General features: G+C 71.0%; 47 protein-coding genes and 1 pseudogene. 18 read left to right on the forward strand and 30 right to left on the reverse strand.

What is annotated here, in order from left to right; genetic code table 11:
- The 4 genes from VXC91_RS15215 to VXC91_RS15230 form a co-directional block, all read right to left on the reverse strand.
- A partial coding sequence (locus VXC91_RS15215) for a LysM peptidoglycan-binding domain-containing protein (protein ID WP_329507785.1) occupies positions 1-460 on the reverse strand: 460 nt, incomplete at its 3' end.
- A 531-nt stretch (positions 461-991) separates the two neighbouring features.
- Positions 992-1,717, reverse strand: a complete 726-nt coding sequence (locus tag VXC91_RS15220) for a lysophospholipid acyltransferase family protein (protein ID WP_329507786.1) — start codon at positions 1,715-1,717, stop codon at positions 992-994.
- Between the two features lie 234 nt (positions 1,718-1,951).
- The gene (locus VXC91_RS15225; protein WP_329507787.1) at positions 1,952-2,089 is read right to left on the reverse strand and encodes a hypothetical protein; all 138 of its coding nucleotides are present in this window, start codon (positions 2,087-2,089) and stop codon (positions 1,952-1,954) included.
- Between the two features lie 308 nt (positions 2,090-2,397).
- The gene (locus VXC91_RS15230) at positions 2,398-2,622 is read right to left on the reverse strand and encodes a hypothetical protein (RefSeq protein WP_329507788.1); all 225 of its coding nucleotides are present in this window, start codon (positions 2,620-2,622) and stop codon (positions 2,398-2,400) included.
- A gap of 189 nt (positions 2,623-2,811) precedes the next feature.
- Here VXC91_RS15230 and VXC91_RS15235 point away from each other — a divergent pair, with 189 nt between their 5' ends.
- Positions 2,812-3,288, forward strand: a complete 477-nt coding sequence (locus VXC91_RS15235; protein ID WP_329507789.1) for a TIGR00725 family protein — start codon at positions 2,812-2,814, stop codon at positions 3,286-3,288.
- Here the strand turns inward: VXC91_RS15235 and VXC91_RS15240 are convergent.
- From VXC91_RS15240 to VXC91_RS15255, 4 genes are all read right to left on the reverse strand, one after another.
- On the reverse strand, positions 3,269-4,216 hold the full coding sequence (locus tag VXC91_RS15240) for a GNAT family N-acetyltransferase (protein WP_329507790.1): 948 nt from the start codon (positions 4,214-4,216) through the stop codon (positions 3,269-3,271). The genes VXC91_RS15235 and VXC91_RS15240 overlap by 20 nt on opposite strands.
- 114 nt (positions 4,217-4,330) lie before the next feature.
- On the reverse strand, positions 4,331-5,551 hold the full coding sequence (gene rocD / locus VXC91_RS15245) for an ornithine--oxo-acid transaminase (RefSeq protein WP_329507791.1): 1,221 nt from the start codon (positions 5,549-5,551) through the stop codon (positions 4,331-4,333).
- On the reverse strand, positions 5,548-6,360 hold the full coding sequence (gene ddaH / locus VXC91_RS15250; RefSeq protein WP_329507792.1) for a dimethylargininase: 813 nt from the start codon (positions 6,358-6,360) through the stop codon (positions 5,548-5,550). Before ddaH ends, rocD begins: the two co-directional genes overlap by 4 nt.
- A 123-nt stretch (positions 6,361-6,483) precedes the next feature.
- Positions 6,484-6,987 (reverse strand): Lrp/AsnC family transcriptional regulator, encoded by a 504-nt coding sequence (locus tag VXC91_RS15255; RefSeq protein WP_329507793.1) that lies wholly within the window; start codon positions 6,985-6,987, stop codon positions 6,484-6,486.
- 77 nt (positions 6,988-7,064) lie between these two features.
- On the opposite strand from VXC91_RS15255, the gene VXC91_RS15260 reads away from it, so the two are divergent.
- Genes VXC91_RS15260 through VXC91_RS15275 form a run of 4 tightly spaced genes read left to right on the forward strand, consistent with a single transcriptional unit; the run spans position 7,065 to position 11,115 of the window.
- Positions 7,065-7,823 carry a LytR/AlgR family response regulator transcription factor gene (locus VXC91_RS15260; RefSeq protein ID WP_329507794.1) on the forward strand — a complete coding sequence of 253 codons (759 nt, stop codon included), beginning with the start codon at positions 7,065-7,067 and terminating at the stop codon, positions 7,821-7,823.
- Between the two features lie 11 nt (positions 7,824-7,834).
- Positions 7,835-8,191: a hypothetical protein gene (locus tag VXC91_RS15265; RefSeq protein ID WP_329507795.1), complete on the forward strand. Its 357-nt coding sequence runs from the start codon at positions 7,835-7,837 to the stop codon at positions 8,189-8,191.
- Positions 8,192-8,200: 9 nt separating this feature from the next.
- On the forward strand, positions 8,201-9,913 hold the full coding sequence (locus VXC91_RS15270; RefSeq protein WP_329507796.1) for a sodium/solute symporter: 1,713 nt from the start codon (positions 8,201-8,203) through the stop codon (positions 9,911-9,913).
- On the forward strand, positions 9,910-11,115 hold the full coding sequence (locus VXC91_RS15275) for a sensor histidine kinase (protein WP_329507797.1): 1,206 nt from the start codon (positions 9,910-9,912) through the stop codon (positions 11,113-11,115). The genes VXC91_RS15270 and VXC91_RS15275 overlap by 4 nt, the downstream gene beginning before the upstream one ends.
- A gap of 3 nt (positions 11,116-11,118) precedes the next feature.
- Here the strand turns inward: VXC91_RS15275 and VXC91_RS15280 are convergent, their stop codons facing one another.
- The 7 genes from VXC91_RS15280 to VXC91_RS15310 form a co-directional block, all read right to left on the reverse strand.
- Positions 11,119-11,277 (reverse strand): hypothetical protein, encoded by a 159-nt coding sequence (locus VXC91_RS15280; RefSeq protein ID WP_329507798.1) that lies wholly within the window; start codon positions 11,275-11,277, stop codon positions 11,119-11,121.
- A gap of 13 nt (positions 11,278-11,290) precedes the next feature.
- Entirely contained in the window at positions 11,291-13,255 is a 1,965-nt protein-coding gene (locus tag VXC91_RS15285; protein WP_329507799.1) for a serine/threonine-protein kinase, read from the reverse strand.
- Between the two features lie 31 nt (positions 13,256-13,286).
- Complete coding sequence (locus VXC91_RS15290) at positions 13,287-14,756, reverse strand: DUF6777 domain-containing protein (protein ID WP_329507800.1); 1,470 nt, start codon at positions 14,754-14,756, stop codon at positions 13,287-13,289.
- A 126-nt stretch (positions 14,757-14,882) separates the two neighbouring features.
- Positions 14,883-15,833 (reverse strand): cytochrome c oxidase assembly protein, encoded by a 951-nt coding sequence (locus VXC91_RS15295; protein ID WP_329507801.1) that lies wholly within the window; start codon positions 15,831-15,833, stop codon positions 14,883-14,885.
- A gap of 103 nt (positions 15,834-15,936) precedes the next feature.
- Entirely contained in the window at positions 15,937-16,962 is a 1,026-nt protein-coding gene (locus VXC91_RS15300) for a 6-phosphofructokinase (protein WP_329507802.1), read from the reverse strand.
- A gap of 233 nt (positions 16,963-17,195) precedes the next feature.
- The gene (locus VXC91_RS15305) at positions 17,196-17,924 is read right to left on the reverse strand and encodes a type 1 glutamine amidotransferase (protein WP_329507803.1); all 729 of its coding nucleotides are present in this window, start codon (positions 17,922-17,924) and stop codon (positions 17,196-17,198) included.
- 19 nt (positions 17,925-17,943) lie between these two features.
- The gene (locus VXC91_RS15310) at positions 17,944-19,182 is read right to left on the reverse strand and encodes a MurT ligase domain-containing protein (RefSeq protein WP_329507804.1); all 1,239 of its coding nucleotides are present in this window, start codon (positions 19,180-19,182) and stop codon (positions 17,944-17,946) included.
- 142 nt (positions 19,183-19,324) lie between these two features.
- Between VXC91_RS15310 and def the strand changes: the two genes are divergently transcribed.
- Positions 19,325-19,885 (forward strand): peptide deformylase, encoded by a 561-nt coding sequence (gene def / locus VXC91_RS15315; RefSeq protein WP_329507805.1) that lies wholly within the window; start codon positions 19,325-19,327, stop codon positions 19,883-19,885.
- Between the two features lie 77 nt (positions 19,886-19,962).
- Here the strand turns inward: def and VXC91_RS15320 are convergent, their stop codons facing one another.
- Positions 19,963-20,607: a TetR family transcriptional regulator gene (locus tag VXC91_RS15320; protein WP_329507806.1), complete on the reverse strand. Its 645-nt coding sequence runs from the start codon at positions 20,605-20,607 to the stop codon at positions 19,963-19,965.
- 188 nt (positions 20,608-20,795) lie between these two features.
- Between VXC91_RS15320 and VXC91_RS15325 the strand changes: the two genes are divergently transcribed.
- A complete protein-coding gene (locus VXC91_RS15325; RefSeq protein WP_329507807.1) occupies positions 20,796-22,049 on the forward strand; it encodes an acyl-CoA dehydrogenase family protein in 1,254 nt (417 codons plus the stop codon).
- A gap of 54 nt (positions 22,050-22,103) precedes the next feature.
- On the opposite strand, the gene VXC91_RS15330 is transcribed toward VXC91_RS15325, so the two are convergent.
- The 8 genes and pseudogenes from VXC91_RS15330 to VXC91_RS15365 all read right to left on the reverse strand — a co-directional run bounded on the left by VXC91_RS15330 (position 22,104) and on the right by VXC91_RS15365 (position 29,938).
- On the reverse strand, positions 22,104-22,679 hold the full coding sequence (locus VXC91_RS15330) for a cupin domain-containing protein (RefSeq protein WP_329507808.1): 576 nt from the start codon (positions 22,677-22,679) through the stop codon (positions 22,104-22,106).
- 7 nt (positions 22,680-22,686) lie between these two features.
- Positions 22,687-23,901 carry a cytochrome P450 gene (locus VXC91_RS15335; RefSeq protein WP_329507809.1) on the reverse strand — a complete coding sequence of 405 codons (1,215 nt, stop codon included), beginning with the start codon at positions 23,899-23,901 and terminating at the stop codon, positions 22,687-22,689.
- A 35-nt stretch (positions 23,902-23,936) separates the two neighbouring features.
- A pseudogene (locus tag VXC91_RS15340) lies at positions 23,937-25,007 on the reverse strand (type III polyketide synthase); the annotation flags it as partial.
- Between the two features lie 244 nt (positions 25,008-25,251).
- Complete coding sequence (locus VXC91_RS15345) at positions 25,252-25,482, reverse strand: DUF6213 family protein (protein WP_329507810.1); 231 nt, start codon at positions 25,480-25,482, stop codon at positions 25,252-25,254.
- 25 nt (positions 25,483-25,507) lie between these two features.
- Positions 25,508-26,893 carry an NADP-dependent succinic semialdehyde dehydrogenase gene (locus VXC91_RS15350; protein ID WP_329507811.1) on the reverse strand — a complete coding sequence of 462 codons (1,386 nt, stop codon included), beginning with the start codon at positions 26,891-26,893 and terminating at the stop codon, positions 25,508-25,510.
- A gap of 74 nt (positions 26,894-26,967) precedes the next feature.
- Positions 26,968-27,438: an NUDIX domain-containing protein gene (locus tag VXC91_RS15355; protein WP_329507812.1), complete on the reverse strand. Its 471-nt coding sequence runs from the start codon at positions 27,436-27,438 to the stop codon at positions 26,968-26,970.
- Positions 27,435-28,973 carry an ATP-dependent DNA ligase gene (locus VXC91_RS15360; RefSeq protein WP_329507813.1) on the reverse strand — a complete coding sequence of 513 codons (1,539 nt, stop codon included), beginning with the start codon at positions 28,971-28,973 and terminating at the stop codon, positions 27,435-27,437. The genes VXC91_RS15355 and VXC91_RS15360 overlap by 4 nt, the downstream gene beginning before the upstream one ends.
- A 29-nt stretch (positions 28,974-29,002) precedes the next feature.
- A complete protein-coding gene (locus VXC91_RS15365) occupies positions 29,003-29,938 on the reverse strand; it encodes an NAD(P)/FAD-dependent oxidoreductase (RefSeq protein WP_329507814.1) in 936 nt (311 codons plus the stop codon).
- Between the two features lie 78 nt (positions 29,939-30,016).
- On the opposite strand from VXC91_RS15365, the gene VXC91_RS15370 reads away from it, so the two are divergent.
- From VXC91_RS15370 to VXC91_RS15395, 6 genes are all read left to right on the forward strand, one after another.
- Positions 30,017-30,589 carry a helix-turn-helix domain-containing protein gene (locus VXC91_RS15370; RefSeq protein WP_329507815.1) on the forward strand — a complete coding sequence of 191 codons (573 nt, stop codon included), beginning with the start codon at positions 30,017-30,019 and terminating at the stop codon, positions 30,587-30,589.
- 151 nt (positions 30,590-30,740) lie between these two features.
- Positions 30,741-31,712, forward strand: coding sequence for an NADPH:quinone oxidoreductase family protein (locus VXC91_RS15375; protein ID WP_329507816.1), 972 nt, complete (start codon positions 30,741-30,743; stop codon positions 31,710-31,712).
- Complete coding sequence (locus tag VXC91_RS15380) at positions 31,709-32,890, forward strand: acyl-CoA dehydrogenase family protein (RefSeq protein WP_329507817.1); 1,182 nt, start codon at positions 31,709-31,711, stop codon at positions 32,888-32,890. The genes VXC91_RS15375 and VXC91_RS15380 overlap by 4 nt, the downstream gene beginning before the upstream one ends.
- On the forward strand, positions 32,887-33,978 hold the full coding sequence (locus tag VXC91_RS15385; protein WP_329507818.1) for an acyl-CoA dehydrogenase family protein: 1,092 nt from the start codon (positions 32,887-32,889) through the stop codon (positions 33,976-33,978). Before VXC91_RS15380 ends, VXC91_RS15385 begins: the two co-directional genes overlap by 4 nt.
- A gap of 188 nt (positions 33,979-34,166) precedes the next feature.
- The gene (locus VXC91_RS15390; RefSeq protein ID WP_329507819.1) at positions 34,167-35,030 is read left to right on the forward strand and encodes a phosphatidylinositol-specific phospholipase C/glycerophosphodiester phosphodiesterase family protein; all 864 of its coding nucleotides are present in this window, start codon (positions 34,167-34,169) and stop codon (positions 35,028-35,030) included.
- A gap of 101 nt (positions 35,031-35,131) precedes the next feature.
- Positions 35,132-35,326, forward strand: coding sequence for a hypothetical protein (locus tag VXC91_RS15395; RefSeq protein WP_329507820.1), 195 nt, complete (start codon positions 35,132-35,134; stop codon positions 35,324-35,326).
- A 3-nt stretch (positions 35,327-35,329) separates the two neighbouring features.
- Here VXC91_RS15395 and VXC91_RS15400 read toward each other — a convergent pair whose 3' ends face one another.
- The 3 genes from VXC91_RS15400 to VXC91_RS15410 all read right to left on the reverse strand — a co-directional run bounded on the left by VXC91_RS15400 (position 35,330) and on the right by VXC91_RS15410 (position 38,772).
- The gene (locus tag VXC91_RS15400) at positions 35,330-36,559 is read right to left on the reverse strand and encodes a phosphodiester glycosidase family protein (RefSeq protein ID WP_329507821.1); all 1,230 of its coding nucleotides are present in this window, start codon (positions 36,557-36,559) and stop codon (positions 35,330-35,332) included.
- A 74-nt stretch (positions 36,560-36,633) separates the two neighbouring features.
- Positions 36,634-36,990, reverse strand: coding sequence for a DUF779 domain-containing protein (locus VXC91_RS15405; RefSeq protein WP_329507831.1), 357 nt, complete (start codon positions 36,988-36,990; stop codon positions 36,634-36,636).
- A 72-nt stretch (positions 36,991-37,062) separates the two neighbouring features.
- Complete coding sequence (locus VXC91_RS15410) at positions 37,063-38,772, reverse strand: sigma-54-dependent Fis family transcriptional regulator (RefSeq protein ID WP_329507822.1); 1,710 nt, start codon at positions 38,770-38,772, stop codon at positions 37,063-37,065.
- 314 nt (positions 38,773-39,086) lie between these two features.
- On the opposite strand from VXC91_RS15410, the gene VXC91_RS15415 reads away from it, so the two are divergent.
- The 5 genes from VXC91_RS15415 (at position 39,087) to VXC91_RS15435 (ending at position 46,149) form a co-directional block, all read left to right on the forward strand.
- A complete protein-coding gene (locus tag VXC91_RS15415; protein WP_329507823.1) occupies positions 39,087-39,587 on the forward strand; it encodes a MarR family winged helix-turn-helix transcriptional regulator in 501 nt (166 codons plus the stop codon).
- Positions 39,578-40,831 (forward strand): MFS transporter, encoded by a 1,254-nt coding sequence (locus VXC91_RS15420; RefSeq protein WP_329507824.1) that lies wholly within the window; start codon positions 39,578-39,580, stop codon positions 40,829-40,831. The genes VXC91_RS15415 and VXC91_RS15420 overlap by 10 nt, the downstream gene beginning before the upstream one ends.
- Positions 40,832-41,044: 213 nt before the next feature.
- Positions 41,045-42,133: a maleylacetate reductase gene (locus VXC91_RS15425; protein WP_329507825.1), complete on the forward strand. Its 1,089-nt coding sequence runs from the start codon at positions 41,045-41,047 to the stop codon at positions 42,131-42,133.
- A 144-nt stretch (positions 42,134-42,277) separates the two neighbouring features.
- Positions 42,278-43,192 (forward strand): YceI family protein, encoded by a 915-nt coding sequence (locus VXC91_RS15430; RefSeq protein WP_329507826.1) that lies wholly within the window; start codon positions 42,278-42,280, stop codon positions 43,190-43,192.
- Positions 43,193-43,458: 266 nt separating this feature from the next.
- Positions 43,459-46,149, forward strand: a complete 2,691-nt coding sequence (locus VXC91_RS15435; RefSeq protein ID WP_329507827.1) for a LuxR C-terminal-related transcriptional regulator — start codon at positions 43,459-43,461, stop codon at positions 46,147-46,149.
- Between the two features lie 85 nt (positions 46,150-46,234).
- Here the strand turns inward: VXC91_RS15435 and VXC91_RS15440 are convergent, their stop codons facing one another.
- The 3 genes from VXC91_RS15440 to VXC91_RS15450 form a co-directional block, all read right to left on the reverse strand.
- Positions 46,235-46,432, reverse strand: a complete 198-nt coding sequence (locus tag VXC91_RS15440; protein WP_329507828.1) for a hypothetical protein — start codon at positions 46,430-46,432, stop codon at positions 46,235-46,237.
- A 22-nt stretch (positions 46,433-46,454) separates the two neighbouring features.
- Positions 46,455-46,859: an SHOCT domain-containing protein gene (locus VXC91_RS15445; RefSeq protein ID WP_329507829.1), complete on the reverse strand. Its 405-nt coding sequence runs from the start codon at positions 46,857-46,859 to the stop codon at positions 46,455-46,457.
- Positions 46,860-47,271: 412 nt separating this feature from the next.
- A complete protein-coding gene (locus tag VXC91_RS15450; protein WP_329507830.1) occupies positions 47,272-47,691 on the reverse strand; it encodes a DUF7144 family membrane protein in 420 nt (139 codons plus the stop codon).
- Positions 47,692-47,967 lie beyond the last annotated feature (276 nt).

The following is a 47,967-nucleotide window of genomic DNA, read 5'->3' on the forward strand; positions in this document are numbered from 1 at the left end:
CCGGGGTGGCGGCCTTCGTGGTGGTGGAGGCCCCGGCGGGCGAGGACGAGCCGGCGGGGAGGTCCAGGACCCGACCGATCGCAAGGCGCTCGGGGCGGTAGATGTCGTTGGCCTCCGCGAGGGCCTGCCAGCCGCCCGGAACCTGGTACTTGCGGGCGATCCGGTACAGCGTGTCGCCCGGGTGGACGGTGTAGGTGGATGAGGACGCCCTGGTGGGCGCGGAGGAGCTGGTGTCCGAGGGCAGGCTCAGGACCTGGCCGGGGACGAGGGTGAACGGGCTGGAGATCTTGTTCGCCGAGGCGAGGGCCTGCCAGCCGCCCGGCACCTTCTCGGACCGGGCGATCCTGTACAGGGTGTCGCCGCCCTGGACGGTGTGGGTGGTTCCGGCAGCAGCCTTGGCGGGTGCGGCGCTGGCGGACTGGACGGTGCTCAGCACGGCCGTGCAGGCCAAGGCGAACATGCCGACGACGGTCGTGCGACCCCCGAGTCGGCGGGCCCGGGGCCGTCGATGGGATGCAGGAATAGGCATGGTGCGGACCTCGTTCTAGGGATTACGTGCCCGCAGCTGCCGGTTCTCCTCGACAAACTGCTCCGCATTTCGGTGTGCGGCGCGCTGCGGCGGAGTCATTCTTAGCCGCCGCAAATTACTAAGCAATTACCGTGCTTACTAAGCTGGCTAGTGGGCGTAGGGCCGCAAGGTAGCGCCTTTGCCCCAGAAAATCTGGGCAGTAAGGACCGAGTAAAGCACTAGCCAGCTTCGTAAGTGAATTGCGTCACTCCGGGTTCCGCATGGATGCCGAAGTGATTCAGGGGGCGGTGATGCTGCTATCTTCTGCCACTTAAGCGGCACATCAGGCCAAACTGTCGAATTGCCCAAATGTCAATACAGTTTCTTATCTGGACTTTATTGACCTTAGTGGTCCAAACCGGACACTCATTCGCGGTTTTTGGCCGCGAGGGTGCGTAGGCGCACCCTCATCCGCGTGCGCTGTCAGCTGAGCGGCAGCCGAGGGAACTTGTGAGCCCTGTCCGCCTTGTCCTGGGCCTCCTCGGCCTTGACCACGGCGGCGTAGCGGTCGACGTACTCCTGCTCGGAGAGGGACAGGATGGCGTACATGATCTCGTCGGTGACCGCGCGCAGGACGGCTTTCTCGTTCTCCATGCCGGCGTAGCGGGAGAAGTCCAGGGGTTCACCGAAACGGATCACCACCGGGTGGATGTTGGGGATGACCTGTCCCGGCGGCTGGGCCTCGAAAGTGCCGATCATCGCGCAGGGGATCACGGGGACCCGGGCCTTGAGAGCCATCACCGCGACGCCTACCTTGCCCTTGTAGAGACGGCCGTCGTGGGAGCGGGTGCCCTCCGGGTAGACGCCCAGCAGCTCGCCCTTCTCCAGCACACCGAGACCTTCGCGGATCGCGGCCTGCCCGGCGTCCTTGCCTGAGCGGTCCACCGGGATCTGCCCGGCGCTGCGGAAGAAGGCGGCGGTGAGGCGTCCCTTGATGCCCGGACCGGTGAAGTACTCGGCCTTCGCGAGGAACGTGATGCGACGCTTCAGGATCGCGGGCATGAGGAAGTGGTCGGAGAAGGAGAGATGGTTGCCGGCGACGATGGCCGGGCCGTCCGCCGGTACGTGCTCGAGGCCCTCGATGCGCGGCCGGAAGACCAGCCTCAGCAGTGGTCCGAGGAACACGTACTTGAGCAGGTAGTAGAACAAGGGGTGCTCCTCACTCCAGCGGATCGGCTCCACCGCCGTGTTCCAGCAGCCGAACCGCACTGTCGCGGGGAGTCAGTCTAGGGTCGGGCGTCGTCTGCCGGAACTGTGTCGGGCCGGACTCGGCCTGACGGCGATGTTCCTGACGATCCAACAGGGAAAACGACCGGCCGTAAACGCCTCGTGCGGTCCGCCGGAGCGGACCGCACGAAGGGCGGGATGTCGCGGAGCGGGAGGTCACTGGTATTCGTCGTCCCCTTGCCCGAGGGAGAACGTCCTCTCCTCCGTCCGGCGGCCGCCCTGCCGTTGTGCGTCCTGCCGGTGCTGGCGTTCCTGGCGCGCCTGTTCCTGGGCGCCGAGGGTCTCCTCTGTCATGTCCCTGAGGTGGCCCGATTCATCCGCGTACCGGTCATGTTCCCGATCGGTCATGTCGGCTCACTCCCAACGAGGTGAGAGAAGGGTGCGGCTCCGCCCCAGTTCAGCGTGGCATGAGTCGGAATCCCCTGCATATCGGCAGCACGAAGGGCGTAAGGCGGCGCCTTGTGTTTCCTCCTCCATGCGGATCGAGTCCCTGAGCTGCTTCCTGGCACGCCTGTCTTTGCCTTCGTACATTTCCAGAAGCGCACGGGCGATCGCGTCGAGCCCCCGCTGAACGGCGTGCTCGGCTCGCAACTCCGAGTTCTTCAGCAGTGCGCGGAGGAGCAGAGTGACCGGACCATGGACTTTCCGGTGAGCGACAGCCACTCCAGGGGCAGCTTCGCCACGTGGGCGGCGATGAAGAAGCCGATCAAGGCCAGGCAGATCAGGAAGAAGAGCGGGGAGCCCGTCAAATGGGAGACCTTCTCCGCCAGTTCCTCGAATCGGCCGCGCCGCGGACCACCGGTCTCGGCGGGACTCTGAAAGGTCATGGCCGAAGAATCACCCCGCCTCACCCGCGGCCGGGGGAGGCCCCGCCGCGGAGCGGTCCTCGCGCACAGGGCATGCACCCGGGCGGGGGACCTTCGCCGGCTGTGGTCGCTGTGGGACCCGAGCCCCCGGTGAGGCTGTGCGCCGTGGCGATCCGCCGGGCGTAACGTGCCCGCGGGAGGTGTGGCGGGATGGCGGTGCAGGTGGCGGTGTGCGGGCCGGCGCAGTGCGGTGAGCGGGAGTGGGACCTTGCGCACGAGCTGGGCCGGCTTCTCGCCGAGCGCGGAGCGGTGGTGATCTGCGGCGGGCACGGCGGGGTGATGGCGGCCGTCGCGGCGGGCGCGCGGTCCCGCGACGGCTTGGTGGTCGGAGTGCTGCCCGGGGCCGACCGCACCGGTGCCGGGGCTGATCTGAGTGTCGCGATCGCCACCGGTATCGGGCAGGCGCGCAACGCCGTCATCGTCCACAGCGGGGACGCCGTCGTCGTGGTCGGCGGTTCCTGGGGGACCTTCTCCGAGTTGGCGCTCGCGATGCGCCGGGGCGGCGTGCCCGTGGTGCAGCTCGGCGACGGCTGGCGTCCGGTTGACGCCGACGGCAGGGATCTGCCCGGCCTCCGGTACGCGCGGACGCCCGCAGAAGCCCTGGACCTCACGGGGCTGTGGCCCTGACCGGCAGTTCGACCTGCCAGGTGTGCACGGCGTAGTGCAGGGTCATGCCGTGGCGCAGATACAGCCGCAGCGCTTCCGAGGTGTTCTGCGTGTCCACGCCGAGTCCCACCGTGTCCCGCCCGCGGGCCGCGAGCGCACCGAAGGCGTGCCGCAGGAGATGGCTGCCGATACCGCGGCCCCGCGCCGCCTCCAGGACGCCGAGATGGCGGATCCAGCCCATGCTCGTGTCGTCGTTCCTCGCCATGAGCACGCCCGCGTCGCCGAGGCCGGCCAGGTAGGCGATCCACACCAGTGACCAGTCCGTCCGGTCGGCGTCCAGGCTTTCCAGCCACTGATCGTAGGGGCGAGCGTGGTACTCGAAGTGGTCGGTGAAGGCGGCGTCCAGCAGTTCGTGCACGCGCCGCCGGTCCGCCTCCGTGCGGCACGCGCGCAGCGTCACGCCGGGCAGCGGGCCGGGCACCGGGTCCTGGGCCGCCGACACGGGGCGGGTGAGCACATTGAACCGGCGTATCACTTGCCAGCCACGCGCGGCCAGCATCGCCGTGTCCAGCGTGGGGGAGGAGTTGAGGTAGAGCTGCACGACGGCGCGCGAGGCGCCGTTCTCCGCAGCCTTCTGTGCCGCCCGCGCCTCCATCAGCTCCAGCAACCGCCGGGGCGCCGCGCCCGCGGAGGGCAGCGTGTACAGGTCGATGTCGATGCGCTCACCGTGAGCGACGTCCCACAGCAGCCCGTACGCCAGGAACCGCCCGTCCCCGTCGGCCGCGATCCACGAGTCCCGGGCCAGGTCCACGCCCGGACGCCGGAGATCGGACTCGACGGTGTGCGGATCGGTCTCCGGCCGTCCGATCTCGGCCATATCGACGGCGTTGAGGAGTTCGCACAGGCCGGTCACGTCGTCGGGGGTGGCCGGGCGCACGGTGCGAGTCATCCGCTCACTGTCGGGGATCCGTCCGGACGCCGCAACGCAATGACGGCGCGGCCCCGGGCCGTACGAGGACGGCACCCGGGGACGGTCGGGAACCGCCCCGGGTGCCGCGTCGTGTCAGGCCGCCAGCACCTTCTCCAGCGTCTCCAGGGCCGACCGCAGTTCCTCGTCCGTGGTCGTCAGCGGCGGGGCCAGGCGGATCGTGGAACCGTGGGTGTCCTTGACCAGGATCCCCTCCCGCATGAGCCGTTCGCTGATCTCTCGGCCCGTGCCGATCGCGGGGTCGACGTCCACGCCCGCCCACAGCCCGCGCGAGCGGAAGCCGACGACGCCCTTGCCGACGAGCGCGGCGAGTCCGTCCCGCAGCACCACGCCCAGCTCGGCCGCCCGCCGCTGGAACTCGCCCGTCTCGAGCAGGCCGATCACCGCCGAACCGACGGCCGCCGCGAGCGGGTTCCCGCCGAACGTCGAACCGTGCTCGCCGGGCCGGAGCACGCCGAGGACGTCCCGGCGCGCCACCACCGCGGACACCGGCACGATGCCACCGCCGAGCGCCTTGCCGAGCAGCAGGACGTCCGGTACGACCCCCTCGTGCTCCACGGCCAGCGTGCGGCCCGTACGGCCGAGGCCCGACTGGATCTCGTCGGCGATGAACAGGCACCCCGCCCGGCTCGTGAGGGCGCGGACCCCCGAGAGATAGCCGTCGTCGGGGATGATCACGCCCGCCTCGCCCTGGATGGGCTCGATCATCACGGCTGCGGTCGTCTCGTCGACCGCCGCTTCCAGCGCGGCCAGGTCGTTGTACGGAACGATCCGGAAGCCGGGCGTGAAGGGGCCGAAGCCCGAGCGGGCCGTCTCGTCCGTGGAGAAGCTGACGATCGTCGTCGTACGCCCGTGAAAGTTGCCGGAAGCCACCACGATCGTCGCCCGGTCGGCCGGGACGCCCTTGACCTCGTACGCCCACTTCCGGGCCACCTTGACGGCACTCTCCACCGCCTCGGCGCCCGTGTTCATCGGCAGCACCATGTCCTGGCCCGTCAAGGCGGCCAGGGACGCGGCGAACTCGGCCAGCTGATCGTTGTGGAAGGCGCGGGAGGTGAGGGTCAGCCGGTCCAGCTGGCGGTGGGCCGCCTCGATCAGCACCGGATTGCGGTGCCCGAAGTTCAGGGCGGAGTAGCCGGCGAGCATGTCGAGGTAACGGCGGCCCTCGACGTCCTCGACCCAGGCCCCTTCGGCGCGGGCGACGACCACCGGCAGCGGGTGGTAGTTGTGCGCGAGGACCGGCTCCTCGGCGCGGATCAGCTCGGCGGACGAGGGCGTACGGGCGGGTGCGGTCATGAGCGGATCTCCTGAGTGCAGCACTTGATGCCTCCGCCGGCCTTGTGGAATTCCGAGAGGTCGACGGGGACGGGGTCGTAGCCGTGCTCGGTGAGCCGGGCGGCCAGCGCCTCGGCCTTCGGAGCGATGAAGACGTGGCGTCCGTCGGAGACGGAGTTGAGACCGAAGGCCATGGCGTCGTCGCGGGTGGCGAGCACCGCGTCCGGGTACAGCCGGGCGAGGACCTCGCGGCTGCCCGGCGAAAACGCCTCCGGGTAGTACGCGATGTTGTCGTCGTCGAGGACGAACAGCGCCGTGTCCAGGTGGTAGAAGTACGGGTCCACCAGGGTGAGGCTGATCACCGGGTGCCCGAAGAACTCCTGCACCTCACGGTGCGCCTCGCGGGTCGTACGGAATCCGGTGCCGGCCAGGACGTAGCGCCCCGTCCAGACCAGGTCGCCCTCACCCTCGCAGACGGACTCGGGGCGGTGGACGGTGTAGCCGGCCGCCTTGAACCACGTCTCGTAGTGAAGGGATTCGGGGCGCCGCTCGGGCGCGTGGAACAGGGAGCCGAAGACGCGGCCGTCGACGACGACCGCCGAGTTCGCGGCGAACACCATGTCCGGGAGACCGGGCACCGGTTCCACGGCGTCGACGGTGTGGCCGTGGGTGCGGTAGGCGTGGATCAGCGACTGCCACTGCTCCCGGGCCAGATCCACGTCCACCTGCGTGTCGGGATGCATCCAGGGGTTGATCGCGTACTGCACGGCGAAGTGTCTGGGTTCGCAGACGAGGAAGCGCCGCCGCCGCGGCACACGGATGTCGGGCACAGAGGGGTTCCTCCGCTTCCTGGGGTGTTGACAGGGGGTGACACCAAGGTAGGAAGCGACAGGGACGGGCGACAAGGAAGGATGGCTGCGCGTCGTCGCAGGAATGATGCTTCTTCGGGCTGGTCAGCGCACGTCTGCTGCGCCGTCGGGGGCGGCGTGGCTCGCGCCCGCCTCCGGGCTTTCCGGGAGGAGATGGGACAGCACCATCACGCTGATCGTCTTCCGGATGAAAGGTTCCGTGCGGATGCGTTCCAGCACCTCCTCGAAGTGCTCGACGTCCCGCGCCCGCACATGCAGCAGAGCGTCCGCGCCGCCGGTCACCGTCATCGCGGCCGTGATCTCCGGATAGTTGCGCACGACCTCCGCCAGTCTCCGGGGCGGCGCCGCGCCCTCGCAGTACACCTCGACGTACGCCTCCGTGCGCCAGCCCAGTGCCGACGGCTTCACCGTGGCCGTGAACCCGGTGATCACACCCGTCTCGCGCAGCCGGTCCACCCGGCGCTTGACCGCTGTCGACGACAGGCCGACGGCCGCGCCGATCTCGGCGAAACTGGTCCTGGCATTCGCCATCAGAGCGGTGACGATCTTCCGGTCGAGCTCGTCGAACGGCGCTGGCCTGCTGTTCATGCGGGCACTGTATCCAGCGAGAAGGTCCATGCTGCGCACATGTCCAGGCGTGCGGAATGCTCCTACACTCCACGTTCATGCTGCGTGCCCTCGCCGTCGACGACGAACGCCCCTCCCTCGAGGAGTTGTTGTATCTGCTCCATGCGGATCCGCGTATCGGCAGCGTCGAGGGCGCGAGCGACGCGACGGAGGCGCTGCGCCGCATCAACCGCGCCCTGGAGTCCGGGCCCGGTGGGCCCGACGCGATCGACGCGGTCTTCCTCGACATCCACATGCCCGGACTCGACGGCCTCGAGATGGCCCGGCTGCTGACCGGCTTCGCCCGGCCGCCGTTCGTCGTGTTCGTCACCGCCCACGAGGGCTTCGCCGTCCAGGCCTTCGACCTCAAGGCGGTCGACTACGTCCTCAAACCCGTGCGTCGTGAGCGGCTCGCCGAGGCCGTGCGCCGGGCCGCGGAGCTGCGGGAGGCGACCCCGCTGATACCCGTGCACGAGCCCGACCCGGACCACATATCCGTGGAGCTAGGCGGTGTGATGCGGTTCGTGCCCGTCGAGGACATCACACATGTGGAGGCACACGGCGACTATGCCCGTCTGCACACCGCCCACGGCAGCCACCTCGTCCGCATCCCGCTGTCCACGCTGGAGGAACGCTGGCGCACACGCGGGTTCGTCCGCATCCACCGCCGCCACCTCGTCGCCCTGCGCCACATCGACGAACTCCGCCTGGACACAGGCACGGTGAGCGTCCTCGTCGACTCCGTCGAACTCCAGGTCAGCCGGCGTCACGCCCGTGAGCTGCGGGACCTGCTCATGCGCCGGACCACGGGCCGGTGAGGGGCAACGGCGTGCCCCAGGACCCCACCGAACGGCGTGTCGTCGTCACCGGTCCGCCCCGGCGCACTCGCAGGACCTCCGCGTACTACCGGCCCCGGACCGAGATCGACGAGCAGACCACCCTCGGCCACACCTATGTCCGTTCGCTGATGCGCAGTCAGCTGCGCGTCGCCGTCGTCGTGTTCACGGTGCTGGTCCTCCTGGTGGGGCCTCTGCCGCTGGTCTTCGCCACCACACGCAACGTGGGCCTCGAATGGCTCGTGCTAGGCTTCTGCCTCTACCCGGCGCTCGTCCTGCTCGCCCGCTGGTACGTGCGCCGCGCCGAGCGCAACGAGAGGGACTTCGTCCGTCTCGTCGAGGACCGCTGAGGCGCCGCCGTGAACCAGAACTACGCCGTTCCCGCGGTCGCACTGGTCGTCCTCACCACCGTCCTCGTCGGTGCCTTCGGGCTGCGCATCTCCCGCACCACATCCGACTTCTACGTCGCCTCCCGGACGGTGGGGCCCCGACTGAACGCCGCCGCGATCAGCGGCGAGTACCTCTCCGCCGCCTCCTTCCTCGGCATCGCGGGACTCGTTCTCGTCCAGGGCCCCGACATGCTCTGGTACCCGGTCGGCTACACCGCCGGATATCTCGTCCTGCTCCTGTTCGTGGCCGCTCCGCTGCGCCGTTCGGGCGCCTATACGCTGCCCGACTTCGCCGAGGCCCGGCTGGCCTCGCACCCGGTGCGCAGGCTCGCCGGGGCCTTCGTCGTCGGTGTCGGCTGGTTGTACCTCATGCCCCAGCTCCAGGGCGCCGGGCTCACCTTGACCGTGCTCACGGGTGCGCCCGACCCGCTCGGCGGCATCATCGTCGCGGTCGTGGTCGTCGCGACCGTCGCTGCCGGCGGTATGCGCAGCATCACCTTCGTCCAGGCGTTCCAGTACTGGCTCAAACTCACCGCTCTGCTCGTCCCCGCGCTCTTCCTGGTGCTGGCCTGGCAGGGCGACGGGGCGCCGCGCGGCGCCTTCGCCGAGCCGGCGACGTTCCGCGACCACCGTGTCGTGCGGATCGAAGAGAGCGTCGACCTGAAACTGTCCCGCCCGCTCGACGTCACGGCGACGGGCGCGGTCGACGGACGGCGGTACGCGGAGCAGCGCGTGGACCTCCCCCCGGGCGTCCACCACATCGAACGCGGTACCCGGCTCACGTTCGGCGAGGGCGACCCCGTCCCCATCGCCGACGGCGACAGTAACGGCGACATGTCGACATCGCCGGCGTCCGGCAGTGAGGACCGCCCTCTGTACGCCACGTACGGGCTGATCCTCGCCACCTTCCTGGGCACCATGGGTCTCCCGCATGTCGTGGTCCGCTTCTACACCAGCCCCCACGGTGTCGCGGCCCGGCGCACCACGGTCGCCGTGCTCGCCCTGATCGGCGCCTTCTACCTCCTGCCTCCCGTCTACGGGGCTCTCGGGCGGCTCTACGCCCCCGAACTCACCCTCAGCGGGGACGCCGACGCCGCCGTGCTGCTGCTGCCCGGCCGGATGATCGGCGGAATCGGCGCGGACCTGCTGGGCGCGCTGGTGGCGGGCGGGGCGTTCGCCGCCTTCCTGTCCACGGCGTCGGGGCTGACCATGGCGGTGGCCGGGGTGCTCACCCAGGACGTCCTGCCGTCGCGGGGCGTGCGCCACTTCCGGCTCGGCACGGTGCTGGCCATGGCGGTGCCGCTGGCGGCGAGCGTCCTGGTCGGCGGGCTCCCCGTGGCCGACGCGGTGGGGCTCGCGTTCGCCGTGTCCGCCTCGTCGTTCTGTCCGCTGCTCGTGCTGGGCATCTGGTGGCGACGGTTGACCCCGCCGGGAGCCGCTGCGGGCATGGTGACGGGGGGCGGTTCGGCGTTCGTCGCCGTCACGGCGACCATGGCGGCCTATCCGGGCTCCGGGACCCTGCACACCCTGCTCGCCTGGCCCGCACTCTGGTCGGTGCCGCTCGGATTCCTGACCATGGTGCTGGTGTCCCTGGCGACGCCGGGGCGGGTGCCGGCCGGGACGGCGGCGATCCTGGCCCGGTTCCATCTGCCCGAGGAACTGCGGGCGGAGGTGAACACATGAGCGGTTTCCTCGCGGGGCTGTGTGTGGCCGTACTCCCGCTGCTGGCCGCCGGCTTCTGGCTGGGACGGCGCACCGCACGCCCCGAGAGCCTCGGCGGGCTCGGCACTCCCGTCGAACACGCCACCTTCCAGACCCTGCACACGGCCTCACTGGCCGCGCCGCCACTGCGCGCGGGGCTCACCGAGGAGACGGCCCGCAAATCCGCGCGCCGGCTGCGCACCCTGCTCGGCACCGACGCGCTGTGCCTCACCGACACGGAGAGGGTGCTGGCCTGGGACGGCGCCGGGGAACACCATCGCGACGAGGTGCTGGGGCGGCTCGTCGGCCCGCTGGAGACCGGCCGCGGCGAGGCCTTCCGTCTGCGGTGCGGCGAGCCGGACTGCCCGCTGCGCTGGGCCGTCGTCGCCCCGCTCACCGTCGACGACCGGGTGCACGGGGCCCTGGTGGCCTGCGCGCCCCGTGAGTCCGCCGTGCTCGTCCGGGCGGCCGGTGAGGTCGCGCGCTGGGTCTCGGTGCAACTGGAGCTGGCGGACCTCGACCAGTCCCGTACCCGGCTGATCGAAGCCGAGATCAAGGCCCTGCGCGCCCAGATCTCCCCGCACTTCATCTTCAACTCGCTCGCCGTGATCGCCTCGTTCGTGCGCACGGATCCGGAGCGTGCCCGCGAACTCCTGCTGGAGTTCGCCGACTTCATCCGCTACTCCTTCAGACGGCGCGGCGACTTCACCACACTGGCCGATGAACTGCACGCCATCGACCACTACCTGGCGCTGGTGCGGGCCCGCTTCGGCGACCGGCTCTCGGTCACCCTGCAGATCGCGCCCGAAGTGCTGCCGGTCGCCCTGCCGTTCCTGTGCCTTCAGCCGCTGGTGGAGAACGCCGTCAAGCACGGCCTGGAGGGGACGACCGACAAACGTCACATCAGCATCACCGCGCAGGACACGGGCGCCGAGGCCCTGGTCGTCATCGAGGACGACGGAGCCGGAATGGACCCGGAACTGCTGCGCCGCATCCTCGCCGGAGAGGTCAGCCCGTCGGGCGGCATCGGCCTGTTGAACGTGGACGACCGGCTCCGCCAGGTCTACGGCGACGACCACGGGCTCGTCATCGAGACCGCGGAGGACGCGGGCATGAAGATCACCGCCCGGTTGCCGAAGTACCAGCCGGGAGTGCACTCGGCGGGACGGCTGCCCCGGCAGTGACCGTCAGGTGTTGCGGGTCGCCACCATGCCGAGGGTGATCAGGCCGAGCACGACCCAGCCGAACCACAGCCAGCCGCTGCTGCCGAGCGCCACCGTGTAGGCCGTCACCACCACGAGCCCACCGACAGTGAGCACCCCCATCGCCTTCGTGGAACCGGGCATCGCAACACCCTCCTCATGGTTCGTCGACTCCCATGGTGCCCCCGTTCTGCCGGCGCACGGTACAGACGACCAGATGAGTTCCGGACGTCCAGGCACCATTGCCGGTCCACGAGGCCGCCTCGTAGCGGGACGGGTCGTAGCCGTACTCCCTCGGCGGCACGTCCCGCGCGCATGCCGCGTCCGAGAGGCTCTTGGCCTCGGTGAGAGTGATGTCCGGGCTCAGCCGGGTGAAACCGAGCACCTGCTGGTCGTGGCTCCCGGTGCAGGAGACCAGCCGGGCCAACCGCAGCGACGGTGCGTCCAGACAGTCCCGTTTCTGCATGTTGGCCGTGTCGACGAACGTCATGCCCGGCCTGCGGTGGTCCCCGAGCGGCCCGTACACCGGCCCGTGTGCGCCCAGCACCAGGCAGGCGGTGCGCCGCCCGGCCGCCTCGAAACCCGCCGGGGTCGGGACCACGGCGAAGCTGCGGACGTCCGCGAGTCTTTCGCGGACCTCCTGCGTGCGCTGCTCGCACTCGGTGGGACCACGTGTGTGGGCCTCGTCGGCGGACGCGTTCGTGACCACGGCCATGACCTGCCCGTCCGGGCTCTTCTCGGCACAGCCCGGGGCCACGGACAGCCGGGGCGTGCCGCCCTGGAAGGGATCGCCGGGCCAGTCGGCGACGACACAGTCCCCGTCCCTCAGGGGACGGGCGAGGGCGATCGCGTCGCCGTAGGGTTTCGCCGAGCCGTCGTCCGGCCGGTGCGCCGTCGCGTACCAGACCCCGCCCAGGGCGAGGACCAGACCGAGGCCGCAGGCGGCCAGTGCGCGCAGCACCTGAGACCGCCTCGGATGCCGCTCGCGGAGGGTGAGCGGCGGGCCGAACCCGGGTGCGGCCGGGCCGCCGAGCACGTCGCGTCCGTACGACGCGGAGGGGGGGACCGGGGGCCCGGAGTGTGCGGGCGTTCCGGCCGCCGACTCCGCAGCGGTCGGTGCCCCGCCCCGGTTGCCGCGCCCCGAGGCCGGGCCGAACCCGTCCGCCGCCGTGCGGTGCGAGGTCTCGGTGCGCGCCTCGGACCTCTCCCAGGACGGCTGCGACCCCAGGTCCACCCCGGGTCGCGGGGGCGACTGCGGGGCGACGATCGCCGCCAGCGCGGCGGCGGCACCCGCCGCCGAGATCCGCAGGGCCGGGTCCTTGGCCAGGATCACGTCCAGCAGCGGCTCCAGCGCCCCGGCGCGCTCCGGGGGCCGGGGTTCCTCCAGCACCACTGCGGTGACCTCGGCCAGATGTGTGTCCCGTTCGAAGGGCCCGCATCCCTCCACCGCGAAATACAGCGTGCAGCCCAGTGAGAACAGGTCGGCGGCGGGGGTCGGCGGACCGCCGGTCGCACGCTCCGGCGCCAGATAGCCCGGCGTGCCGACGAGGGCGGACGTCAGCGTGTACCGGGTCTCGCCCGTGTCGGGCTGCACCGAGATGCCGTAGTCGGTGAGCAGGACGCGGACGTATGGCGTTCCCGTGCGGTCCGGCGCCAGCAGGATGTTCGCCGGTTTCACGTCCCGGTGCATGACGCCCCGCTCGTGTCCCGCGGTGAGCGCGTCCAGCACGGCGAGCCCGATCCTGGCGCACTCGGCCGGGGCGAGGGGACCGCGTCGGAGCACCAGGTCGCGCAGGTCGAGCGCGCCCGCCACGTACTCCATGACGATCCACGGCAGACCCTCGTGCTCCAGTACGTCGTGCACGGTCACCACGTGCGGGTGGCCGCGCAGACCCGCCGCGTGCCGGGCCTCGGCGCGGGCCCTGGCGACCCGGGCCGCCCGTTCCTCCGTCGCCTCGACCGGATCGCGGAACACGATCTCCTTGAGGGCGACCTCACAGGCCAGTCGCCGGTCGTGGGCGAGCCAGACATGGCCCATGGCGCCCGCGCCGAGCCGGTTCAGCAGAAGGTAGCGGCCGCCGATGACGCGACCCGCTCCGGACTGCGGTGATCCTGAAGGCATCCGGTCGCTCCCCGGTCTAGGTCGTGCCGGTCTAGGTCGTGCCGGCCGTGGGCGAGCCCGTCGCGGGAGCGCGTGTGACCGGCGGCTCACTCGTGCCCGGTGCGCTGGTCGCCGGTTTGCCCGAGGTGGGCTTGCTCGTGGTGGGTCTGCCGGTCACGGGTGCGCCGGTTACGGGTGCCGAGGAGATCGGTGCGCTGCTGGTGGCGGGCCTGCCGGTGGACGGTGCGCCGGTCGTGCCCGGTGCCGAGGTGGAAGCGGGCGCACTGCTCGCCGGCGGGGCGTTGCTGGATTCGGGCGGGCGGGTGCTCGCCGTCGGGGAGTACGGGGCTCCCGGGGTGCGTCCACCGCTCGCCGGCGGCGACCCGTTCGACGCGGGCGGTGAGGAGGCCGCACCGCTGCCGGCCGGCGCATCCGTCATCCCGGGCCGCGTCTCGCTCGACGTCGGGGGAGCGGAGGTTCCGCCCTTCGTCCCCCCGGCCGTCTCGCCGCCGGTGCCCGCGCCGGTGCCGCCAGGGGTGGTGCCATGAGGTCCGTTCGTGTCGCCCCTGTCCACCGACAGGGTCACGTACTGGCCGAACGCCAACTCGGTACCCGGCCCGGGGTCCGAGCCCGTGACCGCGGCGTCGTCGGGCGGCGCCCCCTGACCCGCGTAGGCGACCGCGAGTCCCTCGGCCACCAGCCGCTGAACCGCCGGGGAGTAGTCCATCCCCGCCAGCTCGGGCACCTTGTGCCGCACCTGGGTGTCGAAGGGCTTGTCCTGGCCACCGGTCGTACCGACGGGCCGGTCGAGCCCGCGGTCCGGGTCTTCGACGTCGACGAGCGCGAGCCGGGCCAGCGGGCGCGGTGCGGGCCTGACCGTCACCACGGAGGCGCGGTCGTACCCGGGCCATTTCTTGTTGCCGTCCTCGAACTCGACCGAGATCCGGGTGCTGTCACCCTGGAAGGGGCGCAGCGGATTTCCGCACGAGCACTTCACCGTGGGCTGCCCCTGCTCGTCCACCAATACGGCGATTCCGGCCTGGAGCAGGGAGTTGAAAGGTGTTGCCCTGCCTTTCTTGTAGTCGTGGTTCCGCACGAGAGTGTCGTGGCGCAGAAGTACGGGTGTGAGCCGGTCCAGATAATCCGGGATCTCCGCCTCGGTGATTCCCTCGACCTGCGCCCAGACCGTGGCCTTTTGGCCGTTCTTCGGATCGGTGAGAAATTCCTTCAGCCGTTCGACGTCACAGACCGTCGGCTTCCGTGAACCGCCGTAGAGCCCGGGTGTGTTGCCGGCCTGCAGGCCGCCGGGGGCCTGCCGTGCCCGGACGGAGGCGTCGTGGCCGAGGCCGCTGCGCTCGTCGAAGAAGGGCGCGAGCGACGGAACTCCGGTCGCGACGGCCTTCACCGCGAACAAGTGTGCGTCTTTGCTGCATCCGCTGAGAACCAGTGTGGCGACCAGAAGGAAGCCGATCCTCCGGGCCGTCGATTTCCCGGCAATATGCAGAAACGCGTGCAGTGTCATCACCGCTCCCCCCAGCGGTCCCCCTCACCCTGCGAAGCTGAGGCAGGGTGTCACGCACCAGGTTACCGAATGGGGCGGCATTTCAGGCGGGCTGAAATGAAAGGGAATTGAGCGGTGTGACAGAACTCAGTGACCGCGTGCGTTGAGTGAGGCGAGATAGGCGTTGTACGCCTCGAGTTCCTTGTCGCCGTCGCGGTCCGCGGCCCGGTCCTTCCGCTTCGCCTGCCGCTGCTCGGAGCCGTACCACTGGAAGAGCAGTGCCAGGAGCACGAGCACGGACGGGATCTCGCTGAACGCCCAGGCGATGCCGCCCGCCGCGGTCTGGTCCGACAGGGCGTCGATGCCGAGGGAGGCGGGCGGGTGCACGTAGGTGCCGACCATCGGCGAGGACGCCATCATCAATGCGATGCCGAAGAACGCATGGAACGGCATGCCGGCGAACAGCTCCAGCATGCGCATCAGATGGCCGGGACGGTGCGGCCCGGGGTCGATGCCCATGATGGGCCAGAAGAACACCACGCCGACGGCGAGGAAGTGCACCATCATCGCGATGTGCCCGGTCTTGGACTCCATCAGGAAGTCGAAGAGCGGGCTGAAGTACAGGCCGTACAGGCTCGCGATGAACAGCGGGATCGTGAACGCGGGGTGCGTGATGATCTGCATGTACCGGCTGTGCAGCAGCATCAGCAGCAGTTCGCGCGGCCCCTTGCGGTCGCGGCCCGCGGTCGGCAGCGCGCGCAGCGCCAAGGTGATCGGGGCGCCGAGCAGGATCAGGATCGGGGACAGCATGCTGATGACCATGTGCTGAACCATGTGCACGCTGAACATGACCATGCCGTAGTCGTTCAACTTGGTGCACATGGCGAGCATCACGGTCAGCACGCCGACCGTGTACGCGATCGTGCGGCCCACGGGCCACTTGTCGCCGCGGCGGACGAGCCGTGCGACGCCCCACCCGTACAGTGCGAGCCCGGCCAGGCAGGCGACGAGGAAGAAGGGGTCCGCGGACCACTCAAGACCCCGTCCCAGCGTGAACGGCGGCAGATCCATGGTCATGCCGTGCCCGCTGTGATCCATCCGCCGGCTCCTGTTTCGTGGGGGTGTGCGCTGTCTGTCCGCACCAGAGTAGAACCGCCCCCGGTCGCGGTCGCGACCGGGGGCGGCTGGGACCCGGCGGTGCCTACAGGACACACTCCGCTTCGGCGTACCGCTCCGACGGCACCGTCTTCAGCGTCTCCACCGCCTCCGCCAGCGACACCATCCGGATGTCGGTGCCGCGCAGTGCGGTCATCTTCCCGAACTCGCCCCGGTGCACCGCCTCGACGGCGTGCCAGCCGAAGCGGGTGGCGAGCACGCGGTCGTACGCCGTCGGCGTGCCGCCGCGCTGGACGTGCCCGAGGATCACGGGACGGGCCTCCTTGCCCAGCCGCTGCTCCAGCTCCACGGAGAGCTGGCGCGCGATGCCGGCGAAACGCTCGTGACCGTAGATGTCCTTGCCGCCCTCGTCGAACTCCATGGTGCCCGGCTTCGGCTTGGCGCCCTCCGCGGCCACGACGATCGCGAACCGCTTGCCGGCGTCGAACCGCTCACCCACCCGGGCGGCCAACTCCTCGATGTCGAAGGGGCGTTCCGGAACGACGATCGCGTGGGCACCGGCGGCCATGCCGGAGTGCAGCGCGATCCAGCCGGTGTGCCGGCCCATGACCTCGACGATCAGCACCCGCTGGTGTGACTCGGCGGTGGTCTTCAGCCGGTCGAGGGCGTCGGTGGCCACTCCCACGGCCGTGTCGAAGCCGAAGGTGACGTCCGTGACGGCGATGTCGTTGTCGATGGTCTTGGGCACGCCGACGATCGGCAGCCCGTTGTCCGACAGCAGCCGGGCCGCCTTGAGCGTGCCCTCACCGCCGATCGGGATGATGGCGTCGAGACCGAGCTCCTGGACATGGCCTCTGGCCCGCTCCACACCGTCCCGCAGATGCTCGGGCCGGACCCGGGAGGAGCCGAGGACGGTGCCGCCGAGAGCCAGGATGCCGCTCACCGCGTCGAGGTCGAGCTTGAGGTAGTCGCACTCCAGGAGGCCCTTCCAGCCGTCGCGGAAGCCGATGACCTCGTCGCCGTGGTCGACGACGGCACGGTGCACGACGGACCGGATGACGGCGTTCAGGCCGGGGCAGTCACCGCCGGACGTGAGGACACCAATGCGCATAGCCCGAAATACCTTCTCGACGTGGGCCGGGGACCGGACCACGTTGTCCGGTTCGATCCCTGCCACCCTACCGGCGGAGGGGGGCGGGGCCGCACTGTGCGTCCGCCTGGTGGACGTGCCCGCTCAGCTGTGCGGACAGACCGTCAGACGGGCCGGTCACGCCCTTTCGTCCGGTGGGTGTACGTACCACCGGGCGGGCGCCGGGGAGCCGTTTCAGGGCCGAGGCGCGGGCCTCAGGCGGGCTGCTGGGCCGCCGCGATGCGCTCGTTGCGCAGCGCCTCGTACCAGCGGTCCTCGACCGGCGGCAGCGCGTTCACATCGAGCGCCAGCTTCAGCAGCATGTCGGCGATCTGCGGATTGCGCGCCAGGACCGGCCCGTGCATGTACGTGCCGAAGACCGTGTCGTTGTACGCGCCCTCCGTGCCGTCTCCCGTGCCGTTGCCCCTGCCGAGCCGCACCTGGGCGAGCGGGCGGGCGGTGGGGCCGACGTGGGTGAGGCCCTGGTGGTTCTCGAAGCCGGTGAGCTGGGGCAGGCCCAGACGGGGGTCGATGTCCGCGAGCACGTCGCCGACGCACCGCTCGCCCTCGCCGCGCACCGACACCACGTCGAGCAGGCCGAGGCCCTCCTCCCGCTGACCGAGGTCGTTGATGAACTCGTGGCCGAGGATCTGGTAGCCGGCGCAGACCGAGAAGACGATCGCGCCGTTCTCGACGGCCCGGTACAGACCGCGGTCACGGCGCAGCCGCTCCGCCGCGAGCCGCTGCGGACGGTCCTCGCCGCCACCGATCAGGTAGATGTCGCCGGAGGTGGGGATCGGCTGGTCGCTGCGCACGTCCAGGCGCGCCACATCGAGGCCGCGCTGGCGGGCCCGGCGCTCCACGACGAGGGCATTGCCCTGGTCGCCGTACGTGCTCAGCAGGTCCGGGTAGATCCACACCAGACGCAGGCTGTTGTCACTCATCGAAGATCGTCCTTAGTGGTCAGTTGCCGACGCGGCGGCGCAGGTCCTGGAACGCCGTGTAGTTCGCGATGACCTCGATCCGGCCGGGCGGTGCCTGCTGGACCGCCTGGTCGAGGCTCTCGCAGACCTGGAAGGACTGGTTGGCGACCTCCAGGCGCACGGCGAGGTCCAGCTTGCGGTCGCCGATGACGAAGATCGGGTGGCCGGTCAGTCGCGTGTAGTCGACGTCCCACAGCCAGGAGGTGTCGGTGCCGTCCGCGCCGCGCGCGTTCACCGAGAGGATCACCGGGGTCGGCGGCGGGTCGATGAGCGAGAAGGTCTCCAGCCAGCCGGCCGGGTTCTTCGCGAGCAGCAGGCGCAGGTCGCGACCCTGGAACTGGACGACGTCGTAGCGTCCGGCCACCGCCTGGACCTGGTACATGCGCTCCAGGGCGACCTGCGGGGGCACGCCGAAGACGGCGGCGACCGCGGCCGAGCTGGCGGCGTTGGCCTTGTTGGCCCGGCCCGGCAGCTGGAGGTGGATCGGCCAGGCGGAACCGTGCGGGTCGAGGACATGGTCGCCGGACAGCGCCCAGGACGGGGTCGGCCGGCGGAAACCGCACTCGCCGCAGTACCAGTCGTCGCCGGGGCGCTGCATCACACCGCCGCAGGACGGGCAGGACCAGGCGTCGTCCTTCCACATCTGCCCGGCGGCGACCCAGACCACGTTGGGCGAGGAGGAGGCGGCCCAGACGACCAGCGGGTCGTCCGCGTTCGCGACCACGACGGCCTTGGAACCGGCCAGGCCCTCGCGCCAGTTCTCCGCGAGCATACGGGTCTCGGCGGCGCGGTCGAGCTGGTCGCGGGAGAGGTTGAGCAGCGCGATGCACTTCGGGTCGGTGTCCCGGGCGACCCCGGCGAGGTACTTCTCGTCGACCTCGATGACGCCGAACTTGGCGTCCGAGCCGCCGGACAGCGCCGAGGTGATGCCCGCGGGCATGTTGGCGCCGAGCGCGTTGGAGACGACCGGTCCCGCGGCGCGCAACGCCTCGGCGATCAGCCGGGTGGTCGTGGTCTTGCCGTTGGTCGCCGAGACCAGGATCACGTCCAGGTTCTGAGCCAGCCGGGCGAGAAGGTCGGGGTCGAGTTTGAGCGCGACTCGGCCGCCGATCACCGATCCGCTTCCGCGTCCGGCGGCGCGAGATGCCGCCGCGACCGCCTTGCCCGCGGTCACGGCGAGCTTGGCCCGCGGCGTCAGCGGGTCCGAGTTGCCTGCCATCAGTTCTCGATCCTCCTTGCATACGGCGCCGCGCCCTGTCCCGGCAACGTGTGGACCTCAGCCTATCGAGATCCGTTCGCGCACCCGAATCGTGGCACCACCCCGATGTTCGCGCCGCCTTGAGGACCGTACCCTTGCCGCCATGCGACACGGCTCGATCCCGGGCGCCCGAGGGCGCGTGAGGCCCGTCACCCTGCTCGGTGACCCGGTGCTGCGCACACCGTGCGAGCCGGTCACCGGCTTCGGCCCCGAACTGGCCCTGCTCGTCGAGGACATGTTCGCCACGATGTACGCCGCCCAGGGGGTGGGGCTGGCGGCGAACCAGATCGGGGAGCCGCTGCGGGTGTTCGTGTACGACTGCCCGGACGACGAGGAAGTCCGCCATTTGGGGCATGTGGTGAACCCGCGGCTGGTCGAGTCCGACGGAGTCGTGCTGCGTGGTCCGGAAGGGTGCCTCTCGCTGCCGGGCCTCGAGGCGGGTACCGCGCGGTACGACCATGCGGTCGTCGAGGGCTTCACGGTGGACGGCGAGCCGGTCACGGTGCACGGCACCGGGTGGTTCGCGCGATGCCTTCAGCACGAGTGCGACCACCTGGACGGAGGCCTGTACGTGGACCGGCTCGACGGCCGGCGTCGGCGCCGGGTGATGCGGCAGGCGGCCAGGGCGTCCTGGAGCCGCCGGGGTGCCGCCGCACCCCTGTAGGGCACCGGGCCGTGCCGACCTGCGCCGCGTGCGCGTGCGCGTGCCCGGCGACGGAGCTGCGGCCGCCGGGCATTTTTTCAGAACCCCGGGCCCCCCATGCGGTCCCCGGCGGCGGCCAGCCGGCCCCACAACAGGTCCGCCAGGCTCCGCACCAACTCCGCCCGGGAGCAGGGCCGCTCTCCGAGCCACCAGTCGCCGGCCGCGTGCATCATGCCGACGATGCCGTGGCCCCACACCCGGGCGAGCTGGTGGCTGCCCGGGCCGAGGTCCAGTCGCTCCTCGATGAACACGGCCAGCTCCTCGCCCATGCGGCGCAGTACCGGAACGGAATGCCGGCCCGTGTCGAAGCCCTGGTCGTGCTGCGTACCGCCCTCCGCCGGATGCATGAGGAAGCGATACACCTGCGGCCGGGCCTCGATCGCTGCGAGATAGGTGTCCAGCGTGGCCTCGACCCGCTCCCGCCGGTCGGCCGGGGCGTCCAGTGCCGCCCGCAGCGAGTCGAGCAGCGCGTCCGTGTGGCGCTTGGCGAGCGCGGCGTACAGGCCGCCCTTGTCGCCGAAGTGGCGGTAGAGGATCGGCTTGGTGATGCCGGCCTCGGCGGCGATGGCGTTCATCGAGGCGCCGGGGCCGTCGCGCAGCACCACCCGGTCGGCGGCCTCCAGCAGCTCGCGCCGTCGTCGGTCGGCGGACCGCTGCTGATCGGCCCGCTGCGTGGTGTCCATGATTTCTCCCCACCCGTGCTGTATCGGTGACGCCTGCGCAAACTAACACTGAAAGGCAGGTCGGTATCGAACGGGCTGCCGACCACCCGCTGAAGCCCTTCGGCTCCGGTCAGGGAGTTGACTTTCCTACTGGTGAGTAACAGACTTGCGGTTACCGCAAGTAACAGGTTAGCAGTGCTGGAGGGGACATGGCCGAGTTCACCATGGAGCTCAACGACGAGCAGAAGGAGGTCCGGGACTGGCTGCACGGCTTCGCCGCCGATGTCATCCGCCCCGCGGCCGCCGAATGGGATGAGCGTGAGGAGACTCCCTGGCCGGTCATCCAGGAAGCCTCGAAGGTCGGCATCTACTCCCTCGACTTCTATGCCCAGCAGTACTTCGACCCCACGGGCCTCGGCATCCCCATGGCGATGGAGGAGCTGTTCTGGGGCGACGCGGGCATCGCCCTGTCCATCGTCGGCACCGGCCTCGCCGCCGTCGGCGTCCTCGCCAACGGCACCGAGGAGCAGATCGGCACCTGGATGCCCCAGATGTACGGCGACCCCAACGATGTCAAGGTGGCCGCCTTCTGCTCCTCCGAGCCCGACGCCGGCTCCGACGTCGGTTCCATGCGCACCCGCGCGGTGTACGACGAGGCCAAGGACGAGTGGGTGATCAACGGCACAAAGACCTGGGCGACCAACGGCGGGATCGCCAATGTCCACGTCGTCGTCGCGGTTGTCGACCCCGAGCTGGGCTCCAAGGGCCACGCGTCCTTCATCGTCCCGCCGAACACCCCGGGCCTCGCCCAGGGCCAGAAGTTCAAGAAGCACGGCATCCGCGCCTCGCACACCGCCGAGGTGATCCTCGACAACGTGCGCGTCCCCGGCTCCTGCCTGCTCGGTGGCAAGGAGAAGCTGGACGAGAGGCTGGCCAGGGCCCGGGAGAAGGCCAAGGCGGGCGGGGTGGCGGTGCCCCCGGCCGAAGGCTGGGGGAGGGTGAAGAACGCCGCCATGGCCACGTTCGAGGCGTCCCGCCCTGCCGTGGGCGCGATGGCCGTGGGCACCGCACGGGCCGCCTACGAGGTGGCACTGGACTATGCGAAGACCCGTGAGCAGTTCGGGCGGCTGATCATCGACAACCAGGGCGTCGCCTTCCAGCTCGCCGACATGCGCACGCAGATCGACGCGGCGCGGCTGCTCGTGTGGCGCGCCTCGTGGATGGCGATCAACGGTAAGCCGTTCACTGCGGCCGAAGGCTCCATGTCGAAGCTCTTCGCCAGCGAGACGGCCAAGAAGGTCACGGCCCAGGCGATACAGATCCTCGGGGGCAACGGCTACACACGGGAGTACCCGGTGGAGCGGATGCACCGCGACGCGGCGATCTACACGATCTTCGAGGGCACGAGCGAGATTCAGCGGCTGGTGATCGCGCGTACCCTCTCGGGGATGCCGATCCGCTAGCTAGTGTGGCGACCGGAAAGGTTCACCGGTAAACCTTTCCGGCCACAGCACTAGTCAGCGGTGCTTGAGCGGCGTCAGCTGCTCGATGTCGTACCGCCTGCGCAGTTCCTCGATCGCCTCGTGATCCGGCGGACCGCCCTTCCCCAGGATCTCCAGCAGTTCCTCGAAGTACCGTTCGTGATCGGGCGGCGGGGACGCCTGGAAGAACATCTTCGCCGGGGTCTCCGTGGGGTTCGCGAAGGCGTGCGGGCACCCCGGCGGGACGACGATGATCGTGCCCGGGGTCGCCCGCACCACCCGGCTGCCCGATCCGGACTCCCACTCCTGCCAGTGGTCGGGGGTCCGTACGCGCGGTTCGAAGGCGAGCACGTCCAGCTCGCCTTCGAGCACGTAGAACAGCTCCTCGCTGCGCGTGTGCACATGCGCGCCGACATCGAATCCCGGCGGCACGATCACCTCGAACGTGGACGCCGTGCGCGAGTGCGAGCCCGTCACCTTGAACGTCACGTGCTGGGCCGGCGTGCGCACCACGCGCCCGTGGCCCGGCGGCACGAGCAGCCCTTCGCTCGCCCCGGCTTGCCGGCTCGCACCCGTGTCGTCGGTCGTCGCCGTTCCTTCGGTCGTCGTCATGAGCCGCTCACCATGTCACGGGCAGGGCCTCGGGCCCGCGGATCAACATGCCCTGCTTGAAAGGGACCTGGTCCGGCGGGACCGCGAGCCGCAGCTTCGGCATCCGGTCGAGAAGGGCGTCCACCAGCAGTGCGGCCTCCAGCCTGGCCAGCATGCCGCCGGGGCAGCAGTGCGGGCCGAAGCCGAACGCCACATGGGAGTTCGGGTACCGGGCGAAGTCGATCGCCTCCGGGTCCAGGAAGATGCCCGGATCGCGGTTCGCGGCCAGGTACGACACGTACACCGCCTCGCCCGCCCGGATGCGCACGCCCTGGATCTCCACGTCCTCCGTCGCGATGCGGGACAGCCCCACCGGATTGTGGTGCGGGATGTAGCGCAGCAGTTCGTCGACGGCCTGCGGCCGGATCTCCGGATCGGCCCGCAGCCGTGCGGCGAGTTCGGGGCGGGTCAGCAGGATGAAGAACAACTGCCCGCTGTTGGCCGTCACCGCCTCGCCGCCCATCTGCAGAAGCACGGCGAGTCCCACCGCCTCGTCGAGCGTCACCTCGCCCTGGCCCACGGCGGCGCCGAGCAGCGAGGTGACGTCTTCGCCGGTGCTGCCCTGACGGAGCCCGACGAGGTCGGCGAAGCAGGCGCGCATCTCCTCCTCGGCCTTCTCGCCGGTCCTCGCTCCGGGGGAGGAGGAGAGGACGAGCTGGGTCCAGGTGTGCATGTTCTGGCGGTCGGCGGCCGGTACGCCCATCAGCTCCGAGATCACGGCGATGGGGAAGGGGCCGAGGAGGGCCGCGCTCAGGTCGGCGGGCGGCCCGTCCTGGAGCAGTTCGTCGACGAGTTCGTCGAGCAGCATCCGCGACTTCTCGCGCACCCGGTCGACGCCGCGTGCCGTGAAGGCCGGCGCGACCGAGCGGCGCAGCCGGGTGTGGTCGGGCGGGTCGAGGAAGTCGACGGCACCCGGCCGCGGGACGAAGTGCGCGGGCAACCCGGTGACCCGGTGGTCCACCACCGCCTCGCGGCTGAAGCGGGGGTCGTTCGCCACCGCGCGCACGTCGTCGTAGCCGGTCACGAGCCAGGCCCAGCCGCTGCCGTCGGGCAGTTCGATCCGGGTGACCGGGCCCTTGTGCATCAGCTCGGCCAGTACCGGGTCGAAGTCCACACCCGTCAGCTCGGGGGTGGGCCAGGAGCGGACCGGCGGCATGGTGCCGTTGAGCGTCTCTTCGGTCATCTCATGCCGCCTCACTGTCCGTGTCGGTGGTCGTCTCACTTGGACCCGTTGGCGGAGATGTGCCATCGGCCCAGGGCCATCTCCGCGGTGATGCCCGGTCCGAAACCGGCCAGCAGCCCGCGGGCCGTGTGCTCCGCGCCTCCCGCCTCGAAGAGCCGGCGCAGGGCGTCCAGGACGACGGCGCTCGCGATGTTGCCGTACTCGGTGAGTGTGGCCCTGCTGAAACGGAAGGCCTCGGGCGGTACCTGGAGGAACTCGCTCAGGTCGTCCAGGATGCGCGGGCCGCCCGCATGGATGATGTAGAAGTCCAGGTCGGAGGCGTCCCAGCCATGCTGTCTCGCCAGTTCCTGCAGCGCGGGGGCGAGCGGTTCCATCGTGGTGGGAACCCGCTTGTCCAGCAGGAAATGGAATCCGGTGGCCCGGACGTCGTACGCGATCCACTCCTCGGTCTTGGGGATCAGGTACGAGCCGTTGCGCTCCAGCCTGATGCCGGTGCCGCCCTTGCCGCGCACGACCGCCGCCGCGATACCGTCGCCGAACAGGCCGTTGGACAGCAGCGAGCCGACGCCCAGGTCGGTGGGCTGGTAGCACAGCGAACAGAACTCGCAGGCCACGATCAGCGCGTTGGCGTCGGGGTAGGCCGTGCAGAAGTCGTGCGCCCGGTTGATGGCCGCTCCGCCGGCGGCACAGCCCAACTGGGCGATGGGTATCTGCCGGGTGTCGGTGTCGAAGTCCATCGAGTTGATCAGCCATGCGGTAAGCGAAGGCATCATGAAGCCGGTGCAGGACACGTAGATGATCACGTCGATGTCACGGGTGAGCAGCTCGGCGCCGTCCAGCGCCCGCCGGACGACCGCGGGGACACGGGCCTTGGCCTCGGCCTCGTAGAGGTTGTTGCGCTCCTCGAACCCAGGGTGCTTCAGCGTCTCCTCGATGGGCTGCACGATGTGCCGTGTGAGGACCCCGGTGTTCGCGATCAGTCGCAGTGCCAGCGGGAGTTGGGGGTGGTCCGGGTGACGGGATCGCGCGAGGTCCAGCGTCTCCTCCATCGTGATCACGTGTTCCGGCACGGAGACCGCGGGTCTGCACAGAGTCGCCATGGAGCGCGCCTTCTTTCGCCTTGGCGGGGGACTCCCGGTCCCCCGGCGGAAGGGGGTTCACCCGTCTGCGGGTGCCCACCCACGATCGCCCGGTGGCCCGGGGATATCGCGTCGGCTTACTCCACTTCAGCGACCGACGCAGAGTGAAAAGTCAGTCACTACGGGTGATGTCTGCTGGTCCGGACGGCCTACCGGCCAGCGTGCGGGAGCCGCGCGGACAGCGAGTGCCACGGCCGCCCTTCCCGCGGTCCTAGCGGAGTGAACTGTGCGCGATGCACGCCACGTCGATCCGGTCCGCGAGCTTCGCGAGCTCGATGGTCAGCGTCGCCACCGTGTCCTCGTCCAGCTCCTCCTGCCCGGACTCCACCAGCCGCACCCACCGGCCGCCGAGCGTGCGCAGCAGCTTGCTGACGTCCGCGGCGGCCACCTGCAACGTGCCGTGGTCGTCGACGATCAGAGGCAGAGTCACTTCGCGGTTCACAGAGGGGATCGTAACCGCGGAACCTTCACGCCCCGTGCCATACCGTGGTGATGTTGCAGAACTCGCGGATTCCGTGTTCGGACAACTCCCGGCCGTGCCCGGAGCGCTTGACACCGCCGAACGGGAACGCCGGATGGGACGCCGTCATCCCGTTGACGTACACGCCGCCCGCCTCGAGATCCTGCACGAAGCGGTCGAGTTCGACGCCGTTGTGCGTCCAGACGTTGGAACTCAGTCCGAACGGCGAGTCGTTCGCCACCGCCACCGCCTCGTCGAGGTCGGCGACCCGGTACAGCGTGGCGACCGGACCGAACGCCTCCTCGCGGTGGATGCGCATCCGGGGGGTGATGCCGGCCAGGACCGTCGGCGGGTAGAACCAGCCCGGCCGGGCGGGGCGCTCGCCACCGCACAGCACATCCGCGCCGGCCCCGACCGCGTCGACGACGAGGTCCTCCAGGTCTGCGCGGCCCTGCTCGGTGGACAGCGGCCCCACGTCGGTCTCCTCCTCCATGGGGTCGCCGACCCTCAGGGCCCGCATGCCGGCCGTGAACCGCTCGGCGAAGGCGTCGAACACGTCCGTGTGCACGATGAACCGCTTGGCGGCGATGCACGACTGCCCGTTGTTCTGCACCCGTGCCGTCACCGCGACCCCGGCGGCCCGGTCGAGCTCCGCGGAGGGCATGACGATGAACGGGTCGCTGCCGCCCAGTTCCAGGACCGTCTTCTTGATCTCGTCCCCGGCGACCGAGGCGACGGAACGGCCCGCGGGCTCGCTGCCGGTGAGCGTCGCCGCCTTGATCCGCGGGTCGCGCAGCACCCGCTCGACCGCACCCGAGCCGATGAGCAGAGTCTGGAAACAACCCTCGGCGAAGCCCGCCCGGCGGAAGAGGTCCTCCAGGTAGAGCGCCGTCTGCGGGACGTTCGAGGCGTGCTTGAGCAGTCCGACGTTGCCCGCCATCAGCGCGGGCGCCGCGAACCGGACGACCTGCCACATCGGGAAGTTCCACGGCATCACGGCGAGGACCGGGCCGAGCGGCCGGTAGCGCACGAGCGCCCAGGAAGCACCCGAGTCCTTCACATCCCGCTCGGCGGGTTCCTCGTCGGCGAGCAGCTGCTCGGCGTGGTCGGCGTACCAGCGCATCGCCTTGGCGCACTTGGCGGCCTCCGCTCGGGCCTGCTTGATCGGCTTGCCCATCTCGGTGGTCATCACCCGCGCGATGTGCTGCTGGTCCTCGTCGAGCAGGTCGGCCGCCCTGTTCATGCGCAGCGCCCGTTCGGCGAACGTGGTCGTACGGTGGCTGCGGAACGCGGCATCGGCGGTGGCGAGCCTGCGCTCGATCTCTTCCTCGCCCAGGGCGTCGTACGTCTTGAGCGTCTCGCCGGTCGCCGGGTTCACGGTGGCGATGGGCATGGCTGACCTCCTGAGAACAGGCTCTGACTCGACCTTCCCGCGCGACGGCGGCCACCGCAACGCGTACTGCGCTCTCAGCCCGAGTGCTCCGCGAGCCGGTCGAGAAACGCCGCCTGTGCCTTCACGATCAGATCCCGGGCCCGGTCGAGGCCGAACCACTCCACGCGGTCCAGTTCGGGGAACTCCTTCATGAGTCCCGACCTCGGCGGCCACTCCATCGTGAAGGTACCCGGCACGACCGCCGCCGGGTCGAGGTCCGCTTCGACCGCCCAGGCCGTGACGATCTTGCCACCCGCCTGCCGCACCTCCCCGAGCGGGTGGGCCGCCCCGTCTGGCGGCGGCAGCCCCAGCTCCTCCTGGAACTCGCGGCGCGCGGCATCCCACGAGGGTTCGCCGGGCTCGTACTCGCCCTTGGGCACGGTCCACGCCCCGGCGTCGTGGCGGGCGAAGAACGGGCCACCCATATGGCCGAGCAGCACCTCCAGCCCGTGATCGGTGTGCCGGAACAGCAGCAGACCGGCGCTGCGCCTCGCCTGAGCGCTCACGGCGCCACCTCCGGGTGAGCGGCCAGCAGCGTCTCGACGGTGTCGGCCTCCTCGGGCCGCTTGTCCTCCCGGTAGCGCACCACCCGGGCGAACCGCAGGCTGACGCCCGCCGGGTAGCGGGTCGATCTCTGCAGTCCGTCGTAGGCGATCTCGACGACCAGTTCGGGTCGTACCGTCACCACCCAGCCGTTGTCGTCCACGGCCAGTTCCCGGAGCCGCTCGGTCTGCCAGGCGAGCATCGCGTCCGTCATGCCCTTGAACGTCTTGCCCAGCATGGCGAAGGAGCCGTCAGGGTTGCGGGCGCCGAGGTGGAGATTGGAGAGCTTGCCGGTACGGCGGCCGTGGCCCCACTCGGCGGCCAGCACCACCAGGTCGAGGGTGTGGACGGGCTTGACCTTCAGCCAGGAGGCACCGCGCCGGCCCGCGCTGTAGGTCGCGTCGAGCGCCTTGACCACCACGCCTTCGTGGCCCCGATGCAGGGTCTCGGCGAGGAAGTCCTCGGCGGCGGAGACGTTCTCGGGCCCCTCCACCAGAGTGCGCCGCACCCGCATCGGCTCCGGGACGAGCCGGGCCAGCTCCGCGTGACGCTCCGCGAACGGCAGGTCCAGCAGATCCCGGTCGTCCATGAGCAGCGCGTCGAAGAACACGGGGGAGACGGGAACGGCGGCCGCGGCCGCCGCAACGTCCACTCGCGACCCCACGCGCCCGGCGGTCTCCTGGAACGAGCGCGGCCGCCCCTCCACGTCCAGGGCGATGACCTCGCCGTCGAGGACGAACCGTTCGCCCGCCAGGCCCAGGGCGGCCGAGGTCACCTCGGGCAGCCGGTCGGTGATGTCGTCCAGCGTGCGGGTGTGGATGCGTACGTCGTCGCCGTCCCGGTGGACCTGGACGCGGATGCCGTCGAGCTTCTCCTCGACGGCGCAGGCACCCAGCTTCGCGACCGCTTCCGCGACCGAGGACGCCGTCTGCGCGAGCATCGGCAGCACCGGGCGGCCCACCGTGAGCCGGAACCGGTCGAGGACCGAGGGACCGTCGGCGAGCAGGCCCTGCGCGACGTTCTGGAGCGATCCGGCGAGCATGACCGCCCTGCGGACGTCCGCAGGGGCGGCCCCCGTCGCCTCGGCCAGCCCCTCGACGGCGAGGGCGTCGAGGGCACCTTGCCGCACCTCCCCGGTGAGCAGGGCGATGAGGAACCGCTGCTCGTCCTCCGTGGCCGCCGCCAGCAGCTCGCCCACCAGCCGTTTGCGTCCGGCCTGCGAGCCGGCACCGGTCACCGCCCCGATCCGGGTCAGCCGGCCGTCCACGTCGCGCACGGTGAGCGTGGGCTCGGCGGCGGGCGGAACCGGCTGACCGAGCAGCTTCCACCCGATGCCGAGCCGGCCCTGCGGCAGGCGCCCGGCCAGATACGGAATGACGATCGGCACGTCGTCCGCGTCCGCGGCCCGGAACAGCTCGCCGAGCAGCGCGATCTTCCGGGATCGCGCCGATGTGGCGGCGACGTCCCTGGACACCTGGGCGAGCCGGCTCAGCAGCATGCAGTCATGGTGCACCGTGGGCGGCCGGTCTACACCCGTGCGATCGCGTCCAGGTCGGCCATCAGCAGCTCACCGTTGATCGCGGCCCCGGCCCGGTAGCCGCGGCTCGCCGCGTTCACGACCTGCTCCGCGAAACCACTCGCGTTGCCCGCCGCCCACAGACCGGGCACGGTGGTCTGTCCCCGCTCGTCGACCACCGGGTAGGTGCCGAACGGGGACTCGCTCTGCTCGGCACCGAGCCGCTGGAACAGACCGGTCCGCGGGACGGGGCGGGGCGCCACGAACAGCACCGAGCGCTCGTGGGCCGTGCCGTCGGTGAGCCGGACACCGGTGAGCCGGTCGTCGTCCACCAGCAGCTCCGCCACCTCGCCCGCAACCGTCGCGACCCCGGCCGCCGCGAGCCGGCGCCGGTCCTCGTCGGAGAGTTCGTCCTCGGTGACGGAGTGCAGGAACAGGGTGACGTCCTTGGACCACTGGGAGACCATCAGCGCCTGGTGCACGCTCATCGGCGTCGAGGCGAGCACCCCGAACGCCTGGTCGCGCACCTCCCAGCCGTGGCAGTACGGGCAGTGCAGCACATCGCGCCCGAAGCGCTCGGCGACGCCGGGAACGGCGGGCAGCTCGTCCTTCAGGCCCGTGGCCACCACCAGTCGCCGGGCGTGCAGGTTCCGCCCTTCCCCGAGCGTCACCTCGAACTCCCCCTTCGCGTCCCGGATCGCGTCCGTCACCCGGCCGCGCAGGAGCTCCACGCCGTACCGTGCGATCTCCTCCCGTCCCACGGCGAGGAACTCGGCCGGCGGCACGCCGTCACGTGACAGGTATCCGTGCATGTGCGCCGCGGGCGCGTTGCGCGGCTCGCCCGCGTCGACGACGAGCGTGCGGCGCCGCGCCCGCCCCAGGACCAGGGCCGCCGACAGTCCGGCCGCACCGCCGCCGACGACGATCACTTCGTACTTCTCGGTCATGGTGACCACCTCCGCCGAGACGGTCGCCCGGTCACTGCCGGATTGACAAACAAGTTTGCCGGAACTGCAATACGTGGCGTGGGTACGGACGAGGTTCTCGCGGGCGTGGGTCCCCGGCTGCGGCGGATCCGGAAGGAGCGGGAGGTGACCCTTGCGGGGCTTTCCGAGACGACCGGCATCTCTGTGAGCACCCTCTCGCGGCTGGAGTCGGGGCTGCGCAGACCCAGCCTCGAACTGCTGCTGCCGATCGCACAGGCGCACCAGGTGCCGCTGGACGAGCTGGTCGGTGCCCCGCCGGTGGGGGACCCGCGCGTACGGGCCGAGCCGATCGTGCGCTATGGCCGTACCCACTGGCCGCTCACCCGCCAGCCCGGCGGTCTGCAGGCCTTCAAGGTGCACGAGCCGAAGCGGAGGCTCGAACCGGATCCCCGCACACACGAGGGCTACGAATGGCTGTACGTGCTGTCCGGGCGGCTGCGGCTGGTCCTGGGCGAGCACGACGTCGTGCTCGGGGCCGGAGAAGCGGCCGAGTTCGACACCCGGGTCCCGCACTGGTTCGGATCGACGGGGGAGGGGCCGGTGGAGTTCCTCAGCCTGTTCGGTCCGCAGGGCGAGCGGATGCACGTACGGGCGCGGCCCCGCAGTTCGTGACGTCCAGCGTCCTTCGTTCGTGACGCACTCGACGGTTCCCCGATCGGCAAGCGACCGCTTAGTATGCGATCGGCTTCGGTCGGTCTCCCGACACTCTCCCGACACCGGTCGAGGCGCTCCGGAGGCGGACAATAAAAGCTGGAGGCCCCGCATGCAGGCATGGCACGTGCACGAGAACGGCGAGCCGAGCGAGGTGATGCGGCTCGAGGAGGTGGACCGGCCCACGCCGGGCGACGGCCAGATCCTGCTCAGGGTGCGCGCCGCGAACATCAACTTCCCGGACGCGCTGCTGTGCCGGGGCCAGTACCAGGTCAGGCCCCCGCTGCCGTTCACTCCGGGCGTGGAGATCTGCGGCGAGACCGAGGACGGGCGGCGGGTGATCGCCAACCCCGCACTGCCGTACGGCGGTTTCGCCGAGTACACCGTCGCCGACGCCGCGGCCGTGCTGCCCGCGCCGGACTCCCTCGACGACGCCGAGGCCGCCGCCCTGCACATCGGTTACCAGACGGGCTGGTTCGCACTCCACCGGCGGGCCGGTCTGGAAGCCGGCGAGACGCTTCTCGTCCACGCGGCGGCGGGTGGGGTCGGCAGCGCGGCGGTACAGCTCGGAAAGGCGGCCGGCGCCACCGTCATCGGCGTCGTCGGCGGGGCCGAGAAGGCCGCTGTGGCCCGGGAACTGGGCTGTGACGTGGTGATCGACCGGCGTGCCCAGGACGTCGTTGCGGCCGTCAAGGAGGCCACCGGGGGCCGGGGCGTGGACGTCGTCTTCGACCCGGTGGGCGGAGATGCGTACACGCAGTCCACGAAGGTGGTCGCCTTCGAGGGGCGCGTCGTCGTCGTGGGATTCGCGGGCGGGTCCATTCCCAGCCCGGCGCTCAACCACGCCCTGGTCAAGAACTACTCGATCCTCGGCCTGCACTGGGGCCTGTACAACACCAAGAACCCCAAGCTGGTCCAGCACTGCCACGAGCAGCTCACCGAACTGGCCGCCCGGGGTGCCATCAAGCCCCTCGTCAGCGAGCGGGTGCCGCTGAGCGGGGCGGCGGCCGCGGTCCAGCGTGTCGCCGACGGGGTGACCACCGGCCGGGTCGCCGTCGTACTCGAGAACGGAGCCGCCGTATGACCGACGCCGCCGAACTGCGCGACCGCACCCGGGAGTTGCTGGCCACACACCCGCCCGCCGACACCGACCGCCTCGACTTCCTCAGGGCCCGCTTCGATGCGGGGCTCGCCTGGGTGCACTACCCGGAGGGCCTCGGCGGCCTCGGCGCGCCTCGCTCGCTCCAGGCCGTCGTGGACGCCGAGCTGGAGACCGCGGGCGCCCCCGACAACGACCCCCGGCGCATCGGCATCGGTCTGGGCATGGCCGCTCCGACGATTCTCCGTTTCGGTACCGAGGGGCAGAAGCTGCGGTACCTCAGGCCGCTGTGGACGGGCGAGGAGGTGTGGTGCCAGTTGTTCAGCGAGCCCGGCGCCGGTTCCGACCTCGCGGCGCTCGGCACCCGGGCCGTCCGGGACGGCGAGCAGTGGACGGTCAACGGGCAGAAGGTGTGGACCTCCAGTGCCCATCTCGCCCGCTGGGCCATCCTCATCGCCCGCACCGACCCGGATGTGCCCAAGCACCAGGGCATCACCTACTTCATCTGCGACATGACCGACCCCGGCGTCGAGGTCCGGCCGCTGCGGCAGATCACCGGCGAGGCCGAGTTCAACGAGGTCTTCCTCACCGACGTCCGCATCCCGGACTCCCGCCGCCTCGGGGACATCGGCGACGGCTGGCGCGTCGCTCAGACCACGCTGATGAACGAGCGCGTGTCCATCGGTGGCATGCGCATCCCGCGCGAGGGCGGCATGATCGGCCCGGTCGCGAAGACCTGGCGTGAGCGCCCCGAACTGCGCACCCACGACCTGCACCAGAGATTGCTCCGGCTGTGGGTGGAGGCAGAGGTCGCCCGGCTCACCGGCGAGCGGCTGCGGCAGCAGCTCGTCGCGGGCCAGCCGGGCCCCGAGGGCTCCGGGATGAAGCTCGCCTTCGCCCGCCTCAACCAGGAGATCAGCGGCCTGGAGGTCGAACTCCTCGGTGAAGAGGGATTGTTGTACGACGACTGGACCATGCGCCGGCCCGAACTCGTCGACTTCACCGGCCGCGATGCCGGGTACCGCTACCTCCGCTCCAAGGGCAACAGCATCGAGGGCGGGACCAGCGAGGTCCTGCTGAACATCGTCGCCGAGCGCGTGCTCGGCCTGCCCGCCGAGCCGCGCACCGACAAGGACGTCGCCTGGAAGGACCTCGCCCGATGACGGACCTGCTCTATTCGGACGAGGAAGAGGCACTGCGTTCGGCCGTGCGCGGCCTCCTGGCCGACCACTGCGATGCGGCGGGTGTCCTCGCGCGCATCGAGTCGGACACTCCGCACGACCGCTCGCTGTGGAAGGTGCTCGCGGAGAGCATGGGCCTCGCCGGACTCCTCGTGCCGGAGTCCCTGGGCGGCCAGGGCGCCTCGCACCGTGAAGCCGCCGTCGTGCTGGAGGAGCTGGGGCGCGCTGTCGCCCCGGTGCCCTACCTCACGAGCGCGGTCGTGGCGACCGAGGCCCTGCTCGCCTGCGAGGGCGAGGAGGCCGCGAAGCTGCTGACGGAGCTCTCGTCCGGGCGGACCGTGGCCGCGCTCACGGTCGGGCTGTCGGTCCGGCCGGGCGGCGACCACGGTGTCGTACAGCAGGAGGGCGGCGCCCTGTACGGGCGGTCGACCACCGTCGCCGACGCCGCCGTCGCCGACGTGCTGCTGGTCCCGGCCGACGACGGGGGCCTGTACGCGGTGGCGGCGAACGCCGCGACCGTCACCCCGCAGGTGTCCCTCGACCTCACCCGGCCGGTCGCCACGGTCACCTTCGACGGGGCTCCCGGGCGCAGGCTCACCATCGACGCGCCGACAGCCGTACGAAGGGCTCTGCGGGCCGGCGCCGGACTGCTCGCCTCGGAGCAACTCGGCGTCGCCGACTGGTGCCTGACCGAGACCGTGCGCCATCTGAAGGAGCGCAAGCAGTTCAACCGTCCCGTGGGCGGCTTCCAGGCAGTCAAGCACCGTCTCGCCCAGCTGTGGCTGGAGATCGTGAGCCTGAGGGCCACCGCCCGCAATGCCGCCGACGCGCTCGCCGGGGGCGGTGAGGACACGGACATCGCGGTCGCCGTCGCCGCGGCGTACGCGGCACCCGTCGCGGTCCATGCCGCCGAGGAGGCCCTCCAGTTGCACGGTGGGATCGGGATGACCTGGGAGCACCCGGTCCACCTCCGCCTCAAGCGCGCGAAGGCGGATTCGATCGCGTACGGAACCGCCGGCGGCCATCGCGAGGCACTGGCCGGACTGGTCGACCTGCGGCTGCCGTTGTAGGCCCGCTTACGGCACGGCCCGCTCCCCGGGTGCATCTCCCGGGGAGTGGGCCTTTTCGGCGACCGCTGCCCGGCAGAAGTGAACGAGCGGCGGCGGTCCGGCCAACTCCTGCCAGGACGGCGGGACGTGGCCATGGAACGGCCGCATACTCCCTGAGGTCCGGTACGGCCCTACAAGGGAGGCAGAGCATGGCCCCTACCACCCGTCGCAGAGCCCTCACCACCTTCGGCGCCGCCCTCGCGGGCTCGGTCGCCCTGCCCGCCGCGCACGCATGGGCGGACGCGGGCAAGCACGGCCCCCGTCCGCTGTGGCGTGCCCACGCACACAACGACTACGACCACCCGCGCCCCCTCTTCGACGCCCTCGACCACCGCTTCGGCAGCGTCGAGGCCGACATCTACCTGGTGGGTGATCAGCTCCTGGTCGCCCACGACCCCGTCGACCTCGACCCGGAGCGGACCCTGGAATCGCTCTACCTCGACCCGCTGGCCGCGCTGGTCAAGGCCAACCATGGTTCGGTGTACCGGGGTTGGCGCAGGCCGCTGCAGCTCCTGATCGACATCAAGACCGAGGGCGCGTCGACCTACCTGGAACTCGACCGTCACCTGCGGCGCTATCGGAACCTGTTCACGACCTGCGCACACGGTCGCGTGCACCCGGGCCCGGTCACAGCGGTCATCTCCGGCGACCGCGCGGCCCGCACGCCGATGGAGGCGCAGGCCGTGCGGCGCGCCTTCTACGACGGCCGCCTCAGCGACCTCAGTACCTCCGCGCCCGCCGCCTTCATCCCCCTGATCAGCGACAACTGGACGCTCAACTTCAGCTGGACGGGAGACGGACCGTTCCCCGACGCCGAGCGGCAAAAACTGCGCGAGATCCTCACCGGGGCCCACACACGCGGGCAGAAGGTGCGTTTCTGGGCGACACCCGACGCCGCGGGACCGGCCCGGGACGCGCTGTGGACCGCGCTCTTCGACGCCGGGGCCGACTACTTCAACACCGACGACCTCGCCGGCCTCGAAGCGTTCCTCGACTCTCGCGAACGGGCGTAGAACCACACGTTCGGGGGACACGTCAGCGGCCCGAAGGCCCCCTCCGCTACGCCACACTTGCGGCCGAAAGCCGCGAAGTGGCGTGGCGGAGGAGGCTGACGATGGCTGTTTCCATTTCTGTGGTGCTGTTGCTCTTGATCATCATGGTGATCTTCCTGCGCAACGGCACACTGAAGATCACACACGCCATCATCTGCATGCTGCTGGGCTTCTTCCTTGCGAGCTCGAGCATGGCTCCGACCATTCACCAGGGGCTGGCGGCGACGGCTCAGATCGTCAGCAGTCTGCACCCCTGACGCTCACGAGTCGGAGAAGACCCCGATCCCGTCCGCAACCGGGCGTTCGGCGCCCCCACTGGGGTGGTTGCGGACGGTCACCGTGCTCGCGCCCCGCTCCCGGGTGACCAGCGTCGTGGAGCCGCCGCCGTCCAGGTTGAAACCGTCCGTGGCGCCCAACCCCCGCAGGACCGAGGCGACTTCGGCGACGGTGAGGCCGTTGCGGTAGGTGGCGGCGCCGTCCGTGGCGAGGAGCAGCAGATGGCGGCCGCCGTTCGCGGTGCCCACCGCGGTGCGCACCGCGGAGGTCGCGTCGTCGAGTCCGGACAGCGGCGCGCCCCACCGCAGCACGGGGAAGCCGCCGATCGCGAAGAGGTACGGGACGCCGGACGAAGCGGCCACCAGGCGATGCTGCACCTGAACCTCCTCGCCCTGGAACAGCTTGCGCAGTTGCTGAGCCCCCGCCTCACGGCCGACCAACACCGTGGTCCCGCGCGCAATGGCGCCCCTGCCAGGCGCGTCGGCCGCGGCGACGACCCGTCCGTTCCTGATCGTCACCTCATAGGCGTCGTTGCTGCACGGTGCGCCCCGGTTCGTGTCGGTGCCACAGGTCGCCCGAGCCCTCGACACGCTGCCCCAGTCCGACGTGTACGCCCCGATCGAACCCTGGGGCAGTGCGTACTGGTTGAGCCCGCGCAGTGGCAGCTGCCCTTCGGGTGTGGTCACGGAACCGGTGAGGGACAGCCGGTCGAGGCGGGCCGTACGGTCGGTGCCCACCCCCAGCACGTCCTCCGTCGTCGTACCGGGCGGCAGCGCGGGACCGAAGCGCTGACCGCGTGGCACGGCGGCCTTCAGCGCCCGTCCGTTCGCGACGGCCGGGCCCACGGCCGAGTTGGTGGCCTCGACCCCCCGGTGCTGTGTCTCGGAGATGTTGAAGAAGTCGCCGTTGATCCCCGCCACGGCGCCCTGCGCGTCTGCGAGGCGTGACACGACGGCCCGTGCCGCCACGACGCCCGGATGCAGCAGGCCCACACTCACGTGCGGATTGCGCAGGTCGACGGTGACGAGGTGTGCGTGTGTCACCCCGTGGGAGGTGGAGATGTCGAACTGGCTGTACTGGATTCCCGGTGCGACCGTCCGGGCCCTCGGTGCGGCACCGGCCGGTCCGGCCCCCACGAGAGCCGCGCCGGCCAGCGCGCTCCATGCCACGAGAACGGTCAGTTCGGTTCTGAACCGACCGGCGCGACGCGTCACGACTCCCCCTGATGTCTCGTCACCTTCTCGGGATTCAGAGGAAGTGCACCAGACCGGGGTGCCCCGCGCGGTGTTCAGGCGTCGACGACGCGGGATCGGATGAGAAAACGCACTCCTTCGGGTGCTTCCAGGGAGAAGCCGCTGCCGCGTCCGGACACCACGTCGACGATCAGCCGGGTGTGGCTCCAGACCTCGTACTGGCTCCGGGACATCCAGAACCCCACCGGCTCGTCGACGCCGTCGACGTCGAGTTCCGCGAGCAGCACGTCCGCCCCGCCGGTGCGGAACTCGCCCTGCGGGTAGCACATCGGGGCGCTGCCGTCGCAGCAGCCGCCGGACTGGTGGAACATCAGCGGTCCGTGGACCTCCCGCAACCGCCGCACCAGCTCGGCGGCCGCAGGGGTGAGCTCCACGCGCGGAATCATGTCCATCGTCACGCGCCCCATCCCAGCGCGGGAGACGTTGCAACGACGTTGCGCCGACAGGAAGCCAGCGGCTCTCGCTCAGCCTCGATAGCCGCGCAGCTTCCGGTACAGCGTCGCCCGGCCGATTCCCAGTGCTGTCGCCGTACGTGCCTTGTTGCCGCCGTGGCGGCGCAGCGCCTCCAGGATGGTGGTGCGTTCGGCGTGCTCCATCGGGCTGAGGGGCCGGGCCGCGGGTCCTTCCCGCACAGCGTCGGGCAGCTCGGCCCGGCGGACCGGCCCGGACGCCCGCCGGTCCTCGGCCACGGCCCGTACGACATGGGCGAGTTCGGCGACGTTGCCGGGCCACGGATACCGCTCCAGCGCCCGCAGGGCGTCCAGCGTCCAGGCCAGCGGAGGCTGACCCGGCGCCGGTCGCGGGGCCAGGGCGGGGAGCAAGTCCCTTATGTCCTCGGGGCGTTCCCTCAGTGGGGGAAGGGCGACCGAGCGGGCGGCGAGCGTGTCGAGCAGCCGCTGGAGGCAGGGGCCGGCCGGTGCCCCAGGCGTGTAGGTCACGAGCAGCTGTGCGTCGGGGTGCGCGTCGAGCAGGGTGTTCAGGGCGGCGACGCCGGACTGCGCGAGCCGCTCGGAGTGACGGAGCAGGAGAGGGTGTCCGGCTGCCAACTCGACGAGGACGGAGTCGAGTTCGCAGCCCTCCGCGGCGTCGGCGACCCGGGCGGAGCGCTCGCCGAGCAGTTCCCGGGCCAGCGCCGTCTTGCCCGTCCCCCGCTCGCCGCTCAGCAGCAGCGGCTCGGCGGAACGCGCCAGGGCGACGGCGCGCCTGGTGGCATGCCGCCATGAGACGGAGGAGCCGATGAGGGCGACGGACGGCCGCGGCAGGGGCGCCGCAGCGTCACTCAGCGGTTCCAGTACCGCCACGACCCCGATGGCCGCGCCCTCATGGCTTACGGGGGTGAGCCGGGCGGTGCACCCCGCTCCCTCGGGCAGGACAGGGTCGACCGGAACGCCCTTCTGCCGTACGGCCACCGCCGTACGTTCCAGAGCCTCCAGCGCCCGCGGCGACAGCATGCGCCCGGCCGCCGCGCTGAGCAGGCGGTTGCGGCCGTCCAGCGCGGCCACCGCACGGTTCTGACCCTGCGCGGCCCGCAGATAGGCGTCGAGCAGCACCCGTTCGGCCCGCCGTGCTCGGGCGAGCAGTTCGCCCTCCACCGCCGCGGCGGCGGCCTCGGCGAGCGCCGCACCCGGATGCGGCCCGCCGCCGGTGCACAGCGGGGACGCGACGGTCACCGTGCCGAGCACCTGTCCCGTTTCCGGCGCCAGCACCGGGACGCTGACCGCCGACACTTCCTGCCACCGGTCGAGGAAGTGCTCGGGCCCGTGCACCTCCGCCCGGCGCCGGCTGCGCAGTGCGAGGGCCGCGCTGTTGTGGCCCACCTCCCGCTCCGACAGATCGGTCCACGGCTCGGGTCCCGGTGCGTTCCCGGAACTCCACAGCACGCGCGGCCGCTCGTCGGTCAGGAAGAGTGCCGAGCGACCGATGCCGAGGGCCGGGGCGATCCGTTCCAGTACGGGGCGGGCGGCACCGAGCAGGGCCGACTTCGCCGGCCGCTGTGGACTGGCGGCGCCCTTCTTCAGATCGTGCGGCACCCCGAAGAACCGCGCGCGCCGCCACGCCGCGACGACCTCCTCCGGTACGCCGTCGGGCAGCGGATGCCCGGAAAGGAACCGTTCGCGCGCCCGGCGCAGCGGAGTGAGGGAGGTGGTGGCGGGGAGGTGCTCTGTGGTGGTCACGACACGGCTCACCGTATCGTCTTCGGTTGAAGAGCCAACAACTGCGGTAGTCCCCCGGCCGCCGTCGTCCGGCGTACCGGCTGTCTCGTATCGAGACACCCGTGACCCGGGGGTCTGCTCCCTGATCCTGCACGCTTGGTGTCCGTTCCCTGCGGGATCATCCCGTAACGCGACTGCGTCCCACGCGGCCGGCATCCGGCGACCGCTGATGTGACGGTGCGCTTCCCCCTGGCACCCCGACAGGTCCTTGCCTCAGCAGTGATGGGACTGCTGTATATAACAGTTCTTATATAAGCACTGTTACAGTTCTCGGCATGGCGGATGCTCACCTTCCTGACCCCACCGAGCACAGTCTCTGGCGGCCGTTGCGGCTGCTCCAGGCCTCGATGGATGCGGACATTGCCCGGGTCTATGCAGAGGCACGCATTGACGGACTCAAGACGAGCTTCGTCATGGAGCTGCTCCGGCTGCATGCCCGCGGGCCGATGACCATTACCGAGCTGGCCGAATCCGTGGGCCGCACGCACTCGGCGCTGAGCCAGAAGGTCGCGGCGATGCGACGGGCCGGCTGGGTCGAGACCGTCACGGGCGACGACGCCCGCAGCAAGAAGGTGACGCTCACCGACGAGGCCCGCAGCGTCGTCGGGCGCCTTGCCGCGGAGTGGCGGGCCACCGAAGCCGTGATTGCCGAGATCGAAGCCGAGATCCCCTATCCGCTCAGCCGGGTCGTCACCGACATCGAGCAGGCCCTTGAGCGCAAGAGCTTTCACGAGCGGATCGCCGAGAGGCTGGCAAAGGACCCGGCATGGCGGTGAAACGCCTGCTGCTCGATGTCACGCCGCTGCGGTCGTCCTCGCCGTTCCGGCGCGTGTGGATCGGGCAGACCCTCTCCGGGTTCGGCAGCCAGATGACACTCGTCGCGGTGATGTTCCAGGTCTGGCAGACCACGCACAGCACCGCCTGGACCGGTGCGGTCGGTCTGGCCCAGGCGATTCCTCTCATCGCCTTCGGTTTGTTCGCCGGCCTACTCGTCGACCGCTCGGACCGACGGACGTTGTACCTGCTGGCCACCGCCGGGCAGGCCGGATGCTCATTCCTGCTCGCCTTGCAGGGCTTCCTCGGACACCTCCCGGCCGCCGGAGTCATCGGCCTCGTGGCCGCGCAGTCCTTCTTCGTCGGTGGCGCCGGCCCGGCCGCCCGCACCTTCGTCTCCGGTCTGCTGCCCGAGCAGCAGCTGGCCGCCGGCTTGGCCCTCAACCGGATCGCCTTTCAGGGGGCGATGCTGATCGGGCCCGCGCTGGGCGGACTGATCGTGGCAGGGCCGGGCGTCGGATGCTGCTACCTGCTCGATGCGCTTACCTTCGCGGCGGCGCTCTGCGGCGCCTTCCGCCTGCCGCGGATGCGCCCCGGCGCCGAGCCCGCCCGTCCCGGACTGCGCGGCGTGCGCGACGGCCTTGCCTTCCTGATCCGCACCCCCGCCATCAGGGCAGCCCTGCTCACAGACCTGACCACCACCGTCCTGTCGATGCCGATCAGCCTCTTCCCCCTGATCAATGCGGAACGGTTCGGCAGTGATCCTCGCGCCCTGGGGTTGTTCCTGACCGCGATCGCAGCCGGAGGCGTCGCCGCCTCCCTCCTCTCGGGGGCATTCACCGGCCTGCCGAACCACGCCCCGGCCATGCTCGCCGCGGCAGCCGCGTGGGGTGTCGCCCTCGCGCTCTTCGGCCTGGCACCCAACCGATGGCTCGGGCTCGCTCTGCTCACGCTCGCCGGTGCCGCGGACACCGTCTGCGTGATATCCCGCAGCACAATCATCCAGACACACACCCCCAGCGAACTGCTCGGGCGTGTCAGCGCCGCGGAACAGATGGTCGGGCAAGCCGGCCCGGACATCGGCAACCTGCGCGGCGGCCTCGTCGCGGCCTCCACGTCAGGAACAACAGCCCTGGTCAGCGGCGGCCTCCTCTGCGTCGCCGCCGTTGCTCTCATCGGAGCCGGGACACCAGAGCTGCGTCGGCTGCCGACGGCGTCGCCCTCACCACAGCACCCAGCCCCATGAAGCCCGGCCGAGGACGCGGCCGGACTGCTCACGGACGCGCTGCGGCGGATCCTGGGCTGCGCCTGAGCGCGCGACCATGGAGTGAGCGGGACTTCGTGGACGACGAGGAGGCGTGATGACCAAGGACGCCACCGAGACCACCGTCACCGAGGAGGTCGTCGCCGCCCTGAGTGCGACCGCGGATCGCTTCGATCTGGTACTGGAGCGTGCGACATGACTGTTCCCATCGACTTCTCCTACGAGACCCGGCCCGTGCGGGTCGTCTTCCGGCCGGGCGCCGTGGTGTCCGCGCCCCCGGACGAGGCCGGACGCCTCGGTCTGCGCCGGCTGCTCGTCGTCTGCGGCGGCAGGGGCGAGTCCACCGCGCGGACGGTCGCTGACGCCCTGGGCGACGCCTGTGTGGGTGTGGACGCGGAGGCCCGTATGCACGTACCCGTCGAAGTCGCCGACCGGGCCGTGGAGGTGGCGCGGGCGGCGGGCGCCGACGGATGTGTCGCGGTCGGCGGCGGCTCCGCGATCGGACTGGGCAAGGCGATCGCACTGCGCACCCGGCTGCCGCTGATCGCCGTGCCGTCGACTTACTCGGGATCGGAGATGACCCCGGTATGGGGTCTGACCGAACACGGCGTCAAGCGCACCGGCCGCGACCCGGTCGTCCAGCCCCGCAGCGTCGTCTACGACCCCGAACTCACCCTCTCCCTCCCAGTGCCGCTCACCGTGACCAGCGGCATGAACGCCGTGGCACACGCCGTGGAGGCGCTGTACGCGCCGGACGGCTCCCCGCTGGTCGCGCTCATGGCGCAGGAAGGCGTCCGGGCGATGACCGGGGCGCTTCCGTCGGTGGCCGCCGATCCGCAGGACCTCGACGCCCGCGCGCGTGCGCTGTACGGGGCGTGGCTGTGCGGCGCGTGCCTCGGCTCGACCACCATGGGGCTGCACCACAAGCTGTGCCATGTGCTGGGGGGCACGTTCGGGCTGCCGCACGCCGAGACGCACACGGTGGTGCTCCCGTACGTCCTCGCCCACAACGCGCCCGCGGCACCCCGGGCGGTGGCCGCACTGAGCGGGGCCCTCGGTGCGCCGGACGTGCCGCGTACCTTGTGGGAACTGGCGGGTCGCCTGGGCGCGCCGCGTTCGCTCGCCGAACTCGGCCTGAAGCGGGAGGACTTGAGGATCGCTGCCGCTCAGGTCACGGGTCTGCCGTACGCCAACCCCCGTCCTGTTACCGCGGACGGGGTACTGGACGTGCTGACGGCCGCCTACGAGGGGCGGGAGCCGGACTCCTCCGGGACACCGGAATAGGACGCGGAGTGTCTCGTAATGAGACACCCGCCGCGCAGCGGTGTGCCACAAGATCGAGAAGGGGGGATGGCATGCAGGCGCGGCCGCTTCGGCGTGACCACGACCGCCGCTCGCTCGGCTGCGCCCCGAAGAAAGGTGAAAATCATGGCCCTCGCACTGCTCCGGCTCCGGCGGCCCAAGGGCGCCTCTGCCGCGGCGGCGGGCCTTTCGCTCCCCCTCCCGCAGGGCGCGGGCGCCCTCGCCCGTGAGGTCGTCGACCCTATGGGCTCGCCGATGGCGGCCGCGGACGTCACAGTCACCGCCCTCGACACGCACCGCGTCGCCGCCCGCGGCACGACCGACCCGTACGGATTCTTCCTCGCGGCGCTGCCGCCCGGCCAGTACAGCCTCCTGATCGTCGCCGAGGGGCTGCAACCGCACCGCGAGACGCTGGAGATCGTGCCGGGCACGACCGTGGCCGGGGAGCGGATCTGGTTGCAGTCGGCCGCGAGCCTTCAGCTCCCAGTGCCCGGCACCTGGCTCTTCGACCCGCCGCACACGGCGATCCGGTTCATCGCCAAGCACGTCGGCATGGCCCACGTCCACGGCCGCTTCGAACGCTTCGACGGCGGCATCCAGGTCGCCGAGGACATGACCCGGTCCAGCGTCCACGTCCGCATCCACGCATCGAGCATCAACACCGGCAACAACACCCGGGACAACCATCTGCGTTCCGCCGACTTCCTGGACGTCGACCGCTTCCCGTACATCGATTTCGCGAGCACGCGGTTCGTGTACCGGGGCGGCAGCAAGTGGACCCTCCAGGGTTCCCTGACGATGCACGGTGTGAGCCGCTCGGTGTCCCTGGACACGTCGTACCTGGGCACGGTGAACGGCGGGTACGGCGAGGAACTGCGCTGCGCGGCCCTGGCGAAGGCGGAACTGCACCGCGAGGACTACACACTGAACTGGCGTTCGATGCTGGCCCGTGGGATCGCGGTGGTGGGACCGACGGTGCAACTGGAACTGGACGTCCAGGCGATGTACCGCACCCACGACACCCCGACGCCACCGGAATAGGAGCTCGGGAGGATCGGCCGCGCTCCCGTCGCGGGGGCGCGGCACGGACCCGGCGCAGGCGACCGTGGGGCATCGTACGGCCGGGGTCGAAGCGCATGACGAGCGTCCCGTGCCGGACGACCCGGATCACCTCGGCGAACGCGACGGCCGGCCCACCGGTGCGCGGCCGCCGCGGACGGTTTCCTTCCGTTGCGGCTTCGTGGGCATGGGGCGAAGATCAAAGGGGACTGTCCGGCTACACGAGCTGGGGTGTTGCGGTGGGTGCCATGCCTCGTCCGACATCCGGCGGCCACCGGGAGCCTCGCCCAGGGCCCTTCGCCCCGAACGGGGATCCCGTCCTTGCCGCGCGGTTCAGCGTGCCCGTGCCGCCGAGCACCTTCGTGCGCCGGCCCCGTCTGACGGAGCGGCTCAGCCACGGCGTCCAGGGTCCGCTGACTCTGGTCAACGGACCCGCGGGAGCCGGCAAGACCCTGCTCGTCGCCGACTGGATCGCCGCCGAGGGGGCAGGGGACCGGGTGGCGTGGCTGACGGTGGCGCCCGAGGACAACGGGCCCGGTGTCTTCTGGACGTATGTGCTGGAGTCCCTGCGGCGGCACGGGCTCGCGGACGGGGACGGCATCGGCAGCCCGGCTCGCCCGGGCGAGGTCGACCATTCGCTGCTGACCAGGCTCGCCGCGCAGCTGAGCCGGCGAGAGGAGCCGCTGCTTCTGGTCCTCGACGAGTTCGACCGGGTGGGCACTTCGGCGGAGGTCGCGGAAGAACTGCAGTTCGTGCTCCGGCACGCGGGCGACGGACTGCGTCTGCTGATCATCAGCCGCACGGAGCCGCTGCTGCCGCTGCACCGCTACCGGGCCGCCGGCGAGGTCACCGACATCCGCGGCGCCGATCTGGCCTTCCGCCCCGAGGAGACGTCCGAGCTGCTGAGCCGGCACGGCATGTACCTGTCGGACGACGCCCTGTCGGCCCTGACCGAACGTACCGGCGGCTGGGCGGCGGGACTGCGATTGTGCACCCTGGCGGCCCAGGGCGCCGACGAACCGGAGACCTTTCTGAAGGACTTCGAGGCCGGCCAGAGCACACTCGCCGACTTCCTGCTCGCCGAGGTGCTCGACGCCCAGCCCGCCGAGACGCAGGACCTGCTGTTGCGCACGAGCGTCCTCGAGCAGATCCACCCCGGCCTCGCCAACGCCCTCACCGGCCGGGACGACGCGGAGGCGATCCTTGAGGGGCTCCAGCGCGCGAACGCCTTCGTCGAGGTCATCGGCCACGCGTGGTACCGGATCCACCCCTTGTTCGCCGAGATACTCCGCGTGCATCTGCGCGTACGCCACCCCGGGCTGGAGTGCGAACTCCACCGCAGGGCGGCGCACTGGCTGAGCGAGTCCGGCCTGCTCACCGAGGCCCTTCCGCACGCGGCCGACGCGGGCGACTGGGAGCTTGCCGCCACTCGTTTCGTCGACGAGCTGTCGATCGGTCGGATGCTGACGGGACTGGACTGCGAGCACCTGGACGCCCTCTTCTCCCGGATGCCCCCCGACGCCTCGGGTCCGGCCGCTGACCTGGTCCGTGCCGCCCGCGAACTCGCCCGGCACGACATCGACCACGGTGTCGAGCATGTGCACCGCGCCGAACAGAACCTCCCGGCCGAGGGGGACCCCAGCTCCCCGGCTTTGCGCCTGAGCTGCGCCCTGCTGCGTGTCCTCGCCGCCAGGATGACCGGCTCTGCCGACCGCGCCGAGGCGGCTGCCGGCGACGTGGAGGCAGCGGAGCGTGCCATCCCCGCGGAGTCCCTGTCCCGGCATCCGGAACTGCCCGCCCTGATGCTCACGGACCTGGGTTCGGCACAGCTGTGGGCGGGACGGTTCGAGGCCGCCCAGGCCACGTTGTCCGCCGCCGCGAAAGTGGACTCGGGACCGGAGACGGCGTTGCCACGGCACGAGTGCCTCAGCAGACTGGCCTTGATCGACTTCCTGAACGGCTGGCCGGGCCGCGCCGAGTCACACGCCCGTGAGGCGGTCGCGGAGGCCGAGCGGTCGGGACTGCCGCCAGAGGCATGCACCGGCATCGCCCAGCTCGTGCTGGGCGCTGTCGCCATCGACCGCGACGACCTCGACGCGGCCCGCACCCACCTGGACCACGCCGCCTCCTCCACCCTCCCGCGCGACCCCCTCGTCAGCGCGGAGCTGGCACTGCTGCGGTCCCGCCTCCTGCTCGCCAAGGGCCATCCACGGGCGGCGCTGCGCCTCTTGGGGGAGCACCAGCGGCCGACGGCCCTGCTCGAGCCCTCCCCATGGGTGAACGACCAAACCGCCCTGACGATGGCGGTTGCCTACCTCGCGGAGGGCCGTCCACAAGCCGCGCAGGAGGTGCTCAGGGAGGAGAACGCGGCCGGACCGGAGAGCGTGGTCGTCGCGGCCCGCGCCCGGCTCGCCACCGGCGACGGCGCGGCGGCACACGATCTGCTCGAGGCGCTTCCCGCCGGGAGCGGCGAGGGGCCGGCCATCACGGTACGGGCGCTGCTGGCACGAGCCCAGGCGGCGGACGCGGTGGGCGACGGACGGGAGGCCCAGCGCCTGGTCGCACAGGCTCTCAGCGTGGCCCGGCCGGAGCGCCTGCGACGGCCGTTCCTGGAGTCCGGGCCCTGGCTGCGGCGGTTGGCGCGCCGGCGGCCGGACCTGGCGCAGGGCCACGCATGGCTGTCGGCCTCGCTGGTCGGGCATGTCCCGGCGGCGGGGGCGGCCGATCCCGCCCCCGCGCCGGTGACCGAGCCGCTCAGCGAGCGCGAGCACGAGGTGCTGGAACGGCTGGCACAGATGATGTCGACCGAGGAGATCGCCGCCGATCTGTATCTGTCGGTGAACACCGTCAAGACGCACCTGAAGAGCCTCTACCGCAAGCTCGCCGCCACCCGGCGGGGCGAGGCGGTGCGCCGGGCCCGGGAACTGCACCTGCTGTGACCGGCCCGCCTGCCGGTGCGGCGGCCGCCGGGCCACGGGAGCGCTCCTGGGCCGGATCGCCGGGTGCCGGGTCTCGGGGGCCGGATCAGCCGGGCAGACGCTGCATCTCCAGGACGTGCAGTCCGAGCGACTGACAGCGCGCGAGCAGGCCGTACCGGTGCTCCTCGTCGACGACCTGGCCGGACAGCACGGTCTGGTGCGGCACGACGACGCTGTCCAGCTCCGGGAACGCATTGGTCAGCATGTCCGACATCTGCCCGTCGACGCGGAGCTCGTATCGCATGCGAACGCTTTCAGCGGCCCGTTCAGGGCACGAGCACCTTGGCCTTGGCCGCCTTGTACTCGGCGTCGGTGATGTCGCCGTGGTCGTGCAGCCCGGCCAGCGTGGCCAGTTCGTCGGCCCTGCTCCTGCCGGCCGTGGGGGCGGATGCGGCCGCCTCTCGCACGTACGCGCGGAACGCCTGCTCCTGGGCCTGCGCCCGCCGCACGGTGCGCTCGCCCATGGACCTGCCCCTGGCGATCAGGTATGCGAGGACGCCGAGGAACGGCAGCACACACACGAACAGGGTCCAGCCGGCCTTCGCCCAGCCGTTGAGGCTGTCATCGCTGAAGACGTCGTGGACGACCCTGAACAGGAGGATGAACCACATGACCCACAGGAAGAACCACAAGATGGTGAGGAACGCGCTGAGGAGGGGGTAATCGCTCACGATGAACTCCGCTGCCGGCCCGCCCGTCGACACGCGGGGCGGGGGTGACTCCTGACGCACTCCACGGTGGGTCCGGCGCGGGCGGCCGGGATCACCCGGTGCGGGTGGCCTTGTCGGCACGTCCCGGAAACACCCCCCGGAACACGAGGTCCCGCTCAGCCGCCGTCCTCGTGCGGCCCTTGTGACGGCCCCTGCGCCCCGAATGTGACCCTGCCGCTCCCGGCCAGGACCGAGACCAGGGCGAGGACGGCCGGCAGTACGAGCACCCGGAGCACGGGTGTCGAGCACGATGTCCTGCAGCCACACCGTCAGCAGCGCGAGCGGCACCATCACGCAGGTCAGCGCGGTCAGGACCACAGACGCCACACCCGAGTCACGTCGCGAGGGGCCGTACGGGCGAACCGGGGAGCGCCTACCGCTTGAGGGCGTCCCTCGGCGCCACGCACAGGGCCCAGATGATGAACCCGTACAGCGCGATCAGCGTGAGCGACCACAGGGGGTAGTACGGGATCGACAGGAAGTTGGTGATGATCAGCAAGGACGCGATCGCCACCCCGAAGACCCTCGCCCAGGTGGCCATCATGAACAGGCCGATGCTCACGATCACGGCAAGCGCCCCCAGAATCAGGTGGACCCAGCCCCAGCCCATCAGGTCGAACCTGAAGACGTAGTTCGGGGTGGAGACGAAGACCGCGTCCTGGGCGACCGCCATGATGCCCCGGAAGATGTCGAGGACACCGGAGACGAGGAGCATCACGGCGGCGAAGAGCGCCAGACCGGTCGCGGCCGCCAGGGTTCCGGCCGAGCGCTGGTGCGACGGGGTGGTGGCCATGGGGGACCTCCGTTCGTTGCCCGGCTGCTGCTCACAGCCTCATCTGTGAGCGTGCGCCCGATGCACGCCGTGTTCCTCACCCGGGAAGGGTGACGACGAGGGCGCTCGCACGCGTGATCGGCTGGGCTTCGCGCTGACGGCGGTGGAGCCGCCTGCCCTCCCGGTGGCGGAGTTTCGACACTCCACGGTCGCCCGGGCGTCCGTGCCGAGACCCCCCTCAGGAGCGTGCGGTAGGGTTTACGTGCGTGATCACGCGGAATGCCGCGGAGGACGCAC

Source organism: Streptomyces chiangmaiensis (assembly GCF_036281785.1).
GTDB classification, from domain to species: domain Bacteria; phylum Actinomycetota; class Actinomycetes; order Streptomycetales; family Streptomycetaceae; genus Streptomyces; species Streptomyces chiangmaiensis.

Excerpts from the sequence above, each read along its gene's own strand:
- VXC91_RS15300 (WP_329507802.1), bottom strand. The coding sequence starts at position 16,962 with ATGCGCATTGGTGTCCTCACGTCCGGCGGTGACTGCCCCGGCCTGAAC.
- VXC91_RS15385 (WP_329507818.1), top strand. The coding sequence starts at position 32,887 with ATGACGGACCTGCTCTATTCGGACGAGGAAGAGGCACTGCGTTCGGCC.
- def (WP_329507805.1), top strand. The coding sequence starts at position 19,325 with ATGCGACACGGCTCGATCCCGGGCGCCCGAGGGCGCGTGAGGCCCGTC.
- VXC91_RS15305 (WP_329507803.1), bottom strand. The coding sequence starts at position 17,924 with ATGAGTGACAACAGCCTGCGTCTGGTGTGGATCTACCCGGACCTGCTG.
- VXC91_RS15325 (WP_329507807.1), top strand. The coding sequence starts at position 20,796 with ATGGCCGAGTTCACCATGGAGCTCAACGACGAGCAGAAGGAGGTCCGG.
- VXC91_RS15235 (WP_329507789.1), top strand. The coding sequence starts at position 2,812 with ATGGCGGTGCAGGTGGCGGTGTGCGGGCCGGCGCAGTGCGGTGAGCGG.
- VXC91_RS15280 (WP_329507798.1), bottom strand. The coding sequence starts at position 11,277 with ATGCCCGGTTCCACGAAGGCGATGGGGGTGCTCACTGTCGGTGGGCTC.
- VXC91_RS15240 (WP_329507790.1), bottom strand. The coding sequence starts at position 4,216 with ATGACTCGCACCGTGCGCCCGGCCACCCCCGACGACGTGACCGGCCTG.
- VXC91_RS15335 (WP_329507809.1), bottom strand. The coding sequence starts at position 23,901 with ATGACCGAAGAGACGCTCAACGGCACCATGCCGCCGGTCCGCTCCTGG.
- VXC91_RS15395 (WP_329507820.1), top strand. The coding sequence starts at position 35,132 with ATGGCTGTTTCCATTTCTGTGGTGCTGTTGCTCTTGATCATCATGGTG.
- VXC91_RS15405 (WP_329507831.1), bottom strand. The coding sequence starts at position 36,990 with ATGGACATGATTCCGCGCGTGGAGCTCACCCCTGCGGCCGCCGAGCTG.
- VXC91_RS15425 (WP_329507825.1), top strand. The coding sequence starts at position 41,045 with ATGACTGTTCCCATCGACTTCTCCTACGAGACCCGGCCCGTGCGGGTC.
- VXC91_RS15430 (WP_329507826.1), top strand. The coding sequence starts at position 42,278 with ATGGCCCTCGCACTGCTCCGGCTCCGGCGGCCCAAGGGCGCCTCTGCC.
- VXC91_RS15290 (WP_329507800.1), bottom strand. The coding sequence starts at position 14,756 with ATGACACTGCACGCGTTTCTGCATATTGCCGGGAAATCGACGGCCCGG.
- VXC91_RS15295 (WP_329507801.1), bottom strand. The coding sequence starts at position 15,833 with ATGGATCACAGCGGGCACGGCATGACCATGGATCTGCCGCCGTTCACG.
- VXC91_RS15390 (WP_329507819.1), top strand. The coding sequence starts at position 34,167 with ATGGCCCCTACCACCCGTCGCAGAGCCCTCACCACCTTCGGCGCCGCC.
- VXC91_RS15350 (WP_329507811.1), bottom strand. The coding sequence starts at position 26,893 with ATGCCCATCGCCACCGTGAACCCGGCGACCGGCGAGACGCTCAAGACG.
- VXC91_RS15225 (WP_329507787.1), bottom strand. The coding sequence starts at position 2,089 with ATGACAGAGGAGACCCTCGGCGCCCAGGAACAGGCGCGCCAGGAACGC.
- VXC91_RS15310 (WP_329507804.1), bottom strand. The coding sequence starts at position 19,182 with ATGGCAGGCAACTCGGACCCGCTGACGCCGCGGGCCAAGCTCGCCGTG.
- VXC91_RS15360 (WP_329507813.1), bottom strand. The coding sequence starts at position 28,973 with ATGCTGCTGAGCCGGCTCGCCCAGGTGTCCAGGGACGTCGCCGCCACA.
- VXC91_RS15285 (WP_329507799.1), bottom strand. The coding sequence starts at position 13,255 with ATGCCTTCAGGATCACCGCAGTCCGGAGCGGGTCGCGTCATCGGCGGC.
- VXC91_RS15275 (WP_329507797.1), top strand. The coding sequence starts at position 9,910 with ATGAGCGGTTTCCTCGCGGGGCTGTGTGTGGCCGTACTCCCGCTGCTG.
- VXC91_RS15320 (WP_329507806.1), bottom strand. The coding sequence starts at position 20,607 with ATGGACACCACGCAGCGGGCCGATCAGCAGCGGTCCGCCGACCGACGA.
- VXC91_RS15375 (WP_329507816.1), top strand. The coding sequence starts at position 30,741 with ATGCAGGCATGGCACGTGCACGAGAACGGCGAGCCGAGCGAGGTGATG.
- rocD (WP_329507791.1), bottom strand. The coding sequence starts at position 5,551 with ATGACCGCACCCGCCCGTACGCCCTCGTCCGCCGAGCTGATCCGCGCC.
- VXC91_RS15380 (WP_329507817.1), top strand. The coding sequence starts at position 31,709 with ATGACCGACGCCGCCGAACTGCGCGACCGCACCCGGGAGTTGCTGGCC.
- VXC91_RS15255 (WP_329507793.1), bottom strand. The coding sequence starts at position 6,987 with ATGAACAGCAGGCCAGCGCCGTTCGACGAGCTCGACCGGAAGATCGTC.
- VXC91_RS15420 (WP_329507824.1), top strand. The coding sequence starts at position 39,578 with ATGGCGGTGAAACGCCTGCTGCTCGATGTCACGCCGCTGCGGTCGTCC.
- VXC91_RS15260 (WP_329507794.1), top strand. The coding sequence starts at position 7,065 with ATGCTGCGTGCCCTCGCCGTCGACGACGAACGCCCCTCCCTCGAGGAG.
- VXC91_RS15330 (WP_329507808.1), bottom strand. The coding sequence starts at position 22,679 with ATGACGACGACCGAAGGAACGGCGACGACCGACGACACGGGTGCGAGC.
- VXC91_RS15435 (WP_329507827.1), top strand. The coding sequence starts at position 43,459 with ATGCCTCGTCCGACATCCGGCGGCCACCGGGAGCCTCGCCCAGGGCCC.
- VXC91_RS15440 (WP_329507828.1), bottom strand. The coding sequence starts at position 46,432 with ATGCGATACGAGCTCCGCGTCGACGGGCAGATGTCGGACATGCTGACC.
- VXC91_RS15230 (WP_329507788.1), bottom strand. The coding sequence starts at position 2,622 with ATGACCTTTCAGAGTCCCGCCGAGACCGGTGGTCCGCGGCGCGGCCGA.
- VXC91_RS15450 (WP_329507830.1), bottom strand. The coding sequence starts at position 47,691 with ATGGCCACCACCCCGTCGCACCAGCGCTCGGCCGGAACCCTGGCGGCC.
- VXC91_RS15365 (WP_329507814.1), bottom strand. The coding sequence starts at position 29,938 with ATGACCGAGAAGTACGAAGTGATCGTCGTCGGCGGCGGTGCGGCCGGA.
- VXC91_RS15415 (WP_329507823.1), top strand. The coding sequence starts at position 39,087 with ATGGCGGATGCTCACCTTCCTGACCCCACCGAGCACAGTCTCTGGCGG.